Below are 57671 nucleotides of genomic sequence, written 5' to 3'. Positions count from 1 at the left end.
ACAAACCAAGCGTAGAGGCGACGGAACAGATTGGGTACAACAAAAGGACTTTAGCATCAGCAATGGCGCAATGGATGTTGTTTCAACTTTTTACAATTTGAGAAATTTACCTATTGAAAACGCGCGTATTGGCGATACAAAAACATTTAAAATTTTGTTTGACAGACAAGAAACGCCTGTTACCATAAAATTTGTTGGAAAAGAAACCATCAATGCTGCCAATTTAGGAAGTAAAGAATGTTACAAATTAGAAGTTATTACTTCTGGCGATTTCTTAAAATCAGGAACACTTTGGCTTACTGCTGATGCGAATAAAATTCCTGTACAGGCGAAATTTACCATTCCAATCGGAAGCGGAATGTTACAATTGACAAACGCTACTGGAATTGCCAACTAATCATAAAAACCAAAAAATAAACATATGAGAACGTTTTGTATAATTATCGGAAGTATTGCTGCCGTTTTAGGTTTTCTCCTTTCATTTATGATGGGAAGTTTTGCATATATTCCTGTTGTTGTGGGAATTGTTTTTGGAGCAATTGCCTTAGTACTTTCAAGAAAAAAAGGAATGCGCGAAAGTGTTCCAAAGTTAATTATTGCTTTGTCATTTCTGGCTGGAGCCATCACAACTATGAACTTTTTTAAAGAACAAAAAGTGGCAGTTGATGTAGAGCAAGTTGAAAAAGAAGAAAAACAACAAGAAAAAGATATTGAAGAATTGGAAGATCTTGAAGGTATCGAATAATTTTATAACTTATCTTACAAAAGTCTATCAGAAATGTAACTGATAGGCTTTTTTTTTGCGAAAAAGTAAAGTCTTTCACATTTTTTTAAGAAATCTATAACTAAAACCCATAAGTGTTTTCAGTACTTTTGACCATCCTAAAATATGGTTTGTATCAAATAATCAAATTACAATTGATTGTTCGCTGTAAACTAGATACTTAATATAACATTTACTAAATGAAAAAATTAGCATCCTTAGCCCTTTTAGCCGTGATCGGATGTGGCACAAACTACAAAGCCGCAGACAAAAAAGTGACTAAAAATCTTGATCCTGTTCCGTATGGAGAAACGATTACAGAAGCAGAACTTAAAACGCACTTGTATACGTATGCTTCTGATGAATTTGAAGGAAGAAATACTGGAGATCCAGGACAGAAAAAAGCTGTTGCCTATTTAAGAGACGAATATAAAAGTCTAAACATTGCTGCCGCAAAGAAAGATGGAGATTATTTTCAATACATACCATTGCAAAAAGGAAGCAATTTAAAGTCGGAATTGACCATTAATGGGAAAGATTTTACTTTTCAAGACGAATTCTTAACATTTGCAGCAAATAATAACGGTACAAAAAATATATTTGAAATCGAATATATCGGTTACGGAATTGATGATGAGAAATATTCTGATTATGCAGGCAAAAACCTAGAAGGAAAAGTAGTCATGATCAAAATCGGAGAACCAAAAAATGCAGACGGAACGTATGTTATTTCAGGAACCGAAGAAGCATCAAACTGGTCGTCTAGTATATTTCGTGAAATACGTGTGAAACGAAACGCAGCAAAGAAAAATAAAGCAAAAGGAATGTTTTTCTATGTAGAAAGTAATTATCCACGTTTTAAAGCGGCATATCCAAGCATGACAAAAAATGCGCGAATGACATTGAAAACAAATGATGCGGATGATTTTTTCTATTATTATATAAATGCGGATGTTGCAAAGGCGATCAACCCAACAATTGAAGATGATGCAACTGCAAAAACGATTGCGGTAAATGCTAAGCTTACCATTGCTGATGAAATTAAACAAATTGATTCAGAAAACGTGGCTGCAATTATAGTAGGAGACGAAAAACCAGAAGAATACATCATTATTTCTGCACATTTAGATCATGAAGGTGTAAAAAATGGAGAAATATACAATGGTGCTGATGATGACGGATCAGGAACAGTTGCCATTCTTGAAATTGCAGAAGCGTTCAAAAAAGCAAAAGCAGAAGGAAATGGTCCAAGACGTTCTGTTGTATTTTTACATGTGACGGGAGAAGAAAAAGGATTACTAGGTTCTAGATATTACACAGATTATGATCCTATTTTTCCATTAGAAAATACTGTGACAAACTTAAATATAGATATGATTGGGCGAATTGATCCAAAACGTAAAGAAGGCGATCGCAACTATGTGTATTTAATTGGTTCAGATAAGTTGAGTACCGAATTACACGAAATCTCTGAAGCTGCTAACAAAAAGTACACAAACATTGAGTTAGACTATACGTTTAATGATGAAAATGATCCAAATCGTTACTATTATCGTTCCGATCATTACAACTTTGCCAAAAATAATATTCCGGTAATTTTCTATTTCAATGGAACACACGATGATTATCACAGACCAACCGATACGCCAGATAAAATTAACTATGATTTATTGACAAATCGTACACGTTTGGTATTTTACACTGCGTGGGAATTGGCAAACAGAGAAAACAAAGTAGTTGTTGACAAAGGAGAAGAAACTTCAAAATAAACTACAAAAACATATACCTGAAAAAGCTTCCGATTTGGAAGCTTTTTTGGTTTCTGACAAATTATTGTTCGAGTCACTTCTCTTAACAATCAAAATAATTGGTTGGACAAATACCCGATGTTGCTTGACAATCTTTATTTATAGTCTCACACAAAAGTCCTTCGTTTGTAAATGCTACTGTAGATTGTTGCGTTGTTGGTAAAGCGCCTCCAAAAATACTATTGAACGCTACTATACTTTCCTTTTTAATTGTTAGTTTTTTAAGATTTCTTTTCTTCATAATTTTAATTTTTAAGGTGAATACTATACACCTAACAGTTTCTACATCGTGAATTTGTTACCCTATTTTCTGCTACATACTATAGATTTCGTATTTATTTACACACTACTAATACAATTTTTACGGTCTATTTTAGATTAAAATCGCTTGGTATCTTTGAAGTAAAGAAAAACGTATCTTTATTTTTGTGAAATACAAATACACTACAAGCAATGAAACATACAGTTGTACTCCTACTCTTCTTAATTATAACATTATATAGTTTTGGACAAGAGAAAAGACATTCCATTGATGCTGAAAACAGTAAATGTCTTGAAAATGCAGTTCCAACTACGATAGGAAGCATCAAATGTGAACAAAACGCATTGCAAGCTTGGAAAGCAGCATTGTCCGAAGTAATAGAACAAATAAAAACCGAAACAACGCTTGTAAATGTAGCATTATTTGAAAATGCTCAAAAAAACTGGGAAACATTTCACAAGTCAGATATTGCGTTCTATGTGTCCTACTATCGGAAAAATTACCAAGGAGGAAGTTTGGCAATGGCTGCCGCAACTAGCTACGAAAAAAGACAACTGCGAGAACGTGTTTTGTACTTATTAGACTTTTATGAAGAACTTACAGAACAATAAGGCATTTAAATTCAACGATTTACATAAAAACCTTTATTTGTAGCAATATTTACTTATATTTGTAGTAATACTAATTTCATGTATTATGAAAAATATTCAAATCAACATAAAGCACCTTCGTACCTTAAAAAAGTTTTCACAAGAACGCTTTGCGCAAGAATTAAATTGGACGCGCTCCATGATAGGTTCTTACGAAGAAGGTCGCTCCGAACCTCCAATTGATCGTTTAATTGATCTTTCTGACTATTTCAAATTGCCAATTGATATTTTAGTTAAAAACGATTTATCACAAGCGAAAGACACATCGTTTATGCACATTGGAAATCAACGTTTATTGTTTCCTATTTCTGTAGATGAAAACGATGAAGAACTTATCGAAATCATTCCAACAAAAGCTTCCGCAGGATATTTAGCGGGTTACGCAGATCCTGAATACATTGAGCAATTACAAAAAATAAAACTCCCTTTTTTACCAACAGGAACACACAGAGCATTTCCCATCAAAGGCGATTCGATGTTGCCTGTAAAAGATGGTTCGTACATCGTAGCAAAATATGTAGATGACATCAATGATATAAAAGACGGACGTACATATATTGTATTGACAAAAGATGACGGATTGGTCTACAAACGCGTATATAATCGTATTGCAGAAAATCAAACCTTACTATTGAGTAGTGATAATAAAACCTATGATCCGTATGAAGTTCCGATTCAACAAGTGCTGGAAGTTTGGGAATTTACCTGTTGCATCAACACACAAGAATATGATGAAAAAGAACTAAAATTGAGCAGTATTATGACGATGTTTAGAGAATTGCAAGTAGAACTAGAAGCTGTCCGTAAAATGTCTTAACTCATGTTAAAAAACCAAATCTATACCATAATTGATGTTGAAACTACAGGACGTAGCAATCAAATTACCGAAATTTCTGTTTTTAAGTTTGATGGAGAAACCATTATTGATGAATTTACGTCATTAGTAAATCCGAATGCCTACATTCCAACACACATTACAGCGTTGACAGGAATTGATAATGCAATGGTTGCTGATGCGCCTACGTTTGCAGAAATTGCCCAAGACGTATTAAACATTACCGAAAACACTATTTTTGTCGCGCATAATGTCAATTTTGATTACAATGTAATTCGAAATGAATTTAAAGCCATTGATATTGAATTTAGACGCAAAAAACTATGTACTGTTCGACTGTCGAGAAGTTTAATTCCAGGTTTGAAATCGTACAGTTTAGGCAAATTATGCAAATCGCTCGATATTCATATTTCTGATCGACACAGAGCACGTGGAGATGCTGCCGCAACGGTGATACTATTTCAATTATTGCTTTCGCAGGAAAATGCCGAAGAAACCTTTCAGAAGTTTTTAAAACGGACTTCCAAAGAAGCGACATTGCCACCACATTTGCCAAGCAACATATTTGAAGCATTGCCAAATAAACCTGGTGTGTACTACTTTAAGAATAAAAAAGGCAGAATTATTTATGTCGGAAAAGCCAAAAATATACAAAAACGCGTATTGAGTCACTTTTACAAGAAAGCACAAAAAGAACTCGATTTATGCAGAGAAACGGCTGATATTGACTTTGAACTTTCAGGAAGTGAATTGGTTGCATTACTCATGGAAGATGCTGCTATAAAACATCATTATCCACCATACAATACAGCTTCCAAAAGAGCGCCAAAAAGTTATGCTATTTTTGAATATTCTGATCGTCGTGGTGTCAAACATTTGGCAATAAACGATTCGAAAAAAACACCAAATCCATTAATTATATTATACAATATTCGCGATTGCAGATTATTTATAGAACGTTTGTGCATGCAATTTGATTTGTGTCCAAAATACTGTCATTTGCAAGAACGCGTTCCCGAATGTTCGCACTTTTTACTAGAAACTTGCCAAGGAATTTGTAGAAACGAAGAAACTGTAGAAATTTACAATGAACGTGTCGAAAAAGCAATTCATTATACACTAAATGCTTCTAAAAATGTAGTCATTAAAGAATCTGGACGAAATTCGGAAGAAGAAGCGTTTATTATGGTTAAAAACGGCTTGTATGTAGGATATGGTTTCATAGAACACGATTTACAAATAAGTCATGTAGACGAATTGGAAAATTATCTCATCAAACAAAAAGACAATGTAGATGTGCAACGAATTCTGAAAAAAGTGTTGTTGAATACTACTTCAAAAGCGAAACAGATTATGACGATTGCTTGTTAAAATTTGAGTTGGAAAATACAATTAATTTCTTCGCATGCGACCAGTAATTTCTTCAATCTTAATTAAAAAAACGATTGGAAAATCGTCCTTATATATTTTACTTGAAAATTGATTGATAAAGTCTAGTTTCCTATTTTCTTTTCGCATGATTAAATCTTTTACTCCTAACGAAAAATCATGCAAATAAGCTTTTGCAGTACTTCCATCGAGTTCTTCATAAACTCCATGTACCACAATTGTATTCCAGTCGTTTACAGAATCTATTTCGGAAACTTCCATCGCAACTACATTGTGTTTTCGCATGGCATTTATTTTGTGTCCTTCCGCAGAATAGCCAATAATAATGTTGCGTTCTTTGTCAAAAAAATAGGTTATTGGTGCAATAAACGGTCGCTGTTGATATACGTATGCTAAATGACCAATGTAATTGCTTTCTAAAATTGTAAGGCGTTCTTTTTCGTTGAGTATTTTAATCATAATAATACATTTAGGTTGTATACTAAAGTATCACAAACACCTTTAAAAAAATATGATATTAGTCAGTTAGTCCATTTTATAACGGAGCAATCGCAAGGCATTTAATACAACAACAATGGTGGAACCTTCATGAAGTAACACTGCAATTCCAATATTGGTAAGTCCTAAAATAGTGATGGGAACTAAAAACAAAACCATGCCCAAACTGATCCAAATATTTTGTTTTATAATTCTTTTTGAAGCTGTACTGAGTCCAAATACAAAAGGGAGATTTTCAATTTTGTCAGACATCAATGCCACATCAGCAACTTCTAATGCCACATCACTTCCTGCCGCGCCCATGGCAATACTTACGGTGCTTAACGCCATAGCTGGTGCATCATTGACACCATCGCCGACCATTGCTACTTTTTTATGGTTTTGCAGCAATACTTTTATTTCCGCTACTTTCGCTTCAGGCAATAAATTTCCAATAGCTTCCGAAAGTCCAATTTGTTTGGCAATTGCATTACCTACGTTTTGATGATCGCCCGTGAGCATTATCATATATTTTACACCTATTTGTCGTAGTTTTATAATGGTACTTTTAGCAGTTTTTCGCGGAACATCCATTACACTAATCATTCCTGCAATTTGCGTATTGTAAGCTACCAACATGACTGTTTCGCCTTTTAACAAAAGATGTTCCATCTTGGAATGAATAGCAGAATCTACTTCAATTCCTGCATCTTCCATCAGTTTTACATTGCCGATATATATTTTTTGATTGTTGTATGTTGCTGTCACTCCTTTTCCCTGAATCGCTTTTACATTAGAAGCATTGTCTGTGACCGCAATTTGATATCTTTTTTTAATATCTTTTGCAATGGCTTTTGCCAATGGATGATTGCTTAAACTTTCTACTTCGAGTACCAATTGTGCAAATTCAAATTCATTAAAACCATGCATGGGAATCATTTGTTTCAACGTAGGTTTTCCTTCGGTAAGTGTTCCAGTTTTGTCAAAAGCAATTGCGGTAATTGAACCCAAATCTTCCAAGGCTTTTCCGCCTTTAATCAACACTCCTTTTTTGGCAGCTCGTGCAATTCCACTCAATACAGCACTTGGTGTAGAAATTGCCAATGCGCACGGACTTGCCGCTACCAATACAGTAATTGCTCGGTATACGCTTTCTTCAAAGGTTTCGTTGATGACGAGATAGGTAAAACACAATAAAAATACCATCAGTATTACGATAGGAACATACCATTTTTCAAACTTTTTAGTCAATCGTTGTGTGGGCGACTTCTGCGTTTCAACTTCGCTCACCAACTTGATTAATCTAGAAACGGTAGAATCTTTGCTCAGTTTTAGCACCAACACTTCTATGCTATCGTCTCCATTAATCGTTCCTGCAAAAACCGTATGCTTTTTATCTATTTCGCTAAATTCTGGCAAGCGTTTTAGTGTGGGAATACTTTCTTTATCAACAGGAATACTTTCGCCAGTAATTGGCGCTTGATTTATACTACTATTTCCTTTTATAATAACACCATCGGCGGCAATTTTTGTATTGGGTTTCACGATGATTACATCTTTAATATGTAAACTTTCCACAGAAATTTCTTCAACAATTCCGTTTCTTTTTACCAAAGCCATTTTGGGAGATAAGTTCCCCAATGCTTCAATTGACTTTTTGGCTTTATGCATGGCGTAATGTTCCAACGCATGTCCTAAACTGAATAAAAATAATAACAACGCACCTTCTGCCCAACTTCCTATATAAATGGCGCCAATTGCTGCAGCAATCATTAAAAAATCAATATCAAAACCACCTTTGCTTATTTTTTTAAACGCTTCAATACTCACAAAATAACCGCCAAACACATACGAAATGGCATACATAATTTTATAACCAACTGCTGGAATATGAGTTAGTTTTTCTAAAAGAAAACCGATACATAAAAAAACACCACACAAGAGCGCAAAATACAGTTCTGTTTTTTTGCCAAAAATAAAAGGATATGAAAGTGTTTTGGTTGAAGTATTTGACATTATAAAAGTGGTTATGAAGCGGTTTCTTTAAATGCTATACTGAGTTTTCCAAGTAAGATTAATTCTGATTTATTTACATCAGAAAAACTGGCTGAAATTTTACTTGCAATTTTTAGAATCGCGCTTTTTACTTTTTCCGTAAACAACGATTCGTTTGCTTTTTTATACGCTATAAAATCATCAAAACAAGCTTCCGAACTCGCTTTCTCAAAATACAGTATTTTAAAGGTAGCAGTAATATGATGTTCAATATCAATTTTTGCAGTTGTAATGGTATAATTTTCACGTAAACTTAAAACTGAAATTTCTTTTTTCATGACTTCAAATTCAGCTTTCTTTATCTTTTTATCTGCCAAAGCTATTGCATAAAAAAGTTTTGCAAGATGCTGATAAAATACGACGGCAGTTTGTGGTGTTACATCCATAAGTGATTGTATTTACTAGCAAATTTAAGATCTTCCTTATTATTTTTCTATGATATAAATCAGATTCGAATTCTGTTTCAAACATGACCTATACCATAGTTTTCAATTATTTATGAATGTACTTTTAAGTCATCTATTAATTAACAAGTTCGTTTATGAAAAAAATACTTTTACCCACCGATTTTTCAAATAATTCATTCAACGCCATCAAGTATGCTGTTCAATTATTTAAAGACAAAGAATGTGAATTTATTTTACTCAACACCTTTACACCCATTGTGTACCGAGTGGAATATATGGAAATTGGTGCTGCACAATTTGGATTGTTAGATGCGATGCGAGAAACTTCAAAAGAAGGACTGAGAAACATGCAGGAAAAAATTGAAACCGAATTTTCGAATCCAAAACATACGTTTACTAAAAGAGCCGCTTTTAATACGCTAAGTGCTGAAATTGAAGATGTATGCGAAAAAGAAACCATCGATTTGATTGTAATGGGAACACAAGGAGCCACAGGTTTAGACGAAATATTGTTTGGTTCAAATACGGTTCATGTAATTAAAAATGCAACATGTCCGTTGTTAGCAATTCCAAGTAAGTACGAGTTTACAACGCCTAAGGAAATACTGTTTCCTTCTGACTATGAAATTGATTTTCAAGAGGAACAATTACAAGTAATCAAAAATATTGTACAATTATACAATTCGAACTTGCACTTTTTCCATGTTTCCTATCGCGAACAATTATCGGAAGAACAAGAAAACAGCAAACAAAAATTGGCGATGTTTTTTGCAGCTCCATCCTCATCTTTCCGCATGGTTTTTAACGAAAATGTAGTCGATGCTATTATGGAATTTCAATCAGAAAACAATATCAATATCGTAACGATGATCAATAACAAACCATCGTTTTTTGAAAATCTGTTTTTTGGCTCTAACATCAATAAAATAGGATTTCACATACATATTCCTTTCTTGGTAATTCCTGCAAAGGCATAACTGATTTATATCATTTTTAACGGCATATTTAAATGCTACTTTTAACAGAACTATTAAAGTAACATACGATGACAAAAATTCTTTTACCAACCGACTTTTCAGACAATGCTTGGAGTGCAATTATTTATGCTTTAAAACTTTACGCAAACGAACACTGTACATTTTACATTCTAAATTCTACAAATTTAAAAGCGTCTAGAGTTTCAAGTTTTTCCAACAAGCTACTGACAACAATGCGCGATAATGCTAAGAAAGATTTGGCAGACTTGAAGACAAAACTCATTGAAACAAATGCAAATGGAAATCATGAATTTGAAATCATTTTAAATATAGGAAGTTTAGATGATGCCGTAGAAACTGCCATACAAAAATATGAAATCGATTTGGTCATTATGGGAACCAAAGGTGCCACTGGCGCTAAAGAAATTTTCTTTGGAAGCAACACAACGAAAATCATAAAAAAGATCAAAAATTGTCCGTTGTTAATGATTCCTGACAATTACGAATTTAAAATTCCGAAACAAATTGCTTTTCCTACGGATTACCAAAGAGATTGTGACGCAAAAGAGTTGCACTATCTAAAAAAATTAGCCGATTTGTACCATTCAAAAATTAGAGTGGTTCATATCAATGAAAAAGAAAAACTGTCGGAAACACAAGAAAAGAACTATACAACGTTACAACAATACTTAGTTGATAACGAACATAGTTTTCATTGGATTCCAAACTATACGAGCAAAGCGCAAGGAATCACAAATTTCATTGAAGAACTGGAAATTGACATCTTAGCAATGATTTACTATTCGCACAGTTTTATTGAACGAATTACACGTGAACCTATAATTAAAAAAATAGGATTTCACCCTACAATACCGTTTTTAGTGATTCCTGAGTAAGCTGACATATATCATAGTAATTTCAGGGGAAGACGCGTATTTTTAATATAAACTCGTTTAAACAAGTTTTATAAATCAAAAAACTACTTACTATGAAACGCAAAATATTAGTACCTACAGATTTCTCTAAAAATGCTTGGCTTGCACTAAAATATGCGACCCGATTGTATGCAGATGACGAATGCGATTTTTACATTCTAAATGTCTTTTCAGCGTCAAAAAACTTAATGGATAGCCTACTGAACATGGTTGAAGGAAGTGAATCGTATGAAGCTGCTAAACAAGATTCTGAAAAAGAATTAAGCAACATATTAGATTTACTCAAGCAAAGTGATGCAGACAATCCTAAGCATGAATTTCATATCATTTCAGTGTTCAATGATGTCATAGAAGCCATCAAAAATATCGTTGAAAAAAAAGATATCGAGATTGTCATTATGGGAAACAAAGGAAAAACAAATAGCAGCGAAGCTATTTTTGGAAGCAATGCTATGTATGCCATGGAAAAAGTGCGCAACTGTCCCGTAATGGTTATTCCTGAAAATGCTACACATACGCTACCTAAAGAAATTGTATTTCCGACGAGCTACAAAACTCATTTCAAAAGAAGAGAACTATACTATGTAACCGATATTGCTCAAAAATGCAATGCCAATGTTGCTGTGTTACATGTTTCGAATAGAGAATTGAACAAAGAACAAAAAGAGCGACAAGCAATGCTAGAAGAAATTTTTGAAAACATTTCGTATTCGTTTCACTTCTTATCCCAATACTCCGTATCAGAAGCCGTACGCATATTTATAGAAAGTAGAAAGAGTGACATGGTTGCTTTTATAAATAAAAAGCATGTCTTTTTTGGAAGCATTTTAACCAATGCGATGGTAAAAGAAGTTACAGACTTTAAAGTACCAATATTAGTAATGCATGATTTAAGAAACTAAAAAAATGATGTCATGAAAAAAACAGGAATTTGGTTAGATAAAGAAAAAGCACTTGTCATTACACTACAAAATGATCAAGAAACCTTACAAACAATCCATTCAAATATAGAACACTTTCGTCCGCATGGAGGTGCTGGAACACGGCAAAAAGGTGGTCCACAAGACGTAGTTCAGGATCGTAAATATTTGGAACGTTAAAAACACCAAATGAAGCAATACTTCAAAAACATTGCTGAAAAAGTATACCTAATTCACGGAGAACCTTCTGCTTTAAATGCTTTTAGAGTAAAAATAGAAGATACATACCAATGGAATGTCGTAGTTCCGAAGCTAACAAGTGTAGAAAAAATTAGAATTTAAACCAAAAAGTAACACCGATGAAACGTCTCTTATGTATACTCTTTTTATTCCTGTTGGAAAGCTGTTCTAGTGTAAAACTTGCGAGCGATTGGAAAAATCCTGACATAGATTTGTATGTTCCGTCAAAGGTATTTATTGTGGGACTTACCACACATGATGAAGCTAGAATGCTATTTGAAAAACAACTCCAAGAAGCACTCACGGAGCGAAATTTGGAAGCGTTTAAAAGTATCAATTTTTTAACATCAGACTTTAGTACAAAAAAACAATCGAAACAACAACTTGATGCCGTAGAAAAAAAACTTCTTGAAGATGGATTTGACACGATTCTATTTAGCAAAATTATAAGAGTTGAAGAAAAAGTTACCTACAAAAAAAGCCAGTACAATGGCGGAGAAGCTTCTCAAAACTTCAAAGAAGATTTCATAACCTCACAAAACTTTTTATTCAATACAGATTATTACAAAGAATATAAAATTTACCACTTGGAAGCAACTTTATATTGTATTTGTCCTACAAAAGAAAGAGAGTTACTTTGGAAAGGCTATATAGAAGTTTCGGATAAAAAAGCAATTGATAAAACGATTGATCGTTACGTAAAACTTATTCTATTAAAATTAGAAAACCAACAACTAATTCCTTCAAAAACAAGCAAATAATTAACAATTATGGAAACACAAATACATTACATCAAATGGCTAAGCCCTGAAGAAATGCACGAAGATTCACTCAACTGGCTTTCTGAATTAAACTTTATAAAAGATGAACACTTCTTTTTTGGAAATCTATTGCAAACATTCTCAGTACCATTATCTGAACTAGACGTATTCTCTAATGAAAAAGAAATCATAGACGTACTCAATAGATCGCAACGAAGAACAAATACGCTCATTGAAGCTGTAACAACGCATGAAAGAGAACTCAAAATTATGGTCGATGGAATAAATCAACCCGTAGATGAAAAAAAATACAAAGACACACACCGCGATTTAAAAGTTGAGACATTAGCGTTTTTAGAAAATTACCGCATGTTGAAAACGCAAATATTTGACATCATAAAGGAAATTAAAAAAGAAGAAAAGTTTAGAACATTATTTGATAAAAACCACTAAAAAAACAAGCTCATGAAACGATTTGCTATACTTCTAATTTCCATACTACTCACAAGTTGTACCAGTACAACATTGGTTGACTATTGGAAAAATCCTGATATAGAATACTACGAGCCACAAAAAGTCTTAATTGTGGGACTAACTTCAAATGAAAAAGCACGAAAACAGTTTGAAAACGAACTCAAACAAGAATTTGAACTCAGAGGTACAGAAGCCGTGGCGAGTTTAGACTTACCCTATGCCAGTTTTAAAACAAAAAAAGTGACGCTAAAAGAACTCAATGAACTAGAAGAAAAACTTTTGCAAAATAGTTTTGATGCTATCATTCTTTCAAAAGTGATTGGTGTTGAAGACAAAGTTATGTACAAAAACAAGTATCACGATCGCAAAGAAACGTATAGAGGTTTTGCAGAAGAATATGTAAAATACCAAGACATCTATTACAATCCAGAGTATTATGATGAATATACCATATATCACTCGGAAACTTCCATGTATTGCATTTGTCCAACGAAAGACAGAGAACTACTTTGGAAAGGCTATATAGACATTATCGATCCTGTATCTATTGACAAATCCGTAAGTGACTATGTAAAATTAACCATTGCTATTTTAGAAGAGGAAAAACTCTTAAACTTTCCAGATGTACCAAAATGACACATACGCAATGGAATAACGTAGCATAAAAGCGCATTACGAAAAATACACAAAACTGCTCACTACAATCAAAATAACGATAATACCAATAGATTTTGCGTGTTTCCAAGGCGTAATATCTACCTCTTCCGTAAATTTTTGTTCGTATGCGATGGTTCTTGGAGAAAACTTTCCAATCAATAACATGATGATAATATTAATTACAAACAAAATTGCCATTACATGTAAAAAATGCGGATAATTATCTTTTCCAAACACATATGGTTTTAGTACAAATTGACTCAAAATATAGAATACAGCTCCTAAAACGATGGCAATATTTGCCGCTTTCGCTGGAACGTACTTTGTTGCATATCCTACAATAATAATCGTCAAAATTGGAATGCTATAACAACCGTTTACCTCTTGCAAATACCCAAAAAGTCCATCAGGTGCATTTGCGATGAATGGTGCAACAAACATGGCTAACATCGCCAAAAACACACCAAACAACTTTCCAGCTTTTACAATTTGTTTCTCCGTTGCTTCTTTATTGATGAATTCCTTGTAAATATCTACTCCAAAAAGTGTTACAGAACTGTTCAGCGCACTATTAAACGAACTCAAAATAGCACCAAACAACACTGCTGCAAAAAAGCCAACTAATGAAGCAGGCAATACTTTTGTAACCAGTTCAGGATAAGCTTCATCAGCATTTGCTAAATTTCCTTGAAATAAATGAAAAGCAATAATTCCTGGTACTACTACAATCAATGGACCTAATATTTTAATAAATGAAGCAAACAACAATCCTTTTTGTCCTTCTTTTAAGTTTTTTGCGCCCAATGCACGTTGAATAATTGCCTGATTCGTTCCCCAATAAAACAACTGTACCAACATCATTCCCGTAAAAATAGTCGCAAAAGGAATGGACGATTCTGTATTTCCAATGGCATCAAACTTTTCAGGATTTTCAGCCATTAAGGTAGCAATTCCATCAGAAACACTTCCGTTTCCAATTTCTCTTAAACCAAAATACGGAATCATCAAACCGCCAATTAACAATCCAACCGCATTAATTGTATCGGAAACCGCCACTGCTTTCAAACCGCCAAAAATAGCATAAATAGAACCTGCAATTCCGATTGCAAATACAGAAATCCACAAAGCGGTTGTTTTAGAAACGCCTAACAACTCTGGAATATCAAACATTCCGTTAATTGCCAAGGCTCCTGAATATAATACGATAGGCAATAACACCACCACATATCCGGTAAGGAATAATCCTGACGTTAATGCTTTGGTAGTAGTATTGTATCGTCGTTCTAAAAATGTCGGAATCGTCGTAATTCCGCCTTTTAAATATCTAGGTAACAAAAAGATAGCGGTAATTACCATTGCAATTGCCGCCAACGTTTCCCAAGCCATGACCAAAATTCCTTCTTTATATGCCGAACCGTTCAAGCCTACAATTTGTTCTGTAGAAAGATTCGTCAACAATAACGAACCCGCAATGACGATTCCTGTGAGACTTCTTCCGCCTAAAAAATAACCATCCGAAGATGTTTCATCGGTGGAACGTGTGGCAACATATGAAATGACAGCAACCAAGGCTGTAAATCCAATAAAAGAAAATAATCCGAGCATGAATGGTGGTTTTTATTTAAAATATAAAATAGTGTTCGGTACAAATCTCTAACCATGACCGTTACACTAAAAAAAGTAATTGAGGTTGTCAAAAAAGTCAAAAAAACGTATTCGATTTCTCATAACAGCTAAAAATCAGCTTCATGAAATTCAGCATCAAGTTCAGAATAACGTTTTTAAAAGCTTCTATGACAGCCTCAATTGCTTCAAACGATACTAATATATCACTTTTTCACAAACATTTTACTATACTGCAAACCATTTTCATCGGTCACGTTTAGTAAATAATTCCCAACGCCAAGTGTACTTATATCAACCTGATTTGTTGTGACTTCTTTCAATAATACTTGCACGCCAATAGTATTGTAAACTGCGATGCGATAGTTTGTCGATTTCGTTGGAAGATCAAACCTAATCAAATTGGAAGTAGGATTCGGAAATACCGTAAAATCGTCTGCTTTAATTTGTTGGTTAATTTGTGGTGTAATCAATCCTGTGGTGTTTGCATTTCTAGATGCTGATGTGGTTCCCCAAGAAAAAACTTCCCAACCAGAAGCCGTTTCACGATTTGAGTTCATTCCGTTAGAAGATCCGCCTTCGGCACTTACAAATTTTCCATTGAAACCTTTCAGTGCTACTTGTCCGTTAATTTCAATCCATTCAAACGATTCCCAACCAGAAACACTATTGCTCGTGCAAGTAAGAGGCGAATTTCCATTTTGAGAATTTACATATTTGTTATTATTTCCTTTTAGCGCAATTTTAGTATCTCCAGCACTTATAACCTGAAATTTTTCCCAACCGCCAACACCATTTCTATTGGCTGTCATAGGTCCTGAACCGTTGTTGGAAGAAACATATTTATTACTATTTTTCAACCAAATATACGATCCGATTGGTTTTGATGGAATCAATAATTGATGCAACGAACTTACAAAAGTCGAATTGGAAAGCTGTACTTTATTTGCCAATTGATTTAAGGTATTGTACGTTTCGTTAATAGAAGGTCTTGAAATGCCTGATTCGCCTCGTAAATATGGTGCAATCTTATTTGTCCATTTCGCAGGACTCGTAAATGAATAGACAGCTCTTGGTGTATTTTCACGTTTCCATGCCCAAAATGCCCAACTCACATTCTGTGAATCGTAATCGGTACGCGCAGCTTTTACCCAAGTGTCTGTATTTTCGCCAAATTCTCCTGTAAAGAGCGGAATATTTAAGTTTTCGCCTTGTGCTTTTATTGTATTTAAATCTGGATTTGGATTCGATTCATTTTGCAATCCATAGTAATGATTGGAAAATACCAACTTACTGTCCCAACGTTCTAACATATCGTAAAAATCACTTCCGTAGTAGTTTCCTTCGGCAAAAATTAAATGATTTGAATCTTCTTGACGAATGGACGCCGTCATTTCTTTATACGCTTTTTTCAGTCGGTATTTATTGTTATCCAATACAGGTTCGTTGAGCAAATCATATCCTGCTAACCATTGATTTCCTGTTCTATTTTTATAACGTTTCGCAATATGTTTCCAAACTGCTTTGGCAATATTCACGTTATTCCAGTTGCCATTCCAAAAATCAACAGTTGTCCCTGGATTGTCCGAATGATGATCTGGATTTTGATAACCTGGCGCCGCATGCATACAAAAAATGACATAAATATTATTATTATTTGCCCAACTCAATGCTTTATCGAGCCAAACAAAACCGTCATTTTTGGTAGTTCCTGTAGCGTCATTCCAAAACATATTGTAATGAAATGGGATGCGAATTACATTGAATCCTTTTTCTTTTGCTTTCGCGAAATCAGCATTCGTAATATATTTATTACGCCAGTTTGTTTCAAAATTACTAACTAAAAACTCACTATTTCCTAGCAAATCTTTCAAACCTGCTCTAATCTGTGAATGTGATTTAATGCCATCAACGTCTAAATCCATCATGTATCCTTCCCAAAGGAGCCAATTTCCAAAATTGACACCACGAAGTGTGATTGGATTTCCGTTTTCTAAAATTTTACTTCCTGTTGCCGACACAGTCAATTGTGCATTGGCAACATTCATTGTCAAACTAATACACAGCAGCAAAAGCCAGCTGTATAAGGTACTTTTCTTGGTTTTCATAATTCTTGGTTTTTGGTGGTTTTGGTAGGTTTTGGTTATTTAGATTTTAAAATTCAACACATAAAATGCAGTATTTAAAAAATAAGTACCTTCTTTACATCACGAGAATTTCCACGCTCTATTTGAATGAAATAAAGTCCATTTGCCATGGAATTGAAATCAATTTGTAGGTTCGTAATGGATGTATTTTCTATCATTTTTAAGGTGCTACCATTCACATCAAATACTTTAATTTTCAAATTGTTCTCAGATGAATCGACACTATTGAATGCAACAGTACGTTGTGTTTGATTGTAAATTGCCTTAAAATCACTTTTTGCAACTTCGTTTACGCTTAAACTTGCCGCTGTTACAATTTGAAACTGCTGATTTGGATTTGTCGTATCTACATCAAAAGTTTGTAATTTTCCTCCTGAATTTCCGCCATCAATATCAAATGCTTTGATTGGCACATTTGTAGAACCAAAATTGCAGAAAGCATCAAAAGCGATTTCAAAAACATAACTATTTGCTATAGAACCCGCTGAAATTTTAAATTCTACATAATCGCTTGTCATTGCAAAACCTGTTTGTACATCGCCAAAAACGCCACACCAACCGTCTTTTATTCCTAAAAATGAACTATCGCCTACATTCTGAATTTTGTATACGTCGTTTCCTTGATGTGTAAATGTCCAAAGTTGAAAATCATCGTTGGTGTTATTTGTCGCCATTTGCGCTCTTCCAACCACTAAATTATCAGGATTTCCTGGATCGCCTGGCGGAAGTGTATTGACACTCATCACTTCATTATGAACTGTATTTAAAATTTTATACGTTCCGTCTGTGATAATTTGCGCGAAAGCGATCGTGCTAAACACCAAAGCAATTGCTAAACATTGAACTTTTTGTATGTAATTTTTCTTCATAATTGTTTTTTTTTAGATTAATAAATTAAAGATTGAATCGCATGCGCATCAATTGAAAACTTGAGTTCTTTTGCGCCTACAATAAGTTTATAATTGATTTTTTCGTCAGTTTTGTTCATGACTACTGTAGTAATAGTTCCATCCGTATTTTGAAAAGACGTACTTTCTAGCGTACTTCTACTGGTTGTGGTACTTACACGTTTTGCATTCGGTTTGATGAATTTTGAAAAGTGTCCAATGTAATAGTACGATGGCGTGTATATGAGTTCGTTTGTGCGCGTATCTGCATGAATTGGCGCAAAACAAAAGTTCTGTACATGATTTGGTCCACCTGTATGATCTAACAAAATATTCCAATCTGTCCAACCCACAGTTCCATTGTTAAAGTCGTTAATCATAGAGTTTCCGTAGCGTTCCGCATTTGACCAACGTTGGTATTCTTGTTCGTCAAACTTTTCTTGACAACCTTCTGTAAATAGTAAGTTTTTGGTTGGAAATGAAGCGTTGATGTTTCCTAAGTTTTCATATTTTGCATCGCCGCCAGTCCATGTTTCATACCAATGAAAACCAATTCCCCAAGCATATTTTGCCGCTTCTGGATCTTCAAAAATCGTGTTTGCTCTGTGTGAAATTAAATCGCGGTTATGATCCCAAACCACAATATTTTTATCGCCCAAACCATTTTTTTCAAAAGTTGGTCCTAAGTTATTTTTCAAAAAATCTCGTTCTTCTTCTGCTGAATAAATACAAGATTCCCAACGTTGTGTTGCCATTGGTTCATTTTGAATCGTTACGCCCCAAACTGGAATACCTTCTGCTTCATACGCTTTGATGAATTTCACAAAATAATCTGCCCAAGTTTGATAATATTTTGGCAACAATTTTCCACCTTTTAGCATGTGATTGTTCGTTTTCATAAATGCTGGCGGACTCCAAGGACTTGCATAAAACACCAAATCGTCTTCAATAAGTGCCGTTGCTCTTTTGATCATCGGAATGCGTTTTTCCTTGTCTTTCGCTATCGAAAACGTTTCTAGTTTTTCGTCGCCTTCATCAATGTATGTAAAGCTTCCCAAGCCAAAATCACTACTGTGAATACTGGTTCGGATAATATTGTAATTGATGCCGTTTTCAGTATAATACGCGTTTAAAAATTCTTCCTGCTTGTCCTTCGATAATTTTGAAAACACTTCTGCGGAAGCGTCCGTAATTGCGCCACCAATTCCTAAAAACGTTTGAAATTTCTTTGAAGGATTGACAAATACTGCCACTTCCGTTTCTAGAGGTTGTGTTGTATTTACAAAACGAAATTCGCCTTCATTTGCTAAACGTAAACTTGAATTTTCAGCGGTTGTATACAACGTTGCTTTGGTAGCTTGAAATGCTGTTTTTGCAACATTTTCCTGCTTTTTTTCAGGTTGAGTAACGTCATTAGCGCATGAGGCCAGTAGCAATGCTGCTACGGCAATTATCGTATTTTTTATGTTCATTTGTGTGTAGGTTTTACTTACCAAACATAGGTTCCTACTGATCCCGCAGGCAATACTGTAGAAACAGGTTCGGCTTGTACATTGATGTTAAAATTTTTCTGAGTGTCTGTATTATTTAAAACGATGACCACAATTTTCCCGCTAGGAGTTTTGTATGCCACATTTGGAAGATCTGTTAAGTAATTAGAACCAATTCGTGTGGAATTGACAGGTACAAATTTTGCTACTTGTGCTACAATGTAATACGCAGAATTTCGAGTAACATCGTTGCCATCAATTGTTACGGCTCCTAAACATGCTGTACAACCGCCATCCGTAAACGGACCATTACTTGGATTTGCCGCTAAGTTCCATTGCAATACATTTTTACTCCAATTTCGTGGCGCGCCAATCATCAATTCTCTGAAATGCCAACGAATATCTTCTTGAAAATCGCCTGGAGCTTCTATCCATTGTTCCGTGAAATAGATATTTTTATCAGGATGTGCGTTGTGTACCAAACTTAAGTTATTAATTTGTCCCGCGTATAAATGAAAGGCAGAACCGTCAATATAACTATTAGCGTTAGCGTTGTTTAATACCGCAATCGGATAGTTTGTATTGTCTGGATTATGATCAAACGCAATGATTTTGGTTGTGATGTTTGCATTCGCGAAAGCGGCACCTAAATGATTTCCAATGAAATCGATTTGCTGTGCGGCAGACATCACCATGCTTGGATTGTTGAATGGATTTTCAGGTTCGTTTTGTACCGTAATTGCATCAATTGTAATTCCTTGCGCTTCCATTGCCTGAATGTATTTTACAAAGTAATTTGCATACGTTCCATAATATTCTGTTCGCAATTCGCCTCCAACAGAGTTTTCGTTAGTTTTCATCCAAGTTGGCGCCGACCAAGGTGTTGCCAAAATTTTTATGTTTGGATTGATAGCCAAGATTTCTTGCAATACAGGAATTAGGTTTGCCATGTCTGGATTGATGGAAAAGTTGTCCAAATTCACATCTGTTTGACCAGCTGGCACATCGTTGTAACTAAATACATTTGCATCTAAATCGGACGCGCCAATACTGATTCGCAAGTATGAAGTCGCAATATCATCTGCGCCATTGCCAAAGAGTTCGTTGAGTAAATTACTTCTTGCGCCTGAAGACATGTTATTGATGAGTTGCGCACTTCCGCCTGTGAGCGAAAATCCAAAACCATCCATTTGTTGGAAAGTATCGTTTTCACTGATGGAAATGGTTGGATTGTTGTTATCCGACAACGGAAATATGTTGTTATCTTGCAACGTAATCAAGCTTGATTTGTCGGGCGTTGTCATGTAGAAATCCACACCAACTTCGGCTTGTGTTGGTGGTTCATATGTTGGCATTTCATCATCGCTACATGCTGAAAAGAAAGAAAACGACAAGGCAAACATCAAAAACTTCATGCTGTTTAGAGTATATAATTTCATTTTTTTTAGTCTTGTTTTTTTATTGAATAAATTCGTAGGTTCCTGATTGATAATCATTTGCAAGCGTAATGGTTACTGTATATGAACCGTCAGTATTGATATTCAACAGATTAGATCCGCCACCATTGATTAAGTTTCCTGTCAATGCGGTTGGATTGTCGCTTCCTAAATCGAAATCCCACGGACTTATAAATTTGCTATCGTATCCTGCTGTAAGGTTTACCGTAATTGAAAATGTATTTGGATGTGAATATGTCATTTGATTTTCCACTCTATCATCCCAAATTTGCCAATGAAATAGCTTGAAATTATAATATGTCCAACTGAGTTGCGGCACACTGAAATCAATATTGAAACGCAACGCTCTATCATTGTCTAGTGTGAAAGTATTACTGTTTTCTAAGAGTGTAATTGTATCCGAAACACTATCGCCATCAGGATTTATGCTTTGCGCTAAATTTTCGTTGACTGAATAGGAAATTCCTGAACCGTCCATTGCACTATTTAAGGTGTAAGAATTGCTCGCTTGCATCGGAATGAAATCATTGGTACTAAATACATCGCCATCTTTAGATAGTTCCTGAATCATCACGCCATTTTCAAATAAAAATAGTTGACTTGGCGTGGCAATCGGTTCAATGACCGTATTGTCTTCTTCAAACGTATAGTTGTAATTTTCTGCCGAAAGGTCTAACGTAACAAAGTACAATCCTGTTTGATCATTTGGAATGTCTTCTATTGAAACTCCTTGACTTGTCGCATCATTTTCCAATACAAGTGTGTTTGGCGTTCCAGTAACTCGTTTTAGTAAGTAACCCCAATCGCCGTTTGCTCTAAAAACAAATCCGCCAGTATTTTCGAGGTTTATAGACGCTTTCCAGATGCCGTTTCCTTGATATGCCAACGGTTCGTCTCCGCCCCAACCGCCACTTACGGGCGTTCCAACCATTCCCCAATAGTTGATTTGGAAGAGTTCGTAAGTATTGGTATCTAAGTTGATTCGGATTCGATATTGTCCTTCGTTTTCAGCAACTATTCCAGCACCAAATAGTGCTAAGTTTCCATCAACTCCTCCGTACTGTAATGCTGGTAATGAACGCTCGCTGTAAAATTTGTAGGTTTCGCCTGCACGTAAACTTGTGTATACTTCGTGAATGTTGGAAGGCAATCCGTTATCGTCTGTTAAACGACGTAATAATATCGCTTCCGCAAGATTATTGTTGTTTTCCGTTGCCGTTCCTGAAATGTATATTTTGGTAGGAATGGTTTCGTTTTCAAATCGGGTTACTTTCATACTTCCGATAACCATATTCGATTTACTTAAGCTGTTTGTTTTTATTGCAAATGCAACCGTAGCTTCTGAATTTGCTTGAAAACCTGAAAATGATAGTATTTGATCGATCATTTCATAGGTTATAGAAACAGACGTTTCAGTTCCGTTATTGGAAGATGCAGTCGTTAACATTGGCGTGCTGAAATCAGTAGTTCCTAAAGTATCAATGAGTACTTCGTATGTTACGGCATATCCTGCTGATGATTCAGCCGCTTCCCATGTAAATGTAATGGTTTCATTTGGCGTAGTTTCATCGAGAATTATACTTGTTTCTAGCGTTGGCGCAGTAATTGTTGGTGCGCTCAATGTCCATTCGCCTTCAGGCTGTAAATTTTCTTCTTTTTCACAAGAAACCATGGTAACGAATGCTAAAAAGCACAGTGTGAGTAAGTGTATGTATTTCTTTTTCATAACAAATATTTTATAATGGATTTTGAACTAAAGCAGGATTTCTATCGAGTTCCTGCTGTGGAATTGGTAATAGTTTTTTTGCTGCTGTCATGTTGTAATTGACAGGACTTCCATTTCTGAGATCAATTTCAACAAGATTGTTCATTGTGGAAACTAATCGGTTGTAACGTGCTAAATCGTCCCAACGTTGTCCTTCTTGAAATAATTCGAGTCTGCGTTCTTTTAGTATTGTAGTTCGAAGCGTTTCTTGCGAATTGCTTTGGGCTGTTGTCAGATTTGGCAATTGCGCTCTGTTTCTAATTTTATTGACTTCAGTGATGGCATTTCCTAGTTGTGTTAATTCGTTGTAGGCTTCTGCTTTGAGCAAAACGATATCGCCATAGCGTAATAAATAGGTATTGTCTGCACTTGCAAAACCGTTTGCGTTTTTCCATTTGTAACTAAATGGAATTGTACTTCCTTGTGTGTTTCCCCAAAATTCATCAACCCATTGTACTTGTTCAAAGAGAATTGAAGCGTTTTTTCGAACGGTATCGCCTTCTCCATCAAACGCATTGACTAAATCAACTGATGGTGTGACAAATTTTCGCCATGTATCGCCACTGATTGATGGTGGTAATAATAGTTGTGGACCAAAGTTTCCTTCGTTTCCACCTAAGTATTGTACTTCTATGATTGATTCTGCATTGTTGTAATTGTTTCCATTGAAAAGCTGCTCGTATGCAATAAGTTCATAGTTTGCTTCGCTGCTTTCTAAGGCTTCTATGTGGTTTAAAACTGCCGTATAATCTGCATTTGGTTGTTGTGCAAAAGCTTTTGCAGCTAATGCATGTGCGGCACCAGAAGTGGCTCTTGCTTTGTTGATACTTGCATCATTTCCGTATGTATCGGGCAATAAACTTGCGGCTGTTTGTAAGTCTGAAGTGATTTGCGCATATACTTCTTCAATGGTTGCACGCGGAACGTTGACGCTTCCACTGTCGGTTGATGTAATTGTGTTTAGTATTAACGGAACGCCGCCCCAAAGTTTTACCAATGTGAAATAGTGATATGATCGTAAGAAATACGCTTCTCCTCTGATTTGGTTTCTGCGTTCTTCCGTAAGTAACGGATCGTTGATTTCTTCGACACGTTCTAAGACTAGATTTGCTTTTGAAATGGCGTTGTACAAGTTTGACCAATGTGTAAATAATCGCGAATGTGTTGGTTCGATATCAATGAAATCTATTTGAAATATTTCAGGATTATCGCCGCCTGCATAACAGTTATCGGAACGAACATCTTGAAATAGTATATTGTCCCACACATAGTATTCTGACGATTGAAACGATTCGTACGCGCCAACCAAAGCTGCTTCTATTTGACTTGCCGTTTCGTAGGCGTTTCCACTTGTTTCTTCCGAAATTGGATCTAAGTCTAAGTAGTCATTACACGAAATTATTGCAATGCTGATGAAGAGATAGATGATTTTTTTATAATGTTTCATGCCGTTGCTTTTTTTAAAATGTAACATTTAGCCCAAATATTAGGTTTCTCGTTTGCGGATAGGTTCCAAAGTCAATTCCCCGAATGGTGTTGCTTCCGCCGAAAGCATTTACTTCTGGATCAAATCCTGAATATTCGGTTATTGTAAATATGTTTTCGCCTGTAGCGTATACTTTTAAACCACTGATATTGAGTGTTTCTAATAGTTTTTCAGAAAAGCTGTAACTCAGTGTTATGGCTTTGAAACGAAGGTAGGAAGCGTCTTCAATGAAACGCGTTGACACACGTGAGTTGTCGCTGTTTCCAAAGCTTGCGCGCGGAATGTTTGTGATATCGCCAGGTTGTTGCCAGCGATCTAATACCGCAATTGATTGGTTTTTAGGGTCAATCATTCCTTCTGTTTCTATTCGTGTTGCGTTGAGCAAATCGTTTCCTTGTGATCCTTGCAAAAATACAAATAAACCAAATCCTTTGTAGTTGATTGTATTTGTGATTCCATAAAAGAAATCAGGATTTGCATCGCCAATGATGGTTCTATCTTCTGGACTTGGCGTAAAAGTTGATTCGCCATTTCTATCAATGTAAAAAGCATTTCCCGTAGTTGGATCAACACCTCCAAAAATGTATCCGTATAAAGAACCTAATGCTTCGCCTTCACGCACAATGCTTGCTTCTCCTCTACCGCCAGCGATTCCACCTTGTAGAATTTCTTGTCCAACTAAATCAATGACTTCATTTTCGTTAAACGAGATATTGATTCCTGTATTCCATGAGAAATTGTCGTTTTTGACATTGACACTGTTTACAGAGAATTCTAATCCTTTGTTTTGCAGTTCGCCAACATTTTGAATGGCACTACTAAACCCTGTAGACGTTGGCAATGGCGCATTTAATAGTAAGTCTCTCGTATTTTTGATATACGCGTCTGCTGTGAAGCTAATTCTGTTGTCAAACAATGAAACATCAATTCCTATGTTGGTTTGCTCAGATTCTTCCCATTTGAGTTCTAAATTTTCTATTGATGCGGGAAATGTTCCTGGTTGTACAGCGCCGCCAAACGGATAGTTTGCACCATTTCCAATGCGTCCAAGGTAAGCATAGTTTGCTATTTGATCGTTTCCTACAATTCCCCAACCTGCTCTAATTTTTAGGTCGTTGATAAATGAATCTTCTGGAATGAATTTTTCCTTCGAAACACGCCAACCTAGAGAGAATGATGGAAAGTATCCCCAACGTTGATTGGGTCCGAAAGCACTTGATCCGTCAGCTCTAAAGTTTGCTGTTAGCAAGTATTTGTCGTCGTAACTGTAGTTGATTCTACTTAGAAATGACGCGTTTGCACGTTCAGATTTGAAAGCTGTTGCTGCAAATAATTCTGATCCGCCATTTGGTGTGGCAACGGCATTACTTGCAAAGTTTCTGGTTTGAATGGAACTGTCTTCAAAACGAAATTTTTGATTTACAGAACCTACTAAACCTTCTATGTTGTGCTTTCCAAGTATTTTTTTGTAACTCAGTGTATTTTCAATGATATAGTACGATGTTTTGTTTGTATTGTTGATGGCTTGTCCGCCAATAGCGACACCAAATCCTGTGCGGAATGGATCGAGAAATGAATCGAATACGCCATTACTGTTATCGATTCCGTAGTTAATTTTGTATGTGAAATCGTTTAGAAACTTGGCTTCTGCGTAAAGATTTCCTAAGAAACGTTGATTGTTAAATTCGCGTTCTAAACCATCCGTACTTGCTAAAGGGTTTTCCCAGTTTTGAAATGGATTGCTCGAAAACATGCCGTCGTCATTGAAAACTCCGATGATCGAAGGCGTTGTGAGTGCGCCCAATAAAACGCCACCTTGATTCACGTTGTTGTTATCATTTATATCTACATCGCGGTAACGTGTATAGGCAATTCGCGTTCCGACTTTGAGCCAATCATTAATTTCTTGATCGAGATTTATTTTGAAGTTTGTACGATCGAGTTCAGCACTTCGTACAGCGCCTTCTTGTGAAATGTATCCCGCAGATACAAAGTAGTTTGTTTTTTCTGATTTCCCTGAAACTGAGATTTGATAGTTTTGCGAGAATCCATTTTGAAAGATTTCATCTTGCCAATCGGTTCTTGCTGTAAAATCGTCCCAGTTTGTAGAGAGTCCAAGTTCCGTCATTAAATCACGGTATTGTTCTCCATTTAGTACTGGTAATGTGTTCCAAACTTGCGAAAATCCTGTATAGATGTCTAAACTTATTTTTGGTTTGGTTGTGGTTCCGCGTTTGGTAGTGATGATGACAACACCATTGGCACCTTGTGCACCATATATTGCCGTGGAAGAAGCATCTTTTAGAACGGTAATTGTGTCAATATCACTTGGATTGATCGATCGTGTGTCAGTGGTTGGTACACCATCTACGACATATAAAGGTTCACTTCCTGCATTGATGGAGTTTGTTCCACGAATACGAATGCTAAATCCTTCCGATGGTTTTCCCGAACTTGATAGTACTTGTACACCTGCTGATTGTCCTTGTAGTAACGCGCCAACTTGTGTGTTTGGACGTGATTCAAACGCTTCGCCATCAATGATAGATACAGATCCTGTAATGTCTTTTTTGAGCTGCGAGCCATATCCGACAACTACAACTTCGTCCAACGCATTGACATCATTTTCCATTTGAACATTGATTGTACTTTGATTGTTGACAGGAACTTTTTTTGTTTTCAATCCTACATAACTGAATACAAGGACTGAGTTTTCATCAAATTCGAAGGTAATATTGTAGATTCCATCAAAGTTTGTACTATCGCCCTTGTCTGTACCTTCTATAATAACAGAAACGCCTGGAATTGGGATTCCGTTAGCGTCCGTTACTTTTCCTGAGACTTTGTTTTGTGCATGAATAGTTATTCCTTGAAAAAGAAATACTATGAAAATCGCAATACATTTTAGCTTTTGTATATTCATTTTAGTGTTGAATTACTTCGTTTTTTAGGTTCTCGAAAACGTTGTAGCAATTTACTTTGAAATACGCCATGTATAGACACCTGTTTTTTTAAAAGTGGATTTTTAAAGACTATTTATAGCACTAATTATTTGATTTTCAATTTTTTAAAAATTTAAATCGTTGCTAAATAAGTGGGTTTTGTATCGCTATATTTCGAAATATTGTCGTGAATTTTCCATAAAAAGGAAAAATATTAGTCAAAAAAAGTAAAGTTCTGAATTTTATTGGATGTTTTTTACCATTTCTTCAAAGGTAGTTTTGTCCTTCGCAGCACTTTTTATACTAGCGCGATAATTATAGATTGTATTGACGGAGTATCGAAGTATTTTTGCAATGCGAGAACTGTTTGTAATTCCTAGTTTGATCAACGCCAAGATTCGCAATTCTGTGTTGAGTTTGTTGTTATCTTTTAGGATGATTTGTTCTTCAGATTTTAGCAATTGATTGACATGTTTTACGAAATCAGGGTAAATGTGTAAAAAGGAACTATCAAAGTTTTTGTTGAATATTTCGAGTTCTTCTTCGATGAATTGCTTTGATTTTGAGAGTTCTAGCAATGATTTCATTTGATTGGTATTGACATATTTACGCACTAATTTTCGATATACATCTAGTTTGGTAATGTATTCGGAATATAGATTTAGAAATGTGCCAATGTAGTGTTCTTTTACCTTATCAGATTCGGAAAGTTCTAAGTATAAACGCTTTAAGTCTTCATTAGAAGTGTTTAGTTTTTCGTTGGCAGTTGTTAGCTTGTTTCTTGCTTCAGAAACTTTTCGTACTTGTCGAAATACTAAATAGATTGCAATGAGTAAAAATCCTGCGAGAATGCTGATAAATATTAGAGAGTCTTGAAGTTTTCCTTTTTGTTTTTCACTTCGCTCTTCATATGCTTTTGAAATCATCGGTAAACTATTGGCGATGTTGACAAAACGTAATTGCGAGTTGTAAAATTCGGCATCTTCAAACGAAAAGTTCACATAGTTGTGTGCGCGATCAATGTCACCTTCTTCAAACATTATTTTTGCCAATATTCCCATAGAAGCATTGTCTTTTACGGAAGCTTGTATGTCGGATAATGCCGAAAGTATTAGGAATTGTTTTTGCATTTCTGCATCATTTTTCAATTCGTATAAGAGCGATCTTTCAAATGTAATTAACGAAAAACCTCTCGATCCAATATTGACTTCTTTAAGTCGTTTTGAATTTATTTTTAAGGCTTCTTCCAATTGCCTGTTGTCACGAAAGTTTTTTTCTTTTAGTCGTAATGATTCTTCTGAATTTGGATCTAATCGTGAGTATAATGAATCTTGGTAAGCTGTGTATAGTTTGGAATATAGTGCTTTACTACTTTTTACCGTTGTGTTGTAGGACAAACCAGAATATCCTTCTTTGTACGCAATGTAGTATTCATTGATCAACGATGGTGGCAATGCGTTTCTTTTGATTTCATTGAGTGCATCAATGGATTCTTTGTAACGACCTGAATCGACCAATAAAGCACCAAGCGCTAGTTTACTTTTGTTAAGAAATAGTGTGTTTTCGAGTTGTGCAGCAATTTCAATATTTTCTTCAATATAGTTTAATGCATTGTCAAAATTATAAAATCTGTACTCATCAATAACCGTATTGTACAACTCGTATTTGTCCTTTAACGCTTCTGTTTTTGCTGCTTTTTCAATGAGTTTGTTGATTCTGTCTTCTTTTTGTTGATCAAAAACCATGCGTTTCTCCATGGTAGATTTTAGCACATTTGTGAGCGAATCAAGGTTTTGACTTTGTATGTTGGTTTGAACACAAAGTACAATTAGGAAAGCGAATATTATTTTTTGGAAATCGATTTTTTTGATTTTAGCAAATAAAGGTACAATTTACCATTATTCTGCTGCATTCACAAAAGTCATCGTATTCCTATGTTTATTGTATAGTGGATAAAAAGTTACGAATTGATCGTTGCTAAGAGTTTTTTGAATGTAATGAGTGTTTTTTCCTTGAGTTCTTCTTCTTGGAATTGTTCTGTAATTTGAACACACTGAATTGGCACTTGATTTTTTTCTCTTGAAGTTATTTTTTTTAGACAGTTTGAAGATAAGATCATTGCTCCATCTACACTACCATCATTGATCATATGCAAGCATTCTTGTTCGCGTTTGTGTTCTTCAAATGATTGAAATAATACGATACGATATCCAAATTTGTATGCTATTTTTTCAATATTATGGAGAAAACTACTGTAAAATGTCGTGTTTATTTGCGGTATGATCACTGCAATTGCTTTGGTTTGTTTTTTACGCAAAGCAACCGCATAATTATTGGGTACATAATTATGCTTTGTTGCAATTTTTTTGATGGCTTTTCGAGTTGTTGGACTGATGTCAAATTTGTTATTTAACGCCTTTGAAACCGTAGAAACAGAAAATCCTGAGAGTTGCGATAATTCTTTTAGTGTGATGGTTGATTGCAGAAAATTCATTTTCTTACTTCTTTTATAATCTGAATTGCTTCTTTTGTGAGTGCTTCAATTTTTTCATAATCGAAGTCTCCATTTTCTTTTTTCTTCATCAACTTTGAGCCCATTCCAACGCAAGTTGCACCAGCATTGAACCAACCTTCTAAGTTTTCTTTTGTTGGAGCCACGCCACCTGTAGGCATAATACTTGTCCAAGGTTGTGGTCCTTTTATGGCTTTGATGAAGTTTGGTCCGTAAATTCCACCTGGAAATAGTTTTACAATTTCACAGCCTAGTTCTTCTGCTCTTGCTATTTCTGTTAGTGATCCACAACCTGGTGACCATAATACTTTGCGGCGGTTGCACACGATGGCAATGTCTTCGCGTAATACAGGTGTTACGATAAAATTCGCGCCAAGCGACATGTATAAAGAAGCAGCTGCAGCATCTGTGACGGAACCAACTCCCATGATCATTCCTGGTAATTCTGCAACTGCATATTTAGTTAATTCGCCAAAAACTTCGTGTGCAAAATCGCCACGCGCCGTAAATTCGAGTAAGCGAGCGCCTCCGTCATAGCAAGCTTTTAGCACTTTTTTACTTACTTCTATATTGTTATTGAAGAATAATGGAACCATTCCGGTTTCCTTCATTACCTGTGCGACTTCTAGTCTTGAATATTGTGCCATTATATGATTTATTTTTTCTCGTTTTTACGAGAATATTTTATTGTTTAGTTGAAATCTAACAGATTACTTTGTGTTTTCTCTGCAACGATTCATGCGTTATCGTGCAACTCTTCCAGAGGCATCTCCGCCCATTAGTTTTTCTACTTCTGCAATCGTAGATAAGTTTGCATCTCCTTTGATGGTGTGTTTTAAACAGGAAGCTGCGACTGCAAAATCTAATGCATTTTGGTCGTCTTCAGGATATTTTAGTAATCCGTAGATTAATCCGCCCATAAATGAATCGCCACCACCAACTCTGTCTACGATATCTGTGATTTGATATTGACGTGTTTCGTACATTTTTGAACCATCATATAATACGCCAGCCCATGTATTGTGCGACGCTGATATGGAACCTCTTAGTGTTGTGATTACTTTTTTAGCTCTTGGGAATTTTTCCATCATTTGCTTACAAACTGATAGGAATGCTTCTGCTTTTACATCGTGTCCGTGTTTGTGAACGTCTAATCCTTCTGGATGAATTCCAAAGTGTTTTTCAGCATCTTCTTCGTTTCCTAGAATGATATCACAGTACGACGTTAGTTCGGTCATTATTGCTTCACGATCGCCTCCATATTTCCAAAGTTTTGCTCTATAATTTAAGTCTGTAGAGATGGTAATTCCTTTGGCACTTGCGGCTTTTACAGCTTCTAAACACACATCTGCGGCTCCTTGTGATATTGCAGGTGTAATTCCTGTCCAGTGAAACCATTCAACACCATCAAATACGGCATCCCAATCAATCATTCCTGATTTTATTTCCGCTATTGCAGAATGTGCTCTGTCGTACACAACTTTACTTCCTCTGCTTACGGCACCTGTTTCTAAGAAATAGATTCCTAAACGATCGCCGCCCCAAACAATTTTGTTGACACCAACACCACGTTTACGCATTTCCATCATGGCGCAATGTCCAATGTCATTGTCTGGTAATCGAGTTACAAAATCAACATCGACACCATAATTGGCTAAAGAAACTGCTACATTAGATTCGCCTCCACCGTACACTACGTCAAAGCTATTTGTTTGTGAAAATCTTAGAAAACCTGGAGGTGCTAAACGCAGCATAATTTCTCCAAAAGTGACTACTTTACTCATGTTTGTATCGTCTTAAAATTATTAAAATATCTATTTTGGTTAAACGTTTAACCAACTCGGTAAAAATAAATCAAAACCTAGTTCGTTTTGATTATTTGCTATAAAAAGCTACTTTTGCTTAAACGTTTAAGCAAATATATAAAAACTAAGTGAAAAAAAAAAGAACTACGATAAAAGACATTGCTACTGTTTTGAATATTTCGCCAGCGGCTGTATCTAAAGCACTTCATGACGATTCTAGGATTAGTACAAAAACGAAAGACGCTGTTAAACGTGTTGCAAAGGAATTAAATTATCAACCAAATCATTTGGCCAGTGCGCTACGAAAAGGGAAAAGTAATTTGGTTGGCGTCATCGTCCCTAGAACGAGTAGTAACTTTTTTTCATCCGTTATTCAGAATATAGAAGAAGTTTTGAATAAGGAAGGTTATAATATTATCATCACACAATCTAACGAATCTTTTAAAAAAGAATGTCGCAATATAGACACCTTACTTTTTACTCAAGTTGATGGCATTATCGCTTCGATGGCGAATGAAACCGTAGATTTATCCTATTATGAAAAGATAAAATCGAAAGGAATTCCATTGGTATTGTTTGATAGAGGAGAAAATGATTTGAATGTAGATTATATTGGAATTAACGATTATGATAGTAGTTTTATGATTGTGGAACACCTTATTTCAAAAGGTTGCAAAAGGATAGCACATATTGGTGGTTTTAGACATACTCGAATTTTTAATAATAGAATTAGAGGATATATTGATGCAATACACGCGCACAATTTACCACATGAAGATGCTTTGTTAGTTGAAAGCAGTTTGACTTTGGAAGATGGAAGGTTGAAAATGCAAGAATTATTAGCGTTAGAAAATCCGCCAGATGCTGTATATATTGCGGGAGATTATGCCGCTTTGGGCGCTTTGCAATTGTTGAAGGAACAAGGAATTAGTGTTCCGAATGATATTTGTTTGGTTGGTTTTGGGAACGAACCGTTTACTTCTTTGGTCACACCAACGATTACGAGTATTAACCAACATAGTGCGCAAATAGGACAGTTGGCTGCTGAAACTTTTTTGAAACGTGTGAAGATGGATACTGTAAAGCAAACACTGAACAAGATTATTTTGGATGCCGAATTGATTGAACGCGATTCATCTCAAAAAAAATAGTAATTACTTATATACATTTTAATAATATAAAAAAGGTCTAATTTTAAATAGTAAAATTTGACCCTTTTATATTTTTAGTTATCCAATAGATCTATTGAAAACTATTTTTTAGATATTAGTTTATGACAAAAGATTTAAAAGTAGCATCTGGTGTTTTAGATCCGTCACCTGAATCATTGTAAACGCCAGCTTTGAAGTAGAAATCATCTTTTACACCATTGTCAAACCATTTATTGTTGATTACTTTTTTGATATTCGAATTGTTTGTAGTGTATGTTGCCGTTTTTGTTACCGAACCAGTCTTTGCTGTAATCTTAACGCGATTGTTACCTATTTCCACTTTTATATCTAAATCGGCTCCTGACGTATAACTTTGCAATGTTGTTTCATACGTTGACCCTTGGTTTTTCTTATACGTGGTTGTAATGTAACATCTTATTTTTCCGTTTTTAATTTCAACTCGTAATAAAGGTCTTTCTGCATCTCCTCTGTTGTGAACTTGAGCAATCGTTATTCCATCAGAAGGATAATCACTGAAACTTGCGGTATACGACATCGTTCTTGTGGTGTTTAAAGAAGCTTCTTGTCCAGGTTTTTGTTTCCATTCTGTTCTTCTACCCGATTGCTTACAGCTGGTTAGTTTGTATGATCCGTTGCTATTTTTCTGGTATTTTCCAATAAAGTAACTGTCGTTTGTACCTCCATTTGTATTGTTGGTATCCGTTGCATTTTTAGACACTGTACTTGTGCTACTGGTACAACTTTTAGTCGTTTCAATTTGTATGTTACTAAAGGTAAAGGAACCTACAGTACTGGTACTTCCGCCATTGTTAATGACTTGAAATTTTTCATAAGCACCAATTGCTGTTCTATTGGCTCTCATGTCTTTTGTACCATTCTCAGAGCAAACGTATTTGTTGTTACTTGCTCTAAGGGCAATTAGTTCATTACCACTTGCGGTACCAAGTTGAATGACTTCAAACTTTTCCCAAGCGCCAATTGCGGTTCTATTGGCTATCATGTCTTTTGTGCCGTCTTCTGAACAAACGTATTTGTTGTTGTTTGCTTTGAGAGCAATTAAATCATTCCCGTTTTTAGTCCCAACTTTTACTACCGTAAATTTTTCATAGGAACCAATTGCACTTCTGTTGGCAATCATATCTTTTGTGCCATTTTCCGAGCTAACGTACTTGTTATTGTTTGCTTTTAGTGAGATTGTTTGCCCGTTTGTAATTTTTGCAGCAAGATCAAGATTTTCTTCCACTTGACTTTCTTCATCTAAATCCGTGTTGTTTGCGCAACTTACTGCGAGCGCCATGAATAATAGCATTGTGAATCTCAAGTATGAGATCATTTTTCGTTTTGAGTTTTGTTTTTTCATTTTTATGGTTTTGGTTAATTTTTGGTAAACCAAATTGGTAAATCAGATTGGTTTACCAATTTGGTTTACCAAAAATATGAAAAAATTTGTATTTTATTAGCAACTCAGTAATTTTTGATTTAAAAAATTGAATATTTCACAATTAAATACTGTTTTGGTATAGTATTTAACAATAGTGGTTAAAGAAAAAGATGATTTAATTCTTCAAAGTATTTTAATGTGTAAGAAAGGTAATAGTGAGTTAACTACTCGGTAGATTGAGCGCACTTTATTTCAAAAAATAAGCGCCATTGCTTAAAAACAATAGCGCCTATTCCATTCTGAAAACAAATTTGTACTGTATGCTAGATTCCTAAAGCTTGTCCTCCACCAATTTGGATGGTTTCCGCAGTTATGAATGCAGCATCTTTACTTGCAAGGAATGAGATTACACCAGCTACATCTTCTGGTTGTCCTAATCGACCAAGCATAATATTGTTTGCCCAAGAAGCAAATACTTCTGGTTTTGTTGATTTTATTTGTGCGTGAAATGGTGTATCAATTGTTCCTGGAGAAACTGCATTGACACGAATTCCGTATTCTGCTAAGTCTTTAGCTAAAGCTCTTGTGATTGTATGTACACCAGCTTTTGAAGTTCCATAGATTCCTGCACCTGGTCCACCAGCTGTCCAACTTGCGTTTGAAGTAAAGTTTATAATTGATGGATGTTCTCCATTTTTCAAGAACGGAATTGCAGCTCTTGAAGCATAGAATACCGAATCAAGATTTAAAGCCATTACAAAACGATAGAATTCTGTTGTCATTTCCTCAAATCGAGATCTTCCGCCTAAACCACCTGCATTGTTTACAAGCAAATCTATTTTACCATACTTCTCTCCTATTTTTGTGATATTTTCAGTTACTTCTTCTTCTTTGGTAACATCAAAACCGTAATATTCCGCAGTGATTCCTGCATCTTTAAGTTGTTTTAATTTTTCTGCGCCACTAGCGTCATCGATACCATTTAAGATAACCGTGTATCCATCAGTTCCTAATCTTCTTGCTACTTCGAAACCAATACCGCCAGTAGCTCCAGTAATGATGGCTACTTTTCCATTTAATTTACTCATAGTTGTATTTTTATTATGCTATTATTTTTGTTGAATGTTTATTGTTATGATGTTATTGTTTTCCTAACAGGACCTATATTTTTTATTAGTACAAATATTGCAATTACTCCTAATACCACCGAAACACAAATTGCGATAAACGCTGGTACGTACGATCCGCCTGCTGTAATTTTTCCGATAAACCAGTTCATAATCATTGGAGACACTGCGGCAACCGTACCTGCTAATCCTGCAAGTGTTCCTACAGATGATCCTCTGAATAAGTCACTTGATATGGTTTGAATGTTTCCAATTGCAAATTGAAATCCGAATAGTGCCAATCCTGCAAAATATATGAATGTCATGAAGTTGTCTTCTTTCACTAGTGTAATGATACATACAAAAGCGATTAAGACTAATAGACCTCCTAAAGCAATGGTTGCTTTTCTTGAAATGTCTACGGAGTATTTTTTAATTAGTTCGCGCACAAACATTCCGCCGATGATACTTCCAGCTGCAGCCATTAGATATGATATCCACATGGTTCCTGCAATTTCTTCAATGCTTAGTCCAAATTTATCATTTAAGTAAATTGGCATCCATCCTGCAAAGAACCACCAAATAGGTTCTATAAAGAAGCGGCATGTTAATACGCCCCATGATTCTTTGTAGCTTAGTATTTTACCGACAGATAAACTTTTTGCTTTTACTGTTGTTTCTTCTTCTACGTTGTCTATTCTACTGGAAAGAATTAGGTTTCGTTCTTTATCGGTAACCCAAGGATGTTTTTCTGGAGTTGATTTGTTTAGGAATAACCAAGGAATTACCCAAAGTAATCCGATAGCTCCTAAGATGATGTACGTGGTTTGCCATCCGAATCTTGAGTATAGGAATACAATGACAAATGGTGCAATTACATTTCCAATAGAGGCACCTGCATTGAATATTCCTTGTGCGATGGCGCGTTCTTTAACGGGAAACCATTCTCCATTACTTTTTACGGCTCCAGGCCAGTTTCCTGCTTCTCCTAAACCTAATAAACCTCTGAAGATTGACAGGGTTATTAAACCTCTTGCAAATGCGTGAAATGCTGAAGCTACTGACCATACAATGATAGATACTGTGAAACCCAAGCGTGTTCCGATGGCATCATAGAGTTTTCCAGAAGCAAATTTACCAATCGCATAACATGCTAAAAATACGTTGAGCATGGTAGCATAGTCAGATTTGTCCATACCTAAGTCTTCGCCCATTTGCGGCCAAAGTAATGCAAAGGCAGTTCTATCTATGTAGTTTATTACAGTGGCTATGAAGATTAGCATTATAATCCACCACCTTAGTCCTTTTATTTTCAAACGTTTATGTTTTTATGATATTTACTACTACAGTGTGTATACGAATCCTTGTGTGACAAGTATTGTATGTAAAGTGTTAAAGCAAATAGCTTAGTTATTTTTGTCTGTAATTGTATTGTGAAGAATGACGCAGTACGTTTTTCTATCTATAAAATTACTTCCCTCCTATTTTTTATTCAATTTTAAAATCGTGCATTTTCAAAATTGATCATATCTTTTTTTAAATATTATAACAGTATTGGTATAACATTTTAAAGTGTTCTTTCATTTTTTGTTTTGCCAATTGTGGTTGTTTACTTTTTATAGCTTCATAAATTTCCACATGTTCTTGTATTCCTTTTTGTGCTTGATCGCCATCACAGACATGATATTTTTCAAAGTTCGTAATGATTTCAGGCGTGATGATTAGCATGAATGTATTCATTGTACTGTTTCCACAGGCTTTGGCAATGGCTAAGTGAAATAGCAAATCTTCTTGTACAGCATCTTCTCCATTGCGTACTTTTTCGGTATACGCATCGAGTGCTTCTTTCATTTTTTCTAAATCCTCGTCTGTTCTACGCAAAGCGGCTAAACGTGCTGTTTTGAGTTCTAAGAGAATTCTAGTTTCTACTAGCGATTTAAAGTCTGGTTCTTCTAAACGGAGAATGTCTTCTATCATTCCGTTCATTGCGGTTACGCCAATATTAGCTACAAATGTTCCACTTTGAGGAATTGATTCTAGTAACCCATAAAATTCAAGTTTTTGTATCGCTTCTCTAACATTACTTCTTGTCACTTCAAATTTTTCAGAAAGCATACGTTCTGACGGAAGTTTGTCGCCAGGTTCTAGGTTTTTGAAATTGATTAAATCACGTATTTTGGAAATAATCGTTTTTTGAAGATCAAGTGTTTCTGTTTTCGTAAGTATGTCTAATTTCATAGAGGTCGCTACTATAATTGGTTAACCAGCTTTATATGTTAAATTTAAAAAAATAATAAGGAATACACGTTAACATTTTTAGAAATCTTTGACTTGAATTTTACTGATCCGTTATAGACCAGTAAAACTCAATGAAAAGCTTCTATTCAAATATAAATTAACTTTATTATTTTTTTAATGTGATACTTCTAAAGTGTAATACCGAACTTTTGCAAATGCACCTTCATCACGTGACTGAAAGTAGTTACCTGCTTTGAAATAGTTTTCAAAGATTCCCCACTTTCGCATGTGAACGTTTTCATAGGTTTTGAATTCGTTATTATTTAACACAATAGTCATTTTTCCTTCACTTACACGTACTTCAAGTCTAAATTTTTTAAAGCCTACTTTTTGCTTAAATGTAAACCCTTTATCATCACCCCATGCATCTTCATGCAATAGTTCTTCATCGGTAGCATTTAAGTTTTTTAGCACTTTTGTTTTGACACGCACTTTGCCATTTTGCCAATATATTTTTAGTATTGGTGGCGCATTGTTGTCTTTTTGACCGATTAAATCACGTTGTTCGTTTGTTAAACGTCCGTGAATTTGCATGATAATTACTTTGTGGTATTTACCATTTTTATCACGAGAAATTTCATCAATTGCAAGTTTCCCTTTCATGATGCCACCATCTTTGAATGTCCAATTGACATTGTTTTTCCCAGGCACCATTTGCTCTCTTAATTCCGAACGAGAGTATTTGGTATTTGCCGTAGTGGCTTTACTTGGATATGCATAGAATACTATTGCTCCACGTACAGAGTCGTTGTACATGTATGGTAGTAAGTCTTTATTTGTTGCATAGTTTAGTATTTCAGGGGGCGACACTTCCTGCGGTTTTTTTCCATTTCCCGCAGGTGTTGTCACTTTCCAATGAGATAAATCAATCTTAGGTAATTTAAACTTTTTCCTTTTTTTCTTCTTTCGCTTCTTTTTCTTTTGTTCCTTTTTTGTCATAGCTGTTTCCGCGGTATCGTTAGACTGTGCAAAACCAGTATGTAGGCTAAGAACGAAGAATAAAATAAGTAACGATTTAAAGTTCATATAATGTATTATTAGTTTATTGCTGTAATGGTTACCGAATCAGCTCTTATTTCTTCGTCTCCACTGTTATATCCATAACTTCCAACACTGCTATCGCCTCCAGTACCTCTAATGAAGAGTGCCACACTATCATTAGCTCCTACATTGAATGTGTAGGTGTATGTGAAGTAGCCATCATCGTTAGGATTTGATATAGATTCAACTAAAAGATTGTTTGCAGGATCTTCTACTTGTGCAACAGTTGTATAACCATAGCCAGAATTTGGAAACTCTGGAGCAGTTGCATAATAGGTTGGTGTGTATCCGCTGATGTAACCAGCGCCTGATAAAATTCGTACTTCAAGCATACTTCCAGGGTAACTACCTGGTGAGGAAGCTATTTCTTTGTGTGATACAACTATTTCCATTGTATAATCTGCGTTTGGTGTCACTGCAAATTCTTGATATACATGATCAGGTTCGTTATTGTCAAATTTGACAACATTATCAGAACCACCATTACCAGAACTTGATTCTCCTTGCTCACCGATGTCATCATTATCCCATCCTGAACAAGAACATGTGTTAGTTGAACCTAGTTTAGCCAGTCTGTTAAAATCAGCGTTTACTAATACAGGATCTGCCACTAAAGGCACAGGCGGTTCTACTACTTCAATAACTTGCATTGCAGTACTTACCACTCCAAGAGCATCAGTAGCTGTTAATGTTACTGTATATGAACCTTCTCCTGGATATGTATTTTCTCCGTCTACATCTGTAGAAGTGTTTCCATCTCCATAATCCCATAGATATCCTGTAGCACTTGTGGATAGATTGGCAAATGTATAGTTTTTCCATTCTTCGCCAGCTCCTTGACCTTGTGTAAAAGAGAAGGATGCTTCTGGTGGCGTAGCATCAGCAATTGAATTTTCTCCTAGCGGTTCAAATTTATCGATGTCGCAAGATTGGTATATGAACGCTCCTACAAGTAGAAATGCCATCCCAACTATTTTGATTGTTTTTTTCATAATATGTCTTTTTTAGTTTTAGTAGCCTGGATTTTGAGTCATTAAACCATTACTAAGATTTATTTCACGCTGTGGAATTGGCAATAATAAATCTGTTGCAGTAAAGGTATAATTGTTTGCCGCTGAGAATGTAGATAGTACATTTTGAGCTTCTCCAAAACGTATGAGATCAAATAAGCGTTGATTTTCGAATGCTAATTCGGCACGTCTTTCATCTAATAGTTCTTGTTTTGTTACTGAAGTTACCATATCTGTTAAGCCAGCTCTGTTACGTATTAATTGAAAAGACGTTAATGCAGCTCCATTGGCTGTACTTTGGTTGCTTCCCATTATAGCTTCAACATGCATTAGTAATACATCGGCATATCGTAATACAACCCAGTCGTTTCCTGATAAGGTAGCATCGGCATCAAAAACATTACCGTTAGCGCCACCATCTTCACCGTTTGGCAAGTATTTTACCACTTGTCTTTGTGTTGGTTGTAATGGATCAATACGGTATGAAAACGGTGTTCTGTTTCCTCCGCTAGCATCTAAAAAGTCGCTTGCATCTTGCGTAACATAGTTTACACCAACTGTACGTCCAACACCATTCATAAACTCCGCAGAAAAGTCTTGACTATCTGCTTCTATACCTTGGTTGTAAGCGATTACAAAAATAAGTTCATTGTTTCCTTCATTGTAAAAGATATCATTAAAGTTTGGCTCTAAACCATATCCGTAGCTCATTACATTTTCGCAAAGAATTTGTGCTTCCAAATAGTTTCCTAATGTTAGGTGTACTTTGGCTAGTAATGCTTCTGCGGCAGCTTTGGAAGCTCTTGTATATTCTCCGTTGCTAAGATTTGCAGCAGCAGTTTCCAAATCGCTAATGATTAATTCATAAATAGTAGCTGTATTGACTCTTGTAAAAGCGATTTCATCTTCTTCAAGTGTAATCGTTCTGTCTACTAAAGGAACATCTCCAAAAAGTCGTACTAAGTTAAAGTAAGTGTAGGCTCTTGCAAATTTTGCTTCTCCTTCAAAAATAGGGAGCATTGTGTTTGAAGCATTTCCAAGATTCCCTAATACCAAGTTGGCTCTAAAAATAGTACTGTAACAGCTTCTATAGTAGTTTTCTACAATACCATTGTTAGCTGTTATCGCATAGCTTTCAAACTGTGCAGCTTCTCCTTCTTGGCTTTTTGTTCTTGTATTATCGCTACGCATTTCTGTAACGTAAAATTCTTGTTGTACACCACGATTATCGTCTAGACTTGTGGAATTAACACCTTGTATAGCGTCATAAATAGCATTGACACCAGTTTCAATTTGTTGATCGTTTAGAAAGTAGTTATCACTACCTACAGCTGCTTCTGGCACTGGCTCTAAGAGGTCTTTGTGACAAGAATGAAAGCTTATCACAAGCATCAAAAAACTTATATATTTTAATTGTTTCATACTTAAATGTTTTTATAAATCGTCTAGTTAAAATTGTACATTTAAACCTAAAGATACCGTACTAAATACTGGAGAACCAGCACGTTGATATCCATAAGTTGTTGCACTTGTATTGTTTATTGATTCTGGATTGAATCCTGTATAATCACTTGCTGTGAAGTATAAAAGGTTTTGACCAGTTGCATATAATCTAAAAGAAGATGCGCCAAATCGGTTTGCAATATCATCTGGAAGATTGTATCCAAATGTTAGGTTACGAAGTGCAATGTAACTTGCATCTTGTATGATGGCATCCGTAAAGATTTTTTCTCTGATGAAACCTTGATCTGGCGTTGTAGCTGTGTTGAAATCTTGTCCACTGTTAAAATGGTTGAATAGGTATTGATCTCCCATGTTACGAATTTCTGCACCATGACTTCCTTGAAACATAAAGCTTAAGTCGAAATCTTTAAATTGGAAATTGTTTGACACACTCCAAACTAAGTCTGGATATGGATTTCCTAAGATTGTTTTATCGTCATCATCAATAAGTCCATCACCATTTAAATCTTTTACATATACATCTTGTGCTTGTCCACCAACTGGATGGTATGGATCGTTGATGTATTCTAAAGGAATTTCACGATCTACAACCCAACCGTAGTAAGATGAAATAGGATTTCCTACTAAGTTGATCCATTCTGCAGCTCTTTTACTGTCTACATTTTGAATTTGTCCGTTAGAATCGGCAAAATCTAATAGTTCATTTTTATTGTGAGAAGCGATCAGTGTTGTACTCCATCTGAAGTCTTCTTTTGTGATGTTTCTTGATGAAAGTTCAAACTCAATACCAGAGTTTCTTACTTCTCCTAAATTTTCCAATGCTGCTGAGAAACCTGTTGAAGATGGAACTGGATTGAATAGTAATAGTTGATCACTTGTTCTTGTGTAGTAATCTAAAGATCCTGTAATTTTGTTGTTGAAGAATCCAAAGTCAATTCCTGGATTAAATTCTATTAATCGTTCCCATTGCAATTCAGAGTTTGCGATATTTAACGCTACAAAAGCAGCTTGTGAGTTGTAGTTGTCTGTTCCAAGTAATGAGATTGATGGATATAAGTCTGTTAGACTGCTTCCTGTATCAATATCTTTGTTTCCAGTAACACCAAAACTTGCTCTTAGTTTTAATGTGCTTAAGACTTCACTTTCACTTAAAAAGTCTTCTTCTGAAACTACCCAACCTACCGAAGCAGAAGGGAAATCTCCGTATTTATTATCAACTCCAAAGATAGAGCTACCATCTCGTCTGTAACTTAAAGATGCTAAGTATTTGTCTTCGTAAGCATAGTTTACTCTTGCAAAGAATGATGAAAATCCTTCTTCATATTTATACGATTGTATTTCATTAAGAACTGTAGCAGCACTTAGCGTTTGTACTAAATCTGATGTATATCCAGATCCAAGAGCGCTATCGCCTTGCCACTCCCATTTTTCAGCAGAAGCTCCTAAAACGGCGTTGAACTCGTGTCCTCCGAAAGCTTTGGTATATGTGAAATATCCTTCTGATAAGGTGTGAATTCTAGTTTCATTAGATTCAAAATAACTTGCTGCTGCGGCACCATTTCTGCTTGACAGTACTCCTTGCCATCTATTTCTAAATGTATCTTGGTAATCTCCACCTAAACTAGCTCTGAATCTAAGTCCATCTGTAATTTTATATTCTCCATAGAAAAGACCTGCTAACTTAAATTTGTAATCGTTACGATCACGCTCTAATACTTTTGCTGCTGGGTTTGTGTTCGATGTGTTGCTGATGTCTTGTAAAACTGAACCGTCACCAAATAAGTCATAGTTGTCAAAATGTCTTTGAATGGCATAATCACCAACTTGCACATCTGGATAGGTATTTCTATCGACAAACTGTATTGTATTTGCATCATGATATAAAGGTAACCATGGCGCTTGTCTTAAAATATCGTGTGTAGAACCATCAAAACGTCTTCTTCTTGTATATGATGGAGCAAAGTTGGCTCCTATTTTTATTTTTTCGCCAATTTTTGTATCAATTTTTAATCGGGCATTGTAACGTTTGTAATCATCTGTTAACAATACACCTTCATCATGGTTGTATCCTAATGAAGCACTGAATTTAGTGTTTTTATTACCTCCACGCGCATTGAATGAGTGTGTTGTAATTGTTCCTCCTTCAAAGATTACGTCTTGCCAGTCTCTATCGATACCTGTAGCTTGCGTAAGTAATTCTTTGTATGCTGTTCTATTGGATAATGTTCCTGTTGCAGCGCGTTCTGCGGCTGCGGTTTCAGCTACTGTAAAGTAATAGCTATCACTTTGTTTTGCTTCTTTGAAACCAAAAAACGAATTGTATGAAAATGTAGTATCTCCATCTTTCCCTTGCTTTGTTGTAATTTGTATTACACCATTTGCACCACGCGAACCGTAAATAGCTGTTGAGGCAGCATCTTTAAGGACATCAAAGGTTTCAACTTCGTTCATGTCTAAATTTCCAAGGAAATCACTATCAACTACTAATCCGTCAATAACGATTAAAGGCGCAGAATCTCCATTTAGTGAACCGACACCACGAATACGAATCGTAGGATCTGAACCTGCTTCACCTTCTGTTGCCGCTACATTTAATCCTGCTACTTGTCCTACAAGTGCATCATCAAGTCTTGAAACGGCAATTTTGTCTAAGCCTTTTTTCTCTACATTTAATGTAGACATTGCACCTGTTAAGTGCTTCTTTTTTCGTGTTCCGTATCCTACGACAACTACTTCATCGAGTTGAGAAGCATCTTCCACTAAGGTTACGTTAAGCGTTGTTTGGTCGGCAACAATTATAGTTTGCGACACAAACCCTACGTATGAGAATTGTACAACATCTCCTTTGCTGACTTGAATTTCGTAGAGTCCGTCGAAGTTGGTTGTGGTACCTTTAGATGTTTTTACATTAAGCACATTTACACCTGGCACAGGCTGGCTGTCAGATTTAGCAACTATTTTTCCTTTAAGTGTAAAGGTGTCCTGCGCATACATTGAAATGCAGAAGAGCAGCATAGCAATGCAGGTTAGCTTAGTTTTTAAATTCATAATTAGTTTTTTTAATTAGTTAGTATTCAACTAATCACTTAACGCTATATTTCTACTGATAAACTCTATTTTTTTTGTAATTTAGCAGTATGCATGTTACGATAAGTAATTATGTATAGATTTACTTCCCTCCAAAGAAGTAATTACTCAAAAGGATGGGCGTGCACCTATCCTTTTTTTTTGCGATTCACAATCTGGTTAACCAGATTGGTTTACCAAATATATATTAAATTTTTGTTAAATAAAAATTAATTTATATTATTCCATGAAGTCTTCACGTATAGGACTGAAAACGTCTATAAGTACGCCACTTTCACGGCATATAGCACCATGCATAATATGTGGCGGAATGTAGAAAGAGTCGCCACCAATAAGTCTTTTTGTTTCTCCGTCAATGGTAACATCAAACGCGCCACTTTCTACGTATGTTACTTGTGAATGGTAGTGTTTGTGCATGATCCCGACAGCGCCAACTTCAAAATGTACTTTTACTAGCATGATTTTATCATCATAGCCCATAATTTTTCGTTTTAAGCCTTCTCCAACTGTTTCCCATTCTAGGTCGTCGCCAAATATGAACTCGTTACTTGCTCCAAATGTTTTCATTGTATTATTTTTAATTGATTCCAAAATATGGTTATTATTTTCTTGTTGATTTATTGTGGTGGCGTTCCTGCTCCTATGGTTGCTTCTCTGAACCAAACTTCTGTGTAACAGCCATTTTCATATTGTTTTGCAATGTCACCGCCATAGGTTTCTGCACCTGCGCACCAAACCATATTTTTTTCAGGACTTTTTCCATTGGTTTGATTGTATGCTCCTTGTTTGAAATAGTTTAGCTCGCCACTATAGGCAATAGCGCGTTCTGTTCCGTCTTGTCCGATTGGTACAAAGAGTTTTTGTACTTGTGCTGGAATAGCTGATTTTTGCACATATTCTGAGGAGATCAAATTTTTAGTAAATGTTCTGGTTTCATGTCCTTTACTTGTAAACGTTAGGTACATAATTCCTTTGTATACATTTACTTCATAACTAAATTCTTCGCCTAATTCGATTCCATCTTTAGGTTCAGCTGGAAAGTCGTTTTTACTTGTTCCAATTACAGACATGTCATGTCCCCAAACGGCCGTTGAAAAATCCCATCGTCCAGAATTATCGTTCCCAGCGGTATTGATTTCATAGTTCCAAAATACGGAACCTTTGGTTTGTCCTGGGAATTTTTTGTAGAATATTTTTAGCGGCTCATTTTCGTGTCCTTCGCCACTATGAATTTGTCCTACAACAACAGAGTACGAAGCGGCAACTCGCGCATCTCCAGAATCTGAAACTTGCATTACTTTACACGTTCCTGTTAGTTTTCCACCTTCTTCTGGTGTCCAATCTCTTTTTTCGTGTAGTTCCGTTCGTGTATTGCTAGAGTTTTTTGAAGTCACTCCAGAGTTTGGAGTTTTGTAAACTACCCAACGTCTTGTGCCATCTATTACGGTGTAGAAAAAGTTTTTATCTTCAAAATTGATGAGATCGTCTTTGTTTGTACCATCTCCCATTAATATTTTGAATTTGTCCATAAAAGGAATTACCTCACTTGGATAGACTACTTTTCCACTTAATCCATCATTTGCCTCAAAGTATCCTGCATTGGAAATGGCATCATCACTGATGGTTATGTTTGCAGTTTTAAACCAAACCTCAGCGTAGTTTCCATCTGCATATTGTTTTTGAATGTCTCCACCATGGGTTTCAGCTCCCGAACACCAAACTTTGTTGACTTTCGGATCTTTTCCGTTTGTTTGGTTGTAACAACCCAATTTGAAAAAGAGTCCTTCTTCCGTGTATGCATTTTTTCGTTCAACACCATCTTGGCCTATTGGTACAAATAGTTTTTGTACTTGCGCTGGTATATCGGAACGATTTACATATTCAGAACGAATCAAATTTTTAGTAAATGTTTTGGTTTCATGTCCTTTACTTGTAAACGTTAGATACATGATACCATCTTCTATTTTTACATTGTAACTAAACTCTTCGCCTAGCGCAATTCCATCTGCTGGTTCTGGAGGATACGTATTTGCATCACTTCCAACCACAGAAAAGTCATATCCCCAAATTGGATAGGAATAATCCCATCGTTTTGAATTGTCATCACCAGCGGTATTGATTTCATAATTCCAAAATACAGAACCTTTCGTATGTCCAGGGAATTTTTTGTAGAATATTTTTAGCGGCTCATTTTCATGTCCGTCAGCACTATGAATTTGACCAACAACAACTGAGTACGTTGCCGCAACACTAGCATCACCAGTTGTGGCAACATTCATTACTTTAAGTGTAGCATCCATGGTAGCATCTGTCATAGGCGACCACTTTTTTAGTTGTGCTAATTCAGTTCTTGTATTGTTAGATGTACCATGGGTGTTTCCTGCATTGGGAGATTTAAATACAACCCAGCTTTCTTTGTCGTCATTTGTTGTGTAAAAGAAATTTTTATTCTCATAATCCGTTGCTTTACCCACATTAGAACCATTACCTAAAATTAAATTCCAATGCTGAAAAAATGGAATGACATCTTGTGCAGTAACACTTTCTGCCACATCTTTATTTTTTTGATCAGCGTTTGATTTTTTCTTTTCTTCACAAGAATTGAATAGTAAAATGATACCAATCAATACCGTACAAAAGGTAAAAACTGATTTGGATTTGTTTAATTTCATAGTGTATTATCTATTTTTAATGACTGTATTCGATTTCAGATTTGAAACTGATTGATGCAACAATTCAGCAAGTATTTTTATAAAATAAATACCTTTGTTGTTCAAAAATTACTGTTTGATTATTTTTTTCGTTGTGCTTTTTGAATTTGAATTGATGTTAACTATGTACATTCCATTTTTAAGATTAGAAATATCAATGCCTTTCTGTACTTTATCAACAGTTAATACTTTTTCACCTAACATATTGTAAATACCTACTGAAACTGAATGCACGGAATTCGTTTCTATAGTTAATATGTCATGAACTGGATTTGGATATAGTTTAAAATCAAAAACTGAATTTTCCTCTACGTCTAGTGTTGCATCTGATACTTCTATTTCATTTGAATAGTTGAACGCTTTATCTACCGCATATATTTTATAGAAATTACCTGTTGCATATATATCTGTAAAACTTGTATCTGTACCAATATAAGCTACAGTTCCGGCAAGATTTCCTGTTCCGTTAGTAATTGTGTTTCCAAATTGATAAATCCCATTTTGACTTGGATCGTTATCTGCATTTGGTGCTGTTGTATATTTAACAACTACATAACCACCACTGTCAACTCCACCAGAAGGCGCTGTCCAACCAATTGTAGCAATACCAGCATTGTTTACATACGTACCAACTGTTGGATCGTTTGGAGCAGTATCATCATATGGACCTGAGTACACAACAAAATCATCTACTCTAACGGCTGTTACATTGCTTCCACTCATTCTGGCAACAGCCCAATGTGAAGCATTAATAGCGCCACCTGTTGTTACGGTACCGTAGGTTTTAGTCCATGTATTTGCAACAAAAGGAGTTGCATCTGTTTTGTTAGTCGTGTTACTTCCTGATGTATTGTTTAAATAAATTCCAGGATCTAAATCATTTCCAGGATCAGCGCTTGCGCTATAAAAGAACTGAACTGTGTATTCTGTGTTGATTTGTAATTGATTTGGCGCAACTGTTGAAGGACTTTGCAATCGTAAGTTACTGCTCCCTGATGCAATTTGAAATGCCGCTGAAACATCTCCTGATCTTGCTAATGCTGCATTATTTGTAATATCTCTAACTGCTGAATTCCCAGTTGAAGAAACTGTCCATACGGTTTGAGCTGTACCAGATTGACCGCTACCTGCAGAACTCATATTCCCTGCAGTTTGACTTTCCATACCGCCATCCATAATAGGAAATTCTCCAATAACTTGGCCTGATGTTGCTGGTGTAGTTGCACCACTGTATACAATTTGTGTGTTTACACGTTGTGCTTTTCTACTTGTTAATGTTGTTGGTGCCGATGAAGAACCTGCCCTGTAATTCAGAGATTGATGTGTTGTATTGTCCCAGCGCCAGTTTAGTGAACCATTCCCAGAAAGTAATGCATTTGGTTGCGCTGGATCCGCAGGAACTAACGTAGAACAGTCCCAATCTACAGCAATTTCTAAAGCATCGCCTGTGTAGCTAAAAGGTGTTGATAAAACAAAACTTACATATCCTGAGGCACCAGGAAAGTTATTTGTGGTGTTAAATGTGTAGGTTCCAACAATAGTTGCTCCGTTTATAACATCTGACCAATTTCCACCACTAGCTATGACTTCTGTAGCACTTGAATTTTTCATATAAATAGTCATCGTAGCATCGCCAGAAGCTGTAATAATGTTTGAAGATCCTAAGTCAAAGTTAATTTGAGATATCGTAGCAGAAGGCGACATGGATGCTAATTCCGTTGCTGTGTACAATAAACTAGCCCGAGAATATACTGAACTTGAACCGCTATCTGAACGTTGAAAAGGTCCTCTGGTTGCCGAAGAAGATGTTCCTTGCCCTAAAGTAAGTGTCGTTTGTGAATATGCAAAACTTGCAAAAAGTATTGCTATTAAAAGTAATTTTGTTTTCATATGATTATTTTAATGCGTTAGATATAGATTGTAATATTTTATATAAGAAAATGCAGTTGCATCTGTGGTATTCAAGTAGTTTCCTGCTTTGAAATAGTTTTCAAAAGGCCATTTATCCAAGCTTACATCCTCATATATATAAGGTGTTTCATTGTTGAGTTGCACACTTAATCGTGCATCGGAAGCAATAATTTCAAAATCGAACACATCAAAGCCAACATATCCAAGATTTTGCTTTTCGTCTGTCCAAGTTGAATTGGAAGTATCTAGCAAGTCATTACCCGTAGTTGTTTCATCGATGAGTGATTTTTTGTATGACCAAATGTAGCCATCTATCCAGTAGATTTTTAGTAATGGTGGTCCATTGTTTGAAGAAAAGTTGAACGTATTCATATCTTCTTCAGAAATGATTCCATGAATTTGCATGACAATAGTTCTATGATATGTGTTACTTGAATTTGGGTCTTCTGAAATATCATCAACTTTTAAGCGTCCTTTCATGATTCCTCCTTCAAGTAAGGTCCAATTTTCTCTAGAGTTTGAAGGATTGATCAATTCTCGCAGTTCGGTACGTGAATAGGAACTATTGGTGGTAGAACTTTCTGGATATGTGTAGAAAACGAGTGATTCGTCATCTGTATCGTCATACATAAATGGTTGTACAGACGGAAGTGTTTGGTAGCCCAAATTTACCAATTCGTTAGGTTGGTATTCGTCTGGTTTTCCATTGTTATCTTCATCTACAGGCAATGTAACTTTCCAATTGGAAAAGTTTATATCTGCATAGTTTACAGTTGGCGGTGTTGGATTTGTAGGGTTTGTAGGTGTCGTAGGAATCGTCGTCGTGGTAGTTGGTGGTTCTAAATCATCATTATTAGAACAACTTAATACAAATGTAAAGGTTATTAAAAAGAATATACCCTTGTGTATAAAGCGCTGCGATTGTTTTTTAATGTACATTTATTAAATTGGTTTACCAGATTGGTTTACCAAATATATAGATATTTATGAATTGTACAAATTATATTTGTATTTTTTCTTTAGAAGGAAGAATGAATTTCTTTTTGAAGTCCATTTTGAAAGCACTTGTAGGAGTTTGCTTTTTTTGTAAAATAGATTCATCTAAAAAAATAGGAAGTTAGACTTAGTGCATTTGGCCTTCGTGTTTTTTGGATAAACTTTTATAGACCAAAAACTTATAGTAATACATGGCTAAGTTCCATAAAAAAACCGTCAAAACTTAGTTTGACGGTTTTTTAAATTAATAATATCTATTCACTGTAGTTGATATTCTCACTATCTGAAACATTTAAAAACCAATTTTTCAATTAATTAATATATAATCAATGAGGAAGAGATGTAGATCCAGGACCTCTAAAGCGTCTTCTAATTGAATCATTTGTTGATGGTTTAGTAGTTATAGAATTTGTTTTTAATTCTGTAAAGTATTCTTTGCTGGTTTCTTTAGGATTAACTAGTTCTTCTTTTTCACACGAAGTAATACAATTAAATAGTAAAATGAGTAGTCCTAAACAGAATACTGGGTTCAAATTTTTCATAGTTTATACGTTTTAAAATTATTTTTTAATATGTATATTTTTAGCTTTTAATGATTTTCAAAAAGAAATATACTGTTAAGCTATTACTATAAGAATTAATTTCATAATTTATATTCTTAGATTTAAAATTACGAGAAAATGTACTCAGGATTCTTAAACATCTTGAATTCCAAGGCATTATCACTAAAATCAGTCACGAACATCGTTTTTTGTTCACTAGCTTTTCCTGAAAATCGAATTTGAGGTTTTACAATGAATTCAATATTATTTGCGGTAAGATTTGCTGCTACTTGTTCAAATTCTTCTCCAGAAAGAATACAGCCAAAATGTGGAATGGGGACAGCAACCTCATCTACCAAACCACAATAATCTAGTGGAGGAATTGCCTGTGAAACGTGCGCAGATAGTTGATGCCCAAAGAAGTCAAAGTCTATCCATCTTTCAGTACTTCTCCCCTTTTTACAGCCTAATATTTTATGATAAAATTGGTATGTGCTTTCAATATTTTTTACCTTTATGGCTAAATGGAATGTATTCATTTGATATTTTTTAGATTAAATGTTCTATAAATTTCAGACAAATACGTAAAAAGAAAAAGTGATATCAATTGTAAAGGCATATTCATTTCAATTGAATCATCTTATTAGATTTTAATATAAACACGATTCAATGGTAGACGATATTGACAAGGCAATTTTAAATGAATTAAAAGAAGATTCTAGGTTATCTTTTGCAGAAATTGGCAGACTTGTAAGTTTGTCGCCTTCTGCTGTGAGAGACCGCGTGTTAAAAATGGAAGACACTGGAATTATAAGAAAATACAGTGTAGAGCTAAATCAGAAGCTTTTAGGAAACGATATGGAAGTCATCATTTTGGTTAATGTATTTCATGGAAAGTTAGTCACGTTTTTTGATGTAATTCCGCAGATTCCCGAAATAGAACGTGCGTATCGAATTACTGGAGAACAAAATGTACATTTGAAATTGATTTTAAAAGATCAGATTCATCTGCAAAGAATAATAGATCGGATTATGCCGTATGGAGATACAAAAACGATGCTGATACTTTCTGATGTTCTGGAGTATGATCGCAAATAAAATATTATAAACTCGTAATCTATTTTTAACACTAAAAAATCGTCAATGTAGTTATTGACGATTTTTTAGTGTGTATCCTTTCTAATTTCTAATTGTTGTCACAATCAGTTAAGCAATGTTCGTACGCTGTTCTACACCCAGTATTTAAAGATATAATACCTACTTCTCCTGCACAAAATGTACTAATCGCTATAATTGCATATACAAATGCTGCAGCAGCCTGTCCCAAAGTGACAACAGTTACGAAAGTTCCTGCCGCAGCTCCTGCTGCAACACATACTACGAAAAATACTTCATACCAAACTGATAATCCACACTTTGCATAGTCTTTATAACATTGTCTACACGTAAGTTTTTTTGCTCTTGCAACTTTTTCATTTGAATTATCAAAATAGTTTTCATTACCTGCAATTTCTATGGCACGTTTTACAACTTGTTGTTGTGGTCCTTCTGGTAAGGTTAAGAATTTTGCTTTGGATAGTTTTTTGGCTGCTGTATCTGCGATTCCTTTCAATTCTAAGTATACGCCTAAGTCATCATATCCAATTAATTCAGCGATTCTTTTGTTATCTTCTTTTTTTGAGTTTTTGCTATTTTCGCTAATCAATTTTAATTCGGCTAATCGTTGTTCTTTGCTTCCTAATGACTCATTATCAAATTGAGGAAGAGAAAACGTTAGAGATACATCGAACATTACCGATGTTAAATCTTGGAAACTTTCATTACTTGCCAGCTCTTGTGCCATAATTTCTATACTATCCGCGTCAATAGCTTGTGTTAGGTCAAAGTTTGGTGTTGCAGAATATATTGGGCTTCCAATGTTAATAAGCATACAAAAAATTAGGAATAATGATTTTATAGTTTTCATAATATTTATTTTTAAAGTTTATTTATTTTAAAATTTAGATTTTATTTAAGTTTAATTTTATTTTAGTAATTTCGGTGAGATCCAATGTGCCAAGGCATATGTATATTTCTACGGTAACTGTTAGCACGTACTTCAATTGTCACTGAGCTTCCACGATGGCCATTTTGTGAAAAGAAAGTAAATCTTGATCTATAATCTGGATATGAATAACGTGGATTGTGATTTATTATACTTAAACCACGTGTGATTTTTTGCCATAACGGAGCATAGAATCTTCTATTTGACTTATGATGTATCCAAGCGCCATATCTGTAATTATGATTACTGCTATTTGTCATGTGGTGAAATGGTTGGTTATTATGCATCCCATAATGAAATAGATATGTATTTCTCCTGACTACTGCTGGGCTATTAGTTTTAGCGTTTGTTTCAAGTCTAGATTTTTGCTCTTCTTTTGTAGGATAAAAAGTTAAGTTATTTTCTTTTATTTCCATGTGCTTGGCAGTTTTCAATAAATTTTCTATCTGATTTGTATCTACGATTTGTTTTCCATGCAAATAATACGTCATGTCAGGATCTGCTTTGGTGCTAATATATCCAGTATCTTCCATTTCTGTAATTGCTTCTTCTTCGTAGAAGTTCTCTGTATCTTTTTCACAAGACCAGAAAAATGCTGTGATTAATGCTAAAGTGATTACTTTTAAATTGATATTTTTCAAAATTTTTAGTTTTAATATTTCGTTCCTACTCTATTTTAGACTTTTCGGATTCCGTCATTTTTATAGGGTGATTACTGATGTAAAATTGATATGGCTACGTAGCTTTTTGCATATAAATAGTGAACAGTAATCTGTACATTTTAATCTTTGCGAATCATAAATAATAATTGATATCATACAATCGATATCATACTATATGTGTTAGATTTGATATTTCTTAGATTAAATGTTGAAGCAAATTTCATACAAATAGACAAAAACATAAAGTGGATAAATTGAAAAAAAATATTTATTTCAATTGATTCATTTTATAATTTTAAATTTTAACCACGATTCAACGGAAAACGACATTTTCGCAATAATCTTGGTCAAATCGAAAGAAGATTTTGGTATTTCAGTTGTAAAAATTGGCAGATTTGTGAGTTTATCGCCTTTTGCGATAAAATCCCGAATATTGAAATAGAAGATGTGAAAATTATATAAATGTATAGTACAGCGCTACATCAATAACTTTTAGGAAACGATATAGAAGTGATTATTTTAATAAATATATTTCATGGAAAGCTAACCAGGTTTTTTGATGTAATTCCTCAGATTCCTGAGATAGAACGCGCTTATCCCATTACAGGCGAACAGAATGTGCATTTGAAATTGATATTATCCGACATAACAGAATATCATATATAATATAACTTTATATTAAATTGATTCTATCCATAAGTTCTTGCTTTCGGTTTCGAGAAACGGGAAGTAATACACCGTTTGACATCGAAATGGAAAGTCCGTCAACTTTGGAAACTGAGTTGATATGCGCAAAGTTGATCAAATGCGATTTGTGAATTCGTAAGAAATCGTGCTTTGTTAGTTGCTCTTCAAAGTACATCATTTTCTTAGAGGTTACAATTTCTCTTTTGTCTTTTAACATTACTGTAGAGTAGTTTCCGCCGCCAGTACAATAGACAATATCTTCAATTTTGAGTACATGAATTTCTTTACCGTCTGCAATAGAAATTGTAGGCGATTCGACCATTTTTTCATAGAGTTTGGTAAATTCCTGTAAAACGGATTGTTTCGGAATAGCATCAATGGTCATCTTTTTTACTTTATCTACAACTTCTATTAATTGTTGTGAATGATTCGAGTTTCTATTTTTTCTATTTCTTTCTTAAGATTTACAAACTCCAAACTGTCTCTAAATGCTTGAATAGGCTTCAATATCGCTAAGCTTTTTTGAAAATCTCCTTTTTTTTCATACGTTTCAGATAAATCTTCAGAAACTTCAATAAGTGATTGATAGTCTTTAAAAAATGTGAATTCGCTCAGAGAGAATTCAAATTTTCGAATAGCGTCATCATAATCTCCCAATTCTTTGTCGATAACGCCCAAGGTGTGAATTGTAATGGGTTCAGGGCAAATTTGGAAAGTTTCATTGAAATTACACCAACTTAAATTTTCTGATAACAGCGTTTTTGCTTTTTTGTACAATCCATTCTCAATGTATCTGTATGCCAAATCGTTATGAAAATAATAGATTCGTAGCTTTCACTTTCTGGTATGTATTTTTTGTATAATGCGGCATAATGTTCAATACTATCTAATTGTGCAGCGGGTAATAAATTCATGTAGGTTTGATAAATTTCACCTTTGTCCAAATTTGTGTTTTTATCGGAAAAATTTTGAATTGCCAATCGCAAGTTTTGAATGGCTTTTTGCTTATCAGTACCTTTTAAAACATCTGCCATAAACCGATAAAACTTCCACGCTTTGTACGGATATTTTTCTGTATCTAATAAAATAAGTCCGTTATTAAAATTCTCATAAGCGTTTGCTATTTGATCTAGTTGATGATATTAAGCGCCAATGATATAGTAACTTTCAGCTATTGCCGTTGTATCTTTTGCATTGGTAGCAACTTCTAAAATTGTCTTTGCTACGTTGATGGTTTCTTTTGGCTTCTTTCTATATCTCCTTATGTAATCTGCATATAAGAATCCAACCTTCACGAGTTCTTTCGTATCATTCTTATGTGTAGCTTGCATATATTGCTGTTCTAATAATTTTTCAGCTTTCATGAAATACTGTTCAGCAGCTTCATCATTTTGAGCATAATACAAACTATCAGCTTTGGCGATAAGAATGTCTACATCAGCACCATATTTTTGTTGCCCGAAAAGAAATAACGGAATCGACATAAAAAGTAAAATAAAGCGTAGTTTTTATACATAAGCTATTGAATAATTTGATTGTAAAAACATTTGACGTGTAAGTTTTTATAAAGATAAAACTATTTTAGTTAGTAGGTTTTAAGCAAGTTATATCTAATATTGTTTAGAAATATTCACTGAATACACAACTAAAAATCAAATATTTGCGCAGTATTATTCCTAAAAAGAGATTATTATGTGATCATTACAGTGAAAAACAAAATACTGTAGCATAAAAACAGCGCATATTGAAAAACTATTAAAATCAGTATCTCAGAAATTATGCTATGATACAATTTAATAGCATTGAGATAAATTAATTTGAATTACTATTGCCACTTAGTTGCATTTTATAAAAATACCTAGTACTTTGTGACAAATTAAATAAGAGAAACTGAAGGGAATAAAAAAAATAATAAGTATTGTTTTTTTGATGATCATTACTATGAATCATCTCGTTTCACTTGTGCATTCATTTGAACATGAATACGATGAAAACCCTTTCACTTCCGAATTTGCAGATTTTAGTCAAGATGCTGACTTTACTCAAATTTGTTTATATTGTCAAACCTATATAAGTTTAGAATATACGCAACATGAACCTGTGGTGTATTCGTTAATTACTCCTGTTCGTGTTTCTGAACTCATTCCTGATACAGAGAAACAATTACTTTCTACGATTGTTCTTAGGAAAAAATCAAGAGCGCCACCTTCTTATACTTCATAGTTTACAAAATAGTTTAATCTGAAAGTTGTGATTTCTTAGTGATACATTTTGAGTATCCACTAATCACTATTTTTTGTATTTCGTACTACTATGAACTTCTTGGCATTCACAAGTTTTCTTTCAACGCTTTCAAGAAAACGTTCACAAACATTATAACTTTAAATACTCTTGTATGTTACAAGCAAACAAGCTATGTATGCGTTATGACGATACATTGGCTATCAAGGATTTGAGTTTTACTGTTGCTCCTGGAGAAATTTTTTGTCTATTAGGACAGAATGGAGCTGGTAAAACCACTACAATTAATATCTTTTTAGGATTGCTAACTCCAACTTCTGGAGAAGCTTTGATAGATACACATTCGGCAAAAAATAATAAACTGACCAAAAATCTCATTGCGTATATTCCTGAAATTGTTCAGTTGTATGGCAATTTATCAGGTTTGGAAAATTTAGACTTTTTTAGTCGACTCGCTGGATTTATCTACACAAAAAAAGAGCTCCAAGAATTTTTACTACGAGCCAATTTGCAAGAAGATGCGCATCAAAAAAAACTACATACATATTCCAAAGGAATGCGTCAAAAAGTAGGTATTGCGATCGCTTTGGCTAAAAATGCTTCCTACATTCTTATGGATGAGCCAACTTCTGGTTTAGATCCAAAAGCTTCGGTAGAGTTTGCGGAAGTTTGTAAAGAGTTATCTGCAAATGGCGTTGGTATTTTAATGGCAACTCATGACATTTTTAATGCTGTCAATATTGGTTCCAAAATAGGAATCATGCGAGAAGGAACGCTAGTTCATACTACCGAAACCGCTAAAATTTCAGCGCAAGAACTACAAGATTTATACATCAAAACAATTTAATCAACTTAATAACCAACCAAATGAATTTACAAAAGGGCGTATTTGCTATTTTATTACTAGCAATACAATTTAGTTTCTCCCAGTCTAAAATTACAGGAAAAGTTTTAGACGAAAAAAATACTCCTATTTTAGGAGCCACCATTATTGTTACAAATGATTCGGATAAACCCAAAGGAACAACTTCCGATTCAGAAGGAAATTTTAGTGTTGCAATTGCAAATGCAGGTACATATACTTTAAAAATTTCCTATGTAGGATTTAATAATTATACACAAACTGTTGAAGTCCCTGCCAATCAGACTGTAAATCTTGGATCACTTGTGTTAAAAGAATCACTTGAAGCCATGCAATCTGTAGAAGTTATTGGTAGAAAGCGAAATGATTACAACAGTGATTATTCATTCTCCGCAACTAAAGTGGCCATTCAAAATAAAGAATTACCACAAGCAGTTGCAACAGTTACCAAAGAACTCATCGCTGATCGATTGGCGTTTCAATTACCTGATGCCGTAAAAACAGTGAGTAATGTTTCCGTAACGGGATTGTACAATCATTACAATATTCGTGGAATTACGCAAGCTGATGACGGACAAGTGTTAAACGGAATGCGTACGCGGCAATATTACTTTTTACAACCTATAACGTCACATTTAGAACGTGTAGAAGTGATTAAAGGACCATCATCCGTAACGTTTTCAAGTGCTGATCCAGGAGGAACTGTAAATATGGTAACTAAAAAACCATTGT

The 57671-nt window shown here is 35.0% G+C and carries 56 protein-coding genes and 1 pseudogene (2 of these 57 cut by a window edge); 20 read left to right on the top strand and 37 right to left on the bottom strand.

The features are described 5' to 3' along the window. The 3 genes from AA089_RS09515 to AA089_RS09505 all read left to right on the top strand — a co-directional run. Positions 1 to 397, top strand: the 3' portion of a protein-coding gene (locus AA089_RS09515) for a DUF3108 domain-containing protein (protein ID WP_046756702.1). It extends 383 nt beyond the left edge of the window; only the last 397 of its 780 coding nucleotides appear in the window; its start codon lies off the left edge, out of view; the stop codon is at positions 395 to 397. A 24-nt stretch (positions 398 to 421) separates the two neighbouring features. After that, on the top strand, positions 422 to 745 hold the full coding sequence (locus tag AA089_RS09510; RefSeq protein WP_046756701.1) for a hypothetical protein: 324 nt from the start codon (positions 422 to 424) through the stop codon (positions 743 to 745). 218 nt (positions 746 to 963) lie between these two features. After that, positions 964 to 2532: a M28 family peptidase gene (locus tag AA089_RS09505; protein ID WP_046756700.1), complete on the top strand. Its 1569-nt coding sequence runs from the start codon at positions 964 to 966 to the stop codon at positions 2530 to 2532. 82 nt (positions 2533 to 2614) lie between these two features. On the opposite strand, the gene AA089_RS09500 is transcribed toward AA089_RS09505, so the two are convergent. Beyond that, on the bottom strand, positions 2615 to 2812 hold the full coding sequence (locus AA089_RS09500; protein ID WP_046756699.1) for a hypothetical protein: 198 nt from the start codon (positions 2810 to 2812) through the stop codon (positions 2615 to 2617). A 212-nt stretch (positions 2813 to 3024) separates the two neighbouring features. On the opposite strand from AA089_RS09500, the gene AA089_RS09495 reads away from it, so the two are divergent. The 3 genes from AA089_RS09495 to AA089_RS09485 all read left to right on the top strand — a co-directional run bounded on the left by AA089_RS09495 (position 3025) and on the right by AA089_RS09485 (position 5689). Beyond that, a complete protein-coding gene (locus AA089_RS09495) occupies positions 3025 to 3444 on the top strand; it encodes a lysozyme inhibitor LprI family protein (RefSeq protein ID WP_046756698.1) in 420 nt (139 codons plus the stop codon). 85 nt (positions 3445 to 3529) lie between these two features. After that, positions 3530 to 4300 carry an XRE family transcriptional regulator gene (locus AA089_RS09490; protein ID WP_046756697.1) on the top strand — a complete coding sequence of 257 codons (771 nt, stop codon included), beginning with the start codon at positions 3530 to 3532 and terminating at the stop codon, positions 4298 to 4300. Between the two features lie 3 nt (positions 4301 to 4303). Further along, complete coding sequence (locus tag AA089_RS09485) at positions 4304 to 5689, top strand: exonuclease domain-containing protein (RefSeq protein WP_046756696.1); 1386 nt, start codon at positions 4304 to 4306, stop codon at positions 5687 to 5689. 21 nt (positions 5690 to 5710) lie between these two features. On the opposite strand, the gene AA089_RS09480 is transcribed toward AA089_RS09485, so the two are convergent. The 3 genes from AA089_RS09480 to AA089_RS09470 all read right to left on the bottom strand — a co-directional run bounded on the left by AA089_RS09480 (position 5711) and on the right by AA089_RS09470 (position 8625). Continuing rightward, positions 5711 to 6166, bottom strand: a complete 456-nt coding sequence (locus AA089_RS09480) for a pyridoxamine 5'-phosphate oxidase family protein (protein WP_046756695.1) — start codon at positions 6164 to 6166, stop codon at positions 5711 to 5713. A 66-nt stretch (positions 6167 to 6232) separates the two neighbouring features. After that, positions 6233 to 8200 carry a heavy metal translocating P-type ATPase gene (locus AA089_RS09475; RefSeq protein ID WP_046756694.1) on the bottom strand — a complete coding sequence of 656 codons (1968 nt, stop codon included), beginning with the start codon at positions 8198 to 8200 and terminating at the stop codon, positions 6233 to 6235. An 11-nt stretch (positions 8201 to 8211) separates the two neighbouring features. After that, the gene (locus AA089_RS09470; protein WP_046756693.1) at positions 8212 to 8625 is read right to left on the bottom strand and encodes a hypothetical protein; all 414 of its coding nucleotides are present in this window, start codon (positions 8623 to 8625) and stop codon (positions 8212 to 8214) included. 155 nt (positions 8626 to 8780) lie between these two features. Between AA089_RS09470 and AA089_RS09465 the strand changes: the two genes are divergently transcribed. The 8 genes from AA089_RS09465 to AA089_RS09435 all read left to right on the top strand — a co-directional run bounded on the left by AA089_RS09465 (position 8781) and on the right by AA089_RS09435 (position 13589). Beyond that, the gene (locus AA089_RS09465) at positions 8781 to 9623 is read left to right on the top strand and encodes a universal stress protein (RefSeq protein ID WP_046756692.1); all 843 of its coding nucleotides are present in this window, start codon (positions 8781 to 8783) and stop codon (positions 9621 to 9623) included. 68 nt (positions 9624 to 9691) lie between these two features. Further along, on the top strand, positions 9692 to 10519 hold the full coding sequence (locus AA089_RS09460; protein ID WP_046756691.1) for a universal stress protein: 828 nt from the start codon (positions 9692 to 9694) through the stop codon (positions 10517 to 10519). A gap of 92 nt (positions 10520 to 10611) precedes the next feature. Then, positions 10612 to 11460 (top strand): universal stress protein, encoded by an 849-nt coding sequence (locus tag AA089_RS09455; RefSeq protein WP_046756690.1) that lies wholly within the window; start codon positions 10612 to 10614, stop codon positions 11458 to 11460. A gap of 12 nt (positions 11461 to 11472) precedes the next feature. Next, on the top strand, positions 11473 to 11658 hold the full coding sequence (locus AA089_RS23635; RefSeq protein ID WP_053002300.1) for a hypothetical protein: 186 nt from the start codon (positions 11473 to 11475) through the stop codon (positions 11656 to 11658). 9 nt (positions 11659 to 11667) lie between these two features. Continuing rightward, complete coding sequence (locus AA089_RS24695) at positions 11668 to 11820, top strand: MBL fold metallo-hydrolase RNA specificity domain-containing protein (protein WP_156168959.1); 153 nt, start codon at positions 11668 to 11670, stop codon at positions 11818 to 11820. 17 nt (positions 11821 to 11837) lie between these two features. Further along, entirely contained in the window at positions 11838 to 12479 is a 642-nt protein-coding gene (locus tag AA089_RS09445; RefSeq protein ID WP_046756689.1) for a hypothetical protein, read from the top strand. Between the two features lie 9 nt (positions 12480 to 12488). Beyond that, on the top strand, positions 12489 to 12932 hold the full coding sequence (locus AA089_RS09440; protein ID WP_046756688.1) for a hypothetical protein: 444 nt from the start codon (positions 12489 to 12491) through the stop codon (positions 12930 to 12932). Between the two features lie 12 nt (positions 12933 to 12944). Further along, positions 12945 to 13589 carry a hypothetical protein gene (locus AA089_RS09435; RefSeq protein WP_046756687.1) on the top strand — a complete coding sequence of 215 codons (645 nt, stop codon included), beginning with the start codon at positions 12945 to 12947 and terminating at the stop codon, positions 13587 to 13589. A gap of 36 nt (positions 13590 to 13625) precedes the next feature. On the opposite strand, the gene AA089_RS09430 is transcribed toward AA089_RS09435, so the two are convergent. From AA089_RS09430 to AA089_RS09375, 12 genes are all read right to left on the bottom strand, one after another. Next, the gene (locus tag AA089_RS09430) at positions 13626 to 15215 is read right to left on the bottom strand and encodes a solute:sodium symporter family transporter (protein ID WP_046756686.1); all 1590 of its coding nucleotides are present in this window, start codon (positions 15213 to 15215) and stop codon (positions 13626 to 13628) included. A 224-nt stretch (positions 15216 to 15439) separates the two neighbouring features. Beyond that, entirely contained in the window at positions 15440 to 17341 is a 1902-nt protein-coding gene (locus AA089_RS09425; RefSeq protein ID WP_046756685.1) for a cellulase family glycosylhydrolase, read from the bottom strand. Between the two features lie 74 nt (positions 17342 to 17415). Then, the gene (locus tag AA089_RS09420) at positions 17416 to 18249 is read right to left on the bottom strand and encodes a T9SS type A sorting domain-containing protein (protein WP_046756684.1); all 834 of its coding nucleotides are present in this window, start codon (positions 18247 to 18249) and stop codon (positions 17416 to 17418) included. 17 nt (positions 18250 to 18266) lie between these two features. After that, a complete protein-coding gene (locus AA089_RS09415; RefSeq protein ID WP_082113241.1) occupies positions 18267 to 19739 on the bottom strand; it encodes a glycoside hydrolase family 30 protein in 1473 nt (490 codons plus the stop codon). 17 nt (positions 19740 to 19756) lie between these two features. Beyond that, a complete protein-coding gene (locus AA089_RS09410; protein ID WP_046756719.1) occupies positions 19757 to 21196 on the bottom strand; it encodes a glycoside hydrolase family 30 protein in 1440 nt (479 codons plus the stop codon). A 19-nt stretch (positions 21197 to 21215) separates the two neighbouring features. Then, positions 21216 to 22940 carry a SusE domain-containing protein gene (locus AA089_RS09405; RefSeq protein ID WP_046756683.1) on the bottom strand — a complete coding sequence of 575 codons (1725 nt, stop codon included), beginning with the start codon at positions 22938 to 22940 and terminating at the stop codon, positions 21216 to 21218. 10 nt (positions 22941 to 22950) lie between these two features. Next, complete coding sequence (locus AA089_RS09400) at positions 22951 to 24426, bottom strand: RagB/SusD family nutrient uptake outer membrane protein (protein WP_046756718.1); 1476 nt, start codon at positions 24424 to 24426, stop codon at positions 22951 to 22953. 13 nt (positions 24427 to 24439) lie between these two features. Next, positions 24440 to 27388: a SusC/RagA family TonB-linked outer membrane protein gene (locus tag AA089_RS09395; RefSeq protein WP_046756682.1), complete on the bottom strand. Its 2949-nt coding sequence runs from the start codon at positions 27386 to 27388 to the stop codon at positions 24440 to 24442. Between the two features lie 261 nt (positions 27389 to 27649). Continuing rightward, the gene (locus AA089_RS09390; protein WP_053002298.1) at positions 27650 to 29164 is read right to left on the bottom strand and encodes a DUF6377 domain-containing protein; all 1515 of its coding nucleotides are present in this window, start codon (positions 29162 to 29164) and stop codon (positions 27650 to 27652) included. Positions 29165 to 29367: 203 nt separating this feature from the next. After that, a complete protein-coding gene (locus AA089_RS09385) occupies positions 29368 to 29901 on the bottom strand; it encodes a LacI family DNA-binding transcriptional regulator (protein ID WP_053002295.1) in 534 nt (177 codons plus the stop codon). Continuing rightward, positions 29898 to 30566 (bottom strand): bifunctional 4-hydroxy-2-oxoglutarate aldolase/2-dehydro-3-deoxy-phosphogluconate aldolase, encoded by a 669-nt coding sequence (locus AA089_RS09380; RefSeq protein WP_046756680.1) that lies wholly within the window; start codon positions 30564 to 30566, stop codon positions 29898 to 29900. Before AA089_RS09380 ends, AA089_RS09385 begins: the two co-directional genes overlap by 4 nt. Before the next feature lie 96 nt (positions 30567 to 30662). Further along, positions 30663 to 31703: a sugar kinase gene (locus tag AA089_RS09375; protein ID WP_046756679.1), complete on the bottom strand. Its 1041-nt coding sequence runs from the start codon at positions 31701 to 31703 to the stop codon at positions 30663 to 30665. Between the two features lie 149 nt (positions 31704 to 31852). On the opposite strand from AA089_RS09375, the gene AA089_RS09370 reads away from it, so the two are divergent. Continuing rightward, positions 31853 to 32875 carry a LacI family DNA-binding transcriptional regulator gene (locus tag AA089_RS09370; RefSeq protein WP_046756678.1) on the top strand — a complete coding sequence of 341 codons (1023 nt, stop codon included), beginning with the start codon at positions 31853 to 31855 and terminating at the stop codon, positions 32873 to 32875. A 115-nt stretch (positions 32876 to 32990) separates the two neighbouring features. Here AA089_RS09370 and AA089_RS23630 read toward each other — a convergent pair whose 3' ends face one another. From AA089_RS23630 to AA089_RS09300, 15 genes and pseudogenes are all read right to left on the bottom strand, one after another. Beyond that, the gene (locus AA089_RS23630; protein ID WP_053002293.1) at positions 32991 to 34256 is read right to left on the bottom strand and encodes a polysaccharide lyase family 7 protein; all 1266 of its coding nucleotides are present in this window, start codon (positions 34254 to 34256) and stop codon (positions 32991 to 32993) included. 344 nt (positions 34257 to 34600) lie between these two features. Continuing rightward, complete coding sequence (locus tag AA089_RS09360) at positions 34601 to 35365, bottom strand: SDR family NAD(P)-dependent oxidoreductase (RefSeq protein WP_046756677.1); 765 nt, start codon at positions 35363 to 35365, stop codon at positions 34601 to 34603. 44 nt (positions 35366 to 35409) lie between these two features. After that, a complete protein-coding gene (locus AA089_RS09355; RefSeq protein ID WP_046756676.1) occupies positions 35410 to 36699 on the bottom strand; it encodes an MFS transporter in 1290 nt (429 codons plus the stop codon). A 220-nt stretch (positions 36700 to 36919) separates the two neighbouring features. Continuing rightward, positions 36920 to 37621 (bottom strand): FadR/GntR family transcriptional regulator, encoded by a 702-nt coding sequence (locus AA089_RS09350; protein ID WP_046756675.1) that lies wholly within the window; start codon positions 37619 to 37621, stop codon positions 36920 to 36922. 174 nt (positions 37622 to 37795) lie between these two features. Then, the gene (locus tag AA089_RS09345) at positions 37796 to 38620 is read right to left on the bottom strand and encodes a polysaccharide lyase family 7 protein (protein ID WP_241479985.1); all 825 of its coding nucleotides are present in this window, start codon (positions 38618 to 38620) and stop codon (positions 37796 to 37798) included. A gap of 98 nt (positions 38621 to 38718) precedes the next feature. Further along, positions 38719 to 39714 (bottom strand): PKD domain-containing protein, encoded by a 996-nt coding sequence (locus AA089_RS09340; protein ID WP_046756673.1) that lies wholly within the window; start codon positions 39712 to 39714, stop codon positions 38719 to 38721. Positions 39715 to 39732: 18 nt separating this feature from the next. Then, positions 39733 to 41154 (bottom strand): RagB/SusD family nutrient uptake outer membrane protein, encoded by a 1422-nt coding sequence (locus tag AA089_RS09335; RefSeq protein ID WP_046756672.1) that lies wholly within the window; start codon positions 41152 to 41154, stop codon positions 39733 to 39735. 27 nt (positions 41155 to 41181) lie between these two features. Further along, positions 41182 to 44244, bottom strand: coding sequence for a SusC/RagA family TonB-linked outer membrane protein (locus tag AA089_RS09330; protein ID WP_046756671.1), 3063 nt, complete (start codon positions 44242 to 44244; stop codon positions 41182 to 41184). 258 nt (positions 44245 to 44502) lie between these two features. After that, a complete protein-coding gene (locus AA089_RS09325; RefSeq protein WP_046756670.1) occupies positions 44503 to 44850 on the bottom strand; it encodes a cupin domain-containing protein in 348 nt (115 codons plus the stop codon). A 50-nt stretch (positions 44851 to 44900) separates the two neighbouring features. Continuing rightward, the gene (locus AA089_RS25815) at positions 44901 to 45890 is read right to left on the bottom strand and encodes a polysaccharide lyase family 7 protein (RefSeq protein ID WP_394334127.1); all 990 of its coding nucleotides are present in this window, start codon (positions 45888 to 45890) and stop codon (positions 44901 to 44903) included. A gap of 639 nt (positions 45891 to 46529) precedes the next feature. After that, a pseudogene (locus tag AA089_RS25810) lies at positions 46530 to 46955 on the bottom strand (polysaccharide lyase family 7 protein); the annotation flags it as partial. Positions 46956 to 47063: 108 nt separating this feature from the next. Continuing rightward, on the bottom strand, positions 47064 to 48884 hold the full coding sequence (locus AA089_RS23625; protein WP_053002290.1) for a T9SS type A sorting domain-containing protein: 1821 nt from the start codon (positions 48882 to 48884) through the stop codon (positions 47064 to 47066). A gap of 9 nt (positions 48885 to 48893) precedes the next feature. Continuing rightward, positions 48894 to 49844: a polysaccharide lyase family 7 protein gene (locus AA089_RS09310; RefSeq protein ID WP_046756668.1), complete on the bottom strand. Its 951-nt coding sequence runs from the start codon at positions 49842 to 49844 to the stop codon at positions 48894 to 48896. Positions 49845 to 50227: 383 nt separating this feature from the next. Next, positions 50228 to 50443: a hypothetical protein gene (locus tag AA089_RS25165; protein WP_046756667.1), complete on the bottom strand. Its 216-nt coding sequence runs from the start codon at positions 50441 to 50443 to the stop codon at positions 50228 to 50230. A gap of 128 nt (positions 50444 to 50571) precedes the next feature. Then, complete coding sequence (locus AA089_RS09300) at positions 50572 to 50982, bottom strand: VOC family protein (RefSeq protein WP_046756666.1); 411 nt, start codon at positions 50980 to 50982, stop codon at positions 50572 to 50574. Between the two features lie 130 nt (positions 50983 to 51112). Here AA089_RS09300 and AA089_RS09295 point away from each other — a divergent pair, with 130 nt between their 5' ends. Further along, positions 51113 to 51541 (top strand): Lrp/AsnC family transcriptional regulator, encoded by a 429-nt coding sequence (locus tag AA089_RS09295; RefSeq protein ID WP_046756665.1) that lies wholly within the window; start codon positions 51113 to 51115, stop codon positions 51539 to 51541. An 88-nt stretch (positions 51542 to 51629) separates the two neighbouring features. Here the strand turns inward: AA089_RS09295 and AA089_RS09290 are convergent, their stop codons facing one another. After that, positions 51630 to 52409 carry a hypothetical protein gene (locus tag AA089_RS09290; RefSeq protein WP_156168958.1) on the bottom strand — a complete coding sequence of 260 codons (780 nt, stop codon included), beginning with the start codon at positions 52407 to 52409 and terminating at the stop codon, positions 51630 to 51632. Between the two features lie 62 nt (positions 52410 to 52471). Next, positions 52472 to 53128, bottom strand: coding sequence for a hypothetical protein (locus AA089_RS09285; protein WP_046756663.1), 657 nt, complete (start codon positions 53126 to 53128; stop codon positions 52472 to 52474). A gap of 531 nt (positions 53129 to 53659) precedes the next feature. On the opposite strand from AA089_RS09285, the gene AA089_RS25805 reads away from it, so the two are divergent. Then, on the top strand, positions 53660 to 53815 hold the full coding sequence (locus AA089_RS25805; protein WP_162200430.1) for an Lrp/AsnC ligand binding domain-containing protein: 156 nt from the start codon (positions 53660 to 53662) through the stop codon (positions 53813 to 53815). 7 nt (positions 53816 to 53822) lie between these two features. On the opposite strand, the gene AA089_RS09280 is transcribed toward AA089_RS25805, so the two are convergent. The 4 genes from AA089_RS09280 to AA089_RS09265 all read right to left on the bottom strand — a co-directional run bounded on the left by AA089_RS09280 (position 53823) and on the right by AA089_RS09265 (position 55320). Next, on the bottom strand, positions 53823 to 54221 hold the full coding sequence (locus AA089_RS09280) for a LytR/AlgR family response regulator transcription factor (protein WP_046756662.1): 399 nt from the start codon (positions 54219 to 54221) through the stop codon (positions 53823 to 53825). A gap of 26 nt (positions 54222 to 54247) precedes the next feature. Next, positions 54248 to 54640 carry a tetratricopeptide repeat protein gene (locus tag AA089_RS09275; RefSeq protein ID WP_162200429.1) on the bottom strand — a complete coding sequence of 131 codons (393 nt, stop codon included), beginning with the start codon at positions 54638 to 54640 and terminating at the stop codon, positions 54248 to 54250. After that, positions 54574 to 54870: a hypothetical protein gene (locus tag AA089_RS09270; RefSeq protein WP_046756660.1), complete on the bottom strand. Its 297-nt coding sequence runs from the start codon at positions 54868 to 54870 to the stop codon at positions 54574 to 54576. The genes AA089_RS09275 and AA089_RS09270 overlap by 67 nt, the downstream gene beginning before the upstream one ends. 108 nt (positions 54871 to 54978) lie before the next feature. Then, positions 54979 to 55320: a hypothetical protein gene (locus AA089_RS09265; RefSeq protein ID WP_046756659.1), complete on the bottom strand. Its 342-nt coding sequence runs from the start codon at positions 55318 to 55320 to the stop codon at positions 54979 to 54981. A 457-nt stretch (positions 55321 to 55777) separates the two neighbouring features. Between AA089_RS09265 and AA089_RS09260 the strand changes: the two genes are divergently transcribed. From AA089_RS09260 to AA089_RS09250, 3 genes are all read left to right on the top strand, one after another. After that, on the top strand, positions 55778 to 56059 hold the full coding sequence (locus AA089_RS09260; protein ID WP_162200428.1) for a hypothetical protein: 282 nt from the start codon (positions 55778 to 55780) through the stop codon (positions 56057 to 56059). 172 nt (positions 56060 to 56231) lie between these two features. Beyond that, entirely contained in the window at positions 56232 to 56924 is a 693-nt protein-coding gene (locus AA089_RS09255; RefSeq protein ID WP_046756657.1) for an ABC transporter ATP-binding protein, read from the top strand. A gap of 20 nt (positions 56925 to 56944) precedes the next feature. After that, positions 56945 to 57671, top strand: partial view of a TonB-dependent receptor gene (locus AA089_RS09250; protein ID WP_046756656.1) — the beginning only. 1772 nt of this gene lie beyond the right edge of the window; 727 of the gene's 2499 nt are visible here — the first part of the coding sequence; its start codon is at positions 56945 to 56947; its stop codon lies off the right edge, out of view.

Origin of the sequence: Kordia jejudonensis, assembly GCF_001005315.1 — a bacterium.
Lineage (GTDB): Bacteria > Bacteroidota > Bacteroidia > Flavobacteriales > Flavobacteriaceae > Kordia > Kordia jejudonensis.
This window is presented reverse-complemented; position numbering and strand designations above follow the sequence as displayed.

Excerpts from the sequence above, each read along its gene's own strand:
- AA089_RS09385 (WP_053002295.1), bottom strand. The coding sequence starts at position 29,901 with ATGAATTTTCTGCAATCAACCATCACACTAAAAGAATTATCGCAACTC.
- AA089_RS09505 (WP_046756700.1), top strand. The coding sequence starts at position 964 with ATGAAAAAATTAGCATCCTTAGCCCTTTTAGCCGTGATCGGATGTGGC.
- AA089_RS09500 (WP_046756699.1), bottom strand. The coding sequence starts at position 2,812 with ATGAAGAAAAGAAATCTTAAAAAACTAACAATTAAAAAGGAAAGTATA.
- AA089_RS09510 (WP_046756701.1), top strand. The coding sequence starts at position 422 with ATGAGAACGTTTTGTATAATTATCGGAAGTATTGCTGCCGTTTTAGGT.
- AA089_RS09420 (WP_046756684.1), bottom strand. The coding sequence starts at position 18,249 with ATGAAGAAAAATTACATACAAAAAGTTCAATGTTTAGCAATTGCTTTG.
- AA089_RS09475 (WP_046756694.1), bottom strand. The coding sequence starts at position 8,200 with ATGTCAAATACTTCAACCAAAACACTTTCATATCCTTTTATTTTTGGC.
- AA089_RS24695 (WP_156168959.1), top strand. The coding sequence starts at position 11,668 with ATGAAGCAATACTTCAAAAACATTGCTGAAAAAGTATACCTAATTCAC.
- AA089_RS09445 (WP_046756689.1), top strand. The coding sequence starts at position 11,838 with ATGAAACGTCTCTTATGTATACTCTTTTTATTCCTGTTGGAAAGCTGT.
- AA089_RS09470 (WP_046756693.1), bottom strand. The coding sequence starts at position 8,625 with ATGGATGTAACACCACAAACTGCCGTCGTATTTTATCAGCATCTTGCA.
- AA089_RS09310 (WP_046756668.1), bottom strand. The coding sequence starts at position 49,844 with ATGTACATTAAAAAACAATCGCAGCGCTTTATACACAAGGGTATATTC.
- AA089_RS09325 (WP_046756670.1), bottom strand. The coding sequence starts at position 44,850 with ATGAAAACATTTGGAGCAAGTAACGAGTTCATATTTGGCGACGACCTA.
- AA089_RS09390 (WP_053002298.1), bottom strand. The coding sequence starts at position 29,164 with ATGGAGAAACGCATGGTTTTTGATCAACAAAAAGAAGACAGAATCAAC.
- AA089_RS09255 (WP_046756657.1), top strand. The coding sequence starts at position 56,232 with ATGTTACAAGCAAACAAGCTATGTATGCGTTATGACGATACATTGGCT.
- AA089_RS09360 (WP_046756677.1), bottom strand. The coding sequence starts at position 35,365 with ATGAGTAAATTAAATGGAAAAGTAGCCATCATTACTGGAGCTACTGGC.
- AA089_RS09260 (WP_162200428.1), top strand. The coding sequence starts at position 55,778 with ATGAATCATCTCGTTTCACTTGTGCATTCATTTGAACATGAATACGAT.
- AA089_RS09485 (WP_046756696.1), top strand. The coding sequence starts at position 4,304 with ATGTTAAAAAACCAAATCTATACCATAATTGATGTTGAAACTACAGGA.
- AA089_RS09410 (WP_046756719.1), bottom strand. The coding sequence starts at position 21,196 with ATGAAATTATATACTCTAAACAGCATGAAGTTTTTGATGTTTGCCTTG.
- AA089_RS09375 (WP_046756679.1), bottom strand. The coding sequence starts at position 31,703 with ATGAGTAAAGTAGTCACTTTTGGAGAAATTATGCTGCGTTTAGCACCT.
- AA089_RS09465 (WP_046756692.1), top strand. The coding sequence starts at position 8,781 with ATGAAAAAAATACTTTTACCCACCGATTTTTCAAATAATTCATTCAAC.
- AA089_RS09400 (WP_046756718.1), bottom strand. The coding sequence starts at position 24,426 with ATGAAACATTATAAAAAAATCATCTATCTCTTCATCAGCATTGCAATA.
- AA089_RS09300 (WP_046756666.1), bottom strand. The coding sequence starts at position 50,982 with ATGAATACATTCCATTTAGCCATAAAGGTAAAAAATATTGAAAGCACA.
- AA089_RS09335 (WP_046756672.1), bottom strand. The coding sequence starts at position 41,154 with ATGAAACAATTAAAATATATAAGTTTTTTGATGCTTGTGATAAGCTTT.
- AA089_RS09425 (WP_046756685.1), bottom strand. The coding sequence starts at position 17,341 with ATGAAAACCAAGAAAAGTACCTTATACAGCTGGCTTTTGCTGCTGTGT.
- AA089_RS09415 (WP_082113241.1), bottom strand. The coding sequence starts at position 19,739 with ATGAACATAAAAAATACGATAATTGCCGTAGCAGCATTGCTACTGGCC.
- AA089_RS09345 (WP_241479985.1), bottom strand. The coding sequence starts at position 38,620 with ATGACAAAAAAGGAACAAAAGAAAAAGAAGCGAAAGAAGAAAAAAAGG.
- AA089_RS09380 (WP_046756680.1), bottom strand. The coding sequence starts at position 30,566 with ATGGCACAATATTCAAGACTAGAAGTCGCACAGGTAATGAAGGAAACC.
- AA089_RS09455 (WP_046756690.1), top strand. The coding sequence starts at position 10,612 with ATGAAACGCAAAATATTAGTACCTACAGATTTCTCTAAAAATGCTTGG.
- AA089_RS09290 (WP_156168958.1), bottom strand. The coding sequence starts at position 52,409 with ATGAAAACTATAAAATCATTATTCCTAATTTTTTGTATGCTTATTAAC.
- AA089_RS09295 (WP_046756665.1), top strand. The coding sequence starts at position 51,113 with ATGGTAGACGATATTGACAAGGCAATTTTAAATGAATTAAAAGAAGAT.
- AA089_RS09350 (WP_046756675.1), bottom strand. The coding sequence starts at position 37,621 with ATGAAATTAGACATACTTACGAAAACAGAAACACTTGATCTTCAAAAA.
- AA089_RS09330 (WP_046756671.1), bottom strand. The coding sequence starts at position 44,244 with ATGAATTTAAAAACTAAGCTAACCTGCATTGCTATGCTGCTCTTCTGC.
- AA089_RS25165 (WP_046756667.1), bottom strand. The coding sequence starts at position 50,443 with ATGAAAAATTTGAACCCAGTATTCTGTTTAGGACTACTCATTTTACTA.
- AA089_RS09265 (WP_046756659.1), bottom strand. The coding sequence starts at position 55,320 with ATGTCGATTCCGTTATTTCTTTTCGGGCAACAAAAATATGGTGCTGAT.
- AA089_RS09395 (WP_046756682.1), bottom strand. The coding sequence starts at position 27,388 with ATGAATATACAAAAGCTAAAATGTATTGCGATTTTCATAGTATTTCTT.
- AA089_RS09480 (WP_046756695.1), bottom strand. The coding sequence starts at position 6,166 with ATGATTAAAATACTCAACGAAAAAGAACGCCTTACAATTTTAGAAAGC.
- AA089_RS09340 (WP_046756673.1), bottom strand. The coding sequence starts at position 39,714 with ATGAAAAAAACAATCAAAATAGTTGGGATGGCATTTCTACTTGTAGGA.
- AA089_RS09270 (WP_046756660.1), bottom strand. The coding sequence starts at position 54,870 with ATGGCAGATGTTTTAAAAGGTACTGATAAGCAAAAAGCCATTCAAAAC.
- AA089_RS09460 (WP_046756691.1), top strand. The coding sequence starts at position 9,692 with ATGACAAAAATTCTTTTACCAACCGACTTTTCAGACAATGCTTGGAGT.
- AA089_RS23635 (WP_053002300.1), top strand. The coding sequence starts at position 11,473 with ATGAAAAAAACAGGAATTTGGTTAGATAAAGAAAAAGCACTTGTCATT.
- AA089_RS09430 (WP_046756686.1), bottom strand. The coding sequence starts at position 15,215 with ATGCTCGGATTATTTTCTTTTATTGGATTTACAGCCTTGGTTGCTGTC.
- AA089_RS09440 (WP_046756688.1), top strand. The coding sequence starts at position 12,489 with ATGGAAACACAAATACATTACATCAAATGGCTAAGCCCTGAAGAAATG.
- AA089_RS09495 (WP_046756698.1), top strand. The coding sequence starts at position 3,025 with ATGAAACATACAGTTGTACTCCTACTCTTCTTAATTATAACATTATAT.
- AA089_RS23625 (WP_053002290.1), bottom strand. The coding sequence starts at position 48,884 with ATGAAAACAAAATTACTTTTAATAGCAATACTTTTTGCAAGTTTTGCA.
- AA089_RS09435 (WP_046756687.1), top strand. The coding sequence starts at position 12,945 with ATGAAACGATTTGCTATACTTCTAATTTCCATACTACTCACAAGTTGT.
- AA089_RS09490 (WP_046756697.1), top strand. The coding sequence starts at position 3,530 with ATGAAAAATATTCAAATCAACATAAAGCACCTTCGTACCTTAAAAAAG.
- AA089_RS09280 (WP_046756662.1), bottom strand. The coding sequence starts at position 54,221 with ATGACCATTGATGCTATTCCGAAACAATCCGTTTTACAGGAATTTACC.
- AA089_RS23630 (WP_053002293.1), bottom strand. The coding sequence starts at position 34,256 with ATGAAAAAACAAAACTCAAAACGAAAAATGATCTCATACTTGAGATTC.
- AA089_RS09405 (WP_046756683.1), bottom strand. The coding sequence starts at position 22,940 with ATGAAAAAGAAATACATACACTTACTCACACTGTGCTTTTTAGCATTC.